Below are 41984 nucleotides of genomic sequence, written 5' to 3'. Positions count from 1 at the left end.
GAGCGTCAGCGCTTCAGCTGCGCCAGGATCTCGCGGGTCATCGGATCTGCTTGCCCAGTTCAACACCGAACCCGGCCGGTGACGGGTAGTGCCGGCCGCTGGCCGGCAATCCCATCAACGGCGGCATGATCTCCTGGATGCCGGCCAGCGGCAGGCACTACCAGAGTGTCAGCGCTTCAGCTGCGCCAGGATCTCGCGGGTCATCGGATCGGCGATCGCCACATCCTCACCCTGCAGCGCCGGCAGCAGGCCGCTGGCCAGCTGCTTGCCCAGTTCAACACCGAACTGGTCAAAGGCGTTGATGTTCCAGATCACCGACTGCACGTACACGGCGTGCTCGTACATGGCGATCAGTGCACCCAGCGCCTGCGGGGTCAGTGCATCAAGCAGGATCAGCGTGCTGGGGCGGCCGCCCGGATAATCCCGGTGCGGATCGTCGCTGCTCTGGCCATTGGCCAGCGCCTCGGTCTGCGCCAGCAGGTTGGCCAGCAGCGCCTGATGGTTGATGGTGTAGGGATCATCGTTGTGCACGCAGCCGATGAAATCGGCCGGCACGATGCTGGTGCCCTGGTGCAGCGCCTGGAAGAAGCTGTGCTGCACATCGGTGCCCGCCCCGCCCCACCACACCGGCACGGTGTCGGTGGTGACCGGCTGGCCATCGCGCTGCACGCGCTTGCCCAGGCTCTCCATCACCAGCTGCTGCAGGTAGGCCGGCAGCAGCGCCAAGCGCTGGTCGTAGGTCATCACCGCATGCGTGGCAAAGCCCAGCAGGTTGCGGTTCCAGATATCGGTCAGCGCATGCAGCACCGGCAGGTTGCGCTCCAGCGGCGCATCCAGCGCATGCGCATCCATCTGCGCGGCGCCGTCCAGCAGCTGTTCAAAGTGCTCGAAGCCGATCGCCAGTGCAATCGGGAAACCAACTGCCGACCACAGCGAATAGCGGCCGCCGACCCAGTCCCACATCGGCAGCACGCGTTCGGCGGCAATCGCGAAGGCCTTGGCGGCGCGCTCCGGATTGGCGCTGACCGCGTACAGGCGCTCGCTGCCGCCCAGCCAGTCGTGCAGGATCTGTCCGTTGAGCAGGGTTTCCTGCGTGCCGAACGTCTTGGAGATCAGGATGCCGGCGGTCTTGGCCGGATCCAGCGTGGCCAGCGTGCGCTGCATCGCGGCGCCGTCCACGTTCGACACGAAATGCACGCGCAGGCGCGCTCCGGTGACAGGGCGCAGCGCATCGGCGACCAGGCGCGGGCCAAGATCGGAACCACCGATGCCGACGCTGACCACGTCGGTCACGCCGCTGTCTTCCAGCGCACGCACCAGCACACCCATGCGCTGGCGGATTTCGCGCGCGGTGGCATAGGCCTCGGCCGCCACCGGTGCATCGACCACGTCGCCACGCAGTGCGGTATGCAGCGCAGCGCGGCCTTCGGTCAGGTTGACCTGCTCGCCACGGAACAGGCGGTTGATGGCGCCGCCGACATCATGGTCGGCCGCCAGCGCCAGCAACGCCTGCAGCGCCGCGGCATCGTATTTCTGCCGCGCGAAGTTGACGTACAACGGACCGACCCGCAGTGCCAGGTCCTGGACGCGACCGGGTTCGGCGGCGAGCAGGCTGGGAATGCTTGCGCCCTTCAGGCGCTGGGCGTGGGAATGCAGCGAGTCGAATCCGTTGTTCGTTGTCATGCGGCCTGTGTCGGGATCGTGTCGTTGGTGTGGGTGATCTGGTTGCTGCCATCAACGTACACCAGCTTCGGCTTGAAGCTGTCGGCTTCCTGCTCGGTCATGCTGGCGAACGCGGCGATGATGATGATGTCACCGACCTGCACGTGGCGCGCGGCGCCGCCGTTGAGCGAAACCACACCGCTGCCCGCTTCGGCGCGGATGGCATAGGTCGAGAAGCGCGCACCGTTGGTCACGTCCCAGATGTGCACCTGCTCGAACTCGCGGATGCCGGTGGCAGCCAGCAGATTGTCATCGATGGCGATCGAGCCTTCGTAGTTCAGCTCGGAATGGGTGACGGTGGCGCGGTGGATCTTGGTCTTGAGCAGGGACAGGTGCATGGGGGCGCTGCAACGGCAGAGGAAAGAGCGGATTCTAGCACCCGTCCGGTCGTCGGCATCACGGCCGGCAACCTGTTCAGGTAACGGGCCGGAAGGGAGAGCTGGGGTCAGATCCCTTCTCCGCAGGAAAAGGGATCTGCCCCCACCCGGACATCAGAATTCCAGGTTGTCGATCAGACGGGTCGTGCCCAGCCGTGCAGCAACCAGGGCCACGCGGCCACCGCCGTCGAAGGTCGGCTCGGCCAGCTCCGGCGTGCGCAGCACCGCGTAGTCCACCTGGAAACCGGCGGCCTGCAGTGCGGCCGTCGCGTCGGCCTCGATGCGCTCGCGCGGCTGGCCGGCCACATAGCCTTCGCGCATGCCCAGCAGGGTGCGGTGAAGGGTGGTCGCATGCGGGCGCTGCTCGGCGCTCAGGTACTGGTTGCGCGAGCTCTTGGCCAGGCCATCCTCGTCGCGCACGATCTCTGCACCGACGATCTGGATCGGGAACGACAGCTCGGCCACCATCTGCTTGATGACGGCCAGCTGCTGGTAGTCCTTGCGGCCGAACACCGCCACATCCGGCTGCACCTGCAGGAACAGGCGTGCCACCACCGTGCACACACCATCGAAGTGGCCCGGGCGGCTGGCACCCTCCAGCACTTCGCTCACGCCCGGGGCGTGCATCTGCGTGGTCTTGTCCACGCCCAACGGGTACATCGCCTCGACGCTGGGCAGCCACACGGCATCGCAGCCGACCTGCTCCAGCCCGGCCACATCGGCCTCGGGCGTGCGCGGGTAGCGACTGAAGTCTTCATTGGGCCCGAACTGGGTCGGGTTGACGAAGATGCTCGCCACCACCTTGTCGGCGTACTGGCGCGCCAGGGTCACCAGCGAATGATGGCCGCCATGCAGGTTGCCCATGGTCGGCACCAGTGCCACGCGCAGGCCTTCGCGCTTCCACTGGGCGATCTGCGCGCGCAGCGCGCCGAGCTCGTTGAAGGTCTGGATCATTGTGCGTACGCGTGCTGTTCGTCAGGGAAGCTGCCGTCGCGCACGGCGTCGGCATAGGCGCGGGTGGCACCGGCCACCGAACCGCCTTCGGCAAGGAAATCCTTGACGAACTTCGGGCGGCGATGACCGCTGTCCAGGCCGAGGAAATCATGCAGCACCAGCACCTGGCCATCGCACTGCGGGCCCGCACCGATGCCGATGGTCGGCACGTCCACCGCCGCCGTGACCTCGGCAGCGACCGGCGTCGGCACGCACTCGAGCACCATGATGCTGGCACCCGCGGCGGCCACGGTCTTGGCGTCTTCCACCAACTGGCGTGCGGCATCGCCACGGCCCTGGATCTTGAAGCCGCCCAGGCGCAGCACCGACTGCGGGGTCAGGCCCAGATGCGCGCAGACCGGGATTTCGCGTTCGACCAGGTAGCGGATGATGTCGACCTTGAAGCCGGCACCTTCGATCTTGACCATCTCGGCACCGGCCTGCAGCAGCTGCAGCGAGGCATCCAGCGCGCGTTCCGGGGTGGCATCGGCGCCAAACGGCAGATCGGCCACCAGCAGCGCACGCTGCAGCACGCGGGCCACGGCGCGGGTGTGGTAGACCATGTCGGCCACGGTCACCGGCAGGGTCGAATCATGGCCCTGCACGACCATGCCCAGCGAGTCGCCAATCAGGATCAGGTCAACGCCGTTTGCGTCGAAAGTGCGGGCAAAGCCGGCGTCGTAGGCGGTCAACATGACCAGCTTCTGGCCATTGCGCTTGGCTTCGGCCAGGGCGGGAACGGTCCAGGGCTTGCTGTCTGCGTGGGTGCTCATGTGCTGATAACCGGGGGAGATAACCCGGGCATTATCACTCTATCGGCGCGATCCCGCAGGCATCCACCCGCATCACTGCATCCCGCACGCGTCCATGGCCGGGAATGGCCAGATCCGGTGCGATTTCGGCCAGTGGCACCAACACGAAGGCGCGCTCATGCAGGTACGGGTGTGGCACCTGCAGCCCGGGCTGGTCGAGTTCCTGCGTGCCGTACAGCAGCAGGTCCAGGTCCAGCGCGCGCGGGCCCCAGTGCACCGCCGGGTCGCGCACGCGGCCGAAGCGCTGCTCCAGTGCCAGCATCGCCTGCAACAGTTCGCCAGCCGGCAGCACGGTATCGACCGCCGCCACCGCGTTGACGAACGGCGGCTGGTCTTCATTGCCCCAGGCGGGCGTGGCGTACAGGCGCGAAGCCTGCCGCAGGCGGGTCCCGGGCAGCCCGTCCAGCGCGGCAATCGCCGCGCCGACGGTCCCAGCCGCGTCGCCGAGGTTGGCGCCGAGGCCGATCCAGGCAAGGGTCATCGCTTACTCGCCCGCCGCACCGGCCGGGGCGCCAGGACGACGACGACGACGGCGACGCTTGCGCGGTGCTCCTCTTTCGTCATCCCCCTCGTCGCTGTGCATCGCATCCAACGACGATTCCAGTTCGCGGCCGGACTGCGCCTGCGCCTCGCGCCAGAACTCGACATCGGCGGCGTGCTCGGCAGAAGCCACCTGGCGCAGGCTGAGGAAGTCGAACGCAGCACGGAAACGCGGATGGGTCAGGGTGCGGAACACGCGCTTGCGCTGGCGCGAGCCGAAACGCGACTGCAGCAGCCAGATCTCCTGCATCGGCAGCGAGAAGCGGCGCGGCAGCGCGATCGTGCTCAGCTGCTGCACGGTGACGCGGTCCGCAGCCCGGCGCTGCGCCTCTTCCGGTGCCACGCCCTGCTTGAGCAGGGTCGCCTGCGCACGGCAGAACGCCGGCCACAGCAGCAGCGCGAACAGGAATGCCGGCGAGACCGGCTCGTCGTTGGCCACGCGCGCATCGGTGTTGGCCAGGCCCTCGACCAGCATGCGGCGCAGCGCGCCGGTGCGGTTGGACTTGAGCGCCTTGGCGCTTTCCGGGAACAACACATCCAGCAGGCCGTAGCGCTCCAGGCCTTCGAAGCTGGCCACGCCATGCCCGGACAGGAACAGCTTGAGCACTTCCTCGAACAGGCGCGCCGGAGCCGCTTCGTTGAGCAGGCCGGCCAGCTGCGGGATCGGAGCGGCGGTGCCCTCTTCGATCTGGAAGCCGAGCTTGGCGGCCAGGCGCACGGCGCGCAGCATGCGCACCGGGTCCTCCTGGTAACGCTGCACCGGGTCGCCGATGAGCTTCATCAGGCGCGCCTGCACGTCTTCAAAGCCGCCGGTGTAGTCACGCACCGAGAAGTCCTCGATGGCGTAGTACAGGGCGTTGCAGGTGAAGTCGCGGCGGACGGCATCGTCTTCGATGGAGCCGTACACGTTGTCGCGCACGAGCATGCCGTTTTCCATCTCGCGGTCGCCGCTGCCGTCATCGCTGTTGGCACGGAAGGTGGCGACTTCGATGATCTCGCGGCCGAACACAACGTGGGCCAGGCGGAAGCGGCGGCCGATCAGGCGGCAGTTGCGGAACAGCTGCTTGACCTGTTCGGGCGTGGCATCGGTGGCCACGTCGAAATCCTTGGGTTGGCCATTGACCAGCAGGTCGCGCACCGCGCCGCCGACAAGGTAGGCGCCGAAGCCGGCATCGCGCAGGCGATAAAGCACGCGCAGGGCGTTCGGGCTGATGTCCTTGCGGGAGATCGTGTGCTGGTCGCGCGGGATGACGCGCAGGCTGAACGGTGATGTAGCAGAGGAAATGATGTTGGCGCTTCCGGTTGAAGTTTCGGGATTGCCCAATGGCATCGAGGTGCATATACTAGCGCTCCTGCCTCGGCAGCGACACAGTTACGCTCCCTTCGTCTAGTGGTTAGGACGTGGCCCTCTCAAGGCTAAAACAGGGGTTCGAGTCCCCTAGGGAGCGCCAGTCGCCGCAGCAGGAACCGAAAAAGCCCGCCTCGTGCGGGCTTTTCTGTTTTCCGGGGCCTGCAATGGCATCGATCAGCTGGGTCGCAGTAGCGCCTCCCTGTCCCTGCGCGGGAGGGGGCGGGTCACCCTTGCCTGGACACGCAAAACCCCCTCCATGGTGCTCGATGGCGCCATGGAAGGGTTTACGGCGTGTCCTGGATCGGCTGGCCTGCAGCCTCCCCACGGAGAAAGGAGGCGCTGAAACACAGGCCGGCCGTCAGCCTTCCATCTGCTCCAGCTCCTTGCCCTTGGTCTCGCGCACGTAGCGGACGACGAAGACGATCGAGAGGATCGCTGCGACCGTATAGATGCCGTAGGCCCCGGCCAGGCCGATGCCCGCCAGCAGCATCGGGAAGGTCACGGTGATCGCGAAGTTCGAGGTCCACTGCGCCGCGCCAGCCACCGCCAGCGCCGGGCCGCGGATCTGGTTGGGGAACATCTCACCCAGCATCACCCACATCACCGGGCCCCAGGACATGTTGAAGAACACCACGTAGACGTTGGCCGCCACCAGCGCCAAGCGGCCCATGCCGTCGGACAACTGCAGGCGGCCCTCGGCCAGGCTGCCGCTGGCGAACGCCACCACCATCAGCGCCAGCGCCACCGACATGCCGACCGAACCGACCCACAGCAGCGGCTTGCGACCGATGCGGTCGATCAGCAGCACGGTCAGCAGGCAGGCCCCGATGCTCAGTGCACCTGACAACACATTGATCAGCAGTGCATCGCTTTCGGAGAAGCCGACCGCCTGCCACAGCACGGCCCCGTAGTAGAACACCACGTTGATGCCGACCAGCTGCTGGAACATGGCCAGACCGATGCCGACCCAGAGGATCGGGCGCAACCGGCCAGTGGCCTTGTCGAGCAGATCACTGAAACGCGGCTTGTGCTGATCCTGCGCCAGGCTGGCTTCGATCTCGGCCTGCTTGGCCGCCGCTGCGCCGTCGCCGTACAGCCGCGACAACACCGCCCTCGCCTGCGCCTGGCGACCCTTCAGCACCAGGAAGCGCGGGCTTTCCGGAATCACCAGCAACAGCAGCAGGAACAGCGCCGATGGCAAGGCCTGCATCCAGAACATCCAGCGCCAGGCTTCATGGCCCAGCCACAGCGGCTCGGTCGAGGCACCCGCGGCACGGGCCAGCAGGTAGTTGCTGAGGAAGGCGGCGAACAGGCCACAGATGATCGCCATCTGCTGCACCGTGGCCAGGCGGCCGCGATAGCGCGCCGAGGCGACTTCGGCGATGTAGGCCGGCGACATCACGCTGGCCGCGCCCACCGCGAAGCCGCCCAGCACGCGCGCGGCGACGAACAGCCAGGACGCATGGGCCGCGCCGGCGCCCAGTGCCGAGACCAGGAACATCAGCGCGGACGCGATCAGCACACCGCGACGGCCGAGCCGGTCACCCAGCCATCCCGCCAGGAACGCACCAATCGCACAGCCGAGCAGCATCGAGGCCACTTCGAAACCGAGCGCCGCTTCGCTGGAGTTGAAGGCCTGGCGCAGGCCGTCGACCGTGCCATTGATGACACCACTGTCGAAACCGAACAGGAATCCACCGAGGGTGGCCACGCAGCTGATCAGGACGATGAACGCGGTGTTCTCACCGCCATGGGAGGCGGCGCCGGGCTGGGCTTGGGACATGGACGATCCTGCTGGGAAGGGACAAGGGCCACCCACGGCGGCCGACGGTCCCGCAGCGTCGCACAGGCCCCACCCTGCCGCCAACGGGGGCGCAGCCGAGCCTGCCAGACGCCCGTTTTCCGTTGCGCGCCGACACCGGGGGCCAACCTGTTCTAGAATTGTCGGGTTCAGGAATCGATCCACCCCCAGCCCATGCCCTTTGTCGTCACCGAAAACTGCATCAAGTGCAAACACACCGATTGCGTGGAAGTGTGCCCCGTGGATTGCTTCCACGAAGGCCCGAACTTCCTGGTGATCGACCCGGATGAGTGCATCGACTGCACCCTCTGCGAGCCGGAGTGCCCGGTCAACGCGATCTTCCCGGAGGACGATGTCCCCGCCGGCCAGGAAGGCTTTGTCGCCCTCAACGCCGAACTTGCGAAGGAATGGCCGGTACTGACCGTGCGCAAGGATCCGCCTGCCGATGCCGGCGAATGGGACGGCAAGCCGGACAAACTGAAGCTGCTGGAGCGCTGAGAAGCGCTCGCTGCGGCAACGGAAAAGGGCGCCATAGGCGCCCTTTTTTTGTTGCTCGGCAGATGCCAACCGCAAGACGCGGTAGGTGCCAACCTTGGTTGGCACAGAAGCGCCGACCAAGGTCGGCCCCTACCAGGGCGACCCTTACTGGGCCAGCTTCGCCTTCAGCGCGGCAATCAGCTTGACCGGCGCTTCGGCAGTGGCCGGCAGGCCACGCGGATCAACCGCGGAGATGTACGCGCCAGCTTCGACGGCAACCACGCGGACCAGGAAGTTGCTGCCTTCGTAGGCCACGTCGTACGAGCCCAGCAGCTGCGCGCGGCTGGCGATGGTCACGCCTTCCACGCCTTCCAGCGCGGTGCCGACCTTGGCGAAGGCTTCATCCTTGCCACCGGCAATGGTGAAACCGGTGTTGCCCGCGGCCGGAGCCGCAGCGGCCGGTGCTGCCGGCTTGGTCGCCGAAGCCAGGCTCGGCACCTTGGTGTCACCGGTGGTGGCCGGCAGGTTCAGGTCCGGCGGCACTTCCAGCGGGCGCATTTCCGGGGCCAGGGCGTAATCGCCCTTGACGCCACGCTTGAAGCAACCGGTGGTGCCGGCGGCGACGGCCACCGCAAGCAGGGCGTAGGACAGTACGCGGACAGTGGAAACGGATTGACGCATGTGAATCTCCTGGGTCAGACCAAGACGAAAGGTCAGTGGCTGGAAAGGGCTTCGAGGGCGGCGATATCGCCGGCAAGATGGTCGGCGGCAGCATGATGCGACGCCGAGAGCGGCAGCAGCGGCAGGCGCAGATCATGACCAATACCGATGCGGCGCAGCAGCGCCTTGACCGGAATCGGGTTGGGTTCGACACCGCAGAAGTCGTGGAACGGCTGCAGGCGCGCATCCCACGACTCGGTGGCCTCGTGATCGTGCGCGGCAGCCAGTTCGCACATCCGGCGGTAAGCACCGGGCAGCACGTTGGAACCGACCGAGACGAGGCCATCGATGCCGGCCCGGATCGAACGCGCGGCCGTACCATCATCGCCGCTGAGCACGGCGAAGGCCGGACTGCGCAACGCCAGCAGCGCCTGCACCCGGCCGGTGTCGCCCACCGCCTCCTTGATGCCGACGATGTTGGGATGGCTGGCCAGTTCGGCCACGGTCTCCGGCTGCATGTCGCAACCGGTACGGCCGGGCACGTTGTACAGCACCACTGGCAGCCCGCCCTGGTCGGCGATGGCGCGGTAATGCGCGATCAGCCCGGCCTGGGTCGGCCGCACGTAAGGCGGGGTAACCACCAGCGCATGGCTGGCACCCAGCGCGGCGGCACGGCGGGTCTGTTCAATGGTTTTGGCGGTCCCGGACAGGCCGGTGCCGGCCATGACCGGAATGCGGCCGCCGATGCGCTCGACCGCGCTGGCCAGCAGCTGGTCGTACTCCGCATCGGTCAGGGTGGCCGCTTCGCCGGTCGAGCCGGCGACGACAACGCCATGGACGCCACCTTCCAGTTGCAGGTGCAGCAGGCGCTGCCAACCGTCGGGGTCGAGGGCACCGTCGGCCCGGAACGGGGTCGCCAGCGCGGTGATGAGGCCGGAAAGGGACAAGGACGTGCTGCTCTTGGCTGGAAAGGGAAAACGCCCGCCACGAAAGGCCGGGGGCGACCTGAATGTTACTTGCGGCGCGAAAGCACGGGCAAGTATGCTGGACACCGGTGGATCCCCGCCTCTGGCGGGCATTCAGACTAACGCATGCATTACCCGGAATCGCCTTGACCGACACCACCCCGCGCCCCGCGCCGAGCGAAAACCACCTCCTGATCAACGCCTATACGACGCATCCGGAGTCCCCCCTGCTGTCCGTCACCCGCCGCATCGCCGACAGTGGCTGCAATCTGGTGGACGCACGCCTGGCCACGGTCGGCCGCGATGTCTCGGTCACTGCCCTGGCCACCGGCTCGTGGGACTCGGTGGCCAAGCTGGAAGCGATGCTGACCCGGCTGGAGCGCGAGGAAGGCCTGAAGCTGGTCTGGTACCGCACTGCCGCCAAGCAGGCGCAGTCCAACCTGCTGCCGTACATCGTCGAAGTGATCGCCGCCGACAAGCCGGGCATCCTGTTCCAGCTGGCCGATTTCTTCGACCGCCAGGGCATCACCATCGAGACCCTGCAGAGCACGCGCTACCGCGCGATGCAGACCGGCGCGGAGATGTTCAGCGCGCAGGTCACCATCGGCGTGCCGGCCAACATGCACATTGCCGCGCTGCGCGACGATTTCCTTGAATTCTGCGACCACCTGAACCTGGACGCGATCATGGACCCGATGAAGTTCTGAATGAATTCCTGATTTTTCGCGCGTCCCTCACGGGCGCGTGGCGTTTCATGCAATTGTCGTAGAAAGAACCCAGGCTCGACAGAAGGACCTCATGAACAACGGCGACACCCTGGACAGCACCATCCTCTCCCTGCCGCTGGCCCTGTCCGGTGGCGACCAGGCCAGCCTCGGCGATTACGCCGGCCAGTGGCTGGTGCTGTACTTCTACCCCAAGGACAGCACCCCCGGCTGCACCACCGAGGGCATCGACTTCAACGCCCTGCTGCCGGAGTTCAAGAAGGCCGGCGCGATCGTGCTCGGTGTCTCCCGCGATTCGGTGAAGTCGCACGACAACTTCTGCGCCAAGCAGGGCTTCAACTTCCCGCTGGTCAGTGATGGCGACGAAGCGCTGTGCAGCGCCTTCGACGTGATCAAGATGAAGAACATGTACGGCAAGCAGGTACGTGGCATCGAGCGCAGCACCTTCCTGATTTCCCCCGACAGCCGCATCGTGCAGTCCTGGCGCAAGGTCAAGGTTGCCGGCCATGCCGATGCCGTTCTCGCCGAACTGAAGGCCTCCCAGTCCAAGTGAGTCCCACTGCCTACTGTGTCTGCCATCACCCTGCCCTGCCGCAGGCGGTGATGGTTTTTCCCTGTCCGTAACCAGGAATCGACGATGACCCGAGGCAAGCGCATCTACGTGCTGGATACCAACGTGCTGATGCACGATCCCACCGCGCTGTTCAAATTCGAGGAGCACGACGTTTACCTGCCCATGCAGGTGATCGAGGAGCTGGACAACGGCAAGAAGGGCACCTCCGAAGCGAGCCGCAACGCCCGCCAGGTGAGCCGCTTCCTCAACGAGCTGGTGCAGGCTTCCGGCCTGGACAACCTGGCCGACGGCATTCCGCTGCAGCGCCCCAACGGGCTGCAGCTGCGCGGCAAGCAGAGCGCCGGCAAGCTGCGCTTCCAGACCAGCCATTTCGACGCGGGCAAGAGCTTCGGCAAGGTGATCCCGGACAACGCCATCCTCGGCGCGATCCTGGCCCTGAAGGAAGAGACCCCCGACCTGCCGGTGGTGTTCGTTTCCAAGGACATCAACCTGCGGATCAAGGCGGCGATCGCCGGCATCGTGTCCGAGGACTACGAGAACGATCGCGCGCTGGACGATTTCAGCCTGCTCTACACCGGCGCCACCGAACTGCCGGAAGATTTCTGGAAGCGCCACGGCGAAGACCTGCGCAGCTGGAGCGACAAGGGCCGTACCCATTACGAAATCCAGGCCCAGGACGACGAGGAGTGGTATCCGAACCAGTACGTCTACCTGCCCGGCGAAGATGAGGTCGAGCTGCGCGTCAGCCGCGTGGTCGGCGACGGCAAGGTGGTGCTGTCGCTGGTCGACGATTTCCGCCACGGCAGCCATGCCGTGTGGGGCATCAGCGCACGCAACCGCGAGCAGAACTTCGCCCTCAACGCGCTGATGGACCCGGAGATCGACTTCGTCACCCTGCTCGGCACCGCCGGCACCGGCAAGACCCTGCTGGCACTGGCCGCCGGCCTGGCGCAGACCATGGACCAGCAACGCTACCGCGAGATCATCATGACCCGCGCCACGGTCAGCGTCGGCGAGGACATCGGCTTCCTGCCCGGCACCGAGGAAGAGAAGATGACGCCGTGGATGGGCGCGCTGACCGACAACCTGGAAGTGCTGACGCACAACCAGGAAGGCGGCACCTGGGGCCGCCAGGCCACCAACGACCTGCTCGCCAGCCGCATCAAGATCCGCTCGATGAACTTCATGCGCGGCCGCACCTTCCTGTCGCGCTACCTGATCCTGGACGAGGCGCAGAACCTCACCCCGAAGCAGATGAAGACGCTGATCACCCGTGCCGGCCCCGGCACCAAGATCGTCTGCCTGGGCAACGTCGAGCAGATCGATACCCCGTACCTGACCGAGACCACCTCGGGCCTGACCTACGCGGTGGACCGCTTCAAGAACTGGCCGCATAGTGCGCATATCACCCTGCGCCGTGGCGAGCGTTCGCGCCTGGCCGATTACGCTTCGGAGGTGTTGTGAGCCGCTGCACCCGCCTGCTGCTGCCCACGGCTGCGATCGCCCTCGCAGCCGCGCTGGGTGCCTGCACCACCACGCGCGGCCCGGCCAGCGTGCCGACCACCGAGCGTACCGGACAGTCCTGGGTGGTCACCCGCCCGATCATCGCTGCGCAGGTGCTCGACACCTGCTCCCGACCCAGCCCCGGCCGCGAGGCCGGGCGGGTCAGCGGCTACTGGGCGCCCAGCCGGCAGCAGGTCGACCAGCTGGAAGCGAAGCTGTCCTCGCTGGAGGCGCAGGTGCCGAAGGTGCTGGACTTCGATCGCCAGTATGTCGGCATCGAAAGTGCCGGCAAGCGGCTGATCTACATCAACGCCTTCCACCTGCCGGATGACAGCGGCATCAACCCGGCCCGCGAAGCGATCCGCGTCTGCGACGGCGGCGCGCAGTTCTGGGGTGCGGTGTTCGATCCGTCCAGCAATACCTTCAGCGAGCTGCAGTTCAACGGCGGCCTCGGCGGGCCCTGAGCGGCACCGCCGATGGGAATACGCCTGCCCACCTGGGTCTGGATCGGTGCGGTCGCGCTCTCGTGCGTGGCCGGCATGGTCAACGTGGTCGGCTTCCTGGGGTTCGAACACCAGGCGGTCAGCCACATGACCGGCAGCACCAGCCAGCTGGGCATGGCACTGGCGCAGGGTGACTGGCGTGCGGTCGGGCACCTGTGGGGGCTGCTGATCGCCTTCTCGCTGGGCGCGATGCTCAGCGGCCTGCTGATCCAGGACAGCGCCCTGCAGCTGGGGCGCCGTTACGGCGTTGCACTGGCGCTGGAATCGGCGCTGTTGCTGGTGGCCATTCCGCTGTTTGAACAGCACCAGATCTGGGGCGCACTGGCCGCCGCCATGGCCTGCGGCCTGCAGAATGCGATGGCCACCACCTTCAGCGGCGCGGTGGTGCGCACCACCCACCTCAGCGGCATGTTCACCGACCTCGGCATCGGCCTGGGCCACCTGCTGCGTGGGCTGCCGCTACAGGTGCGGCGCCTGACCCTCAGCGGGCTGATCATCAGCGGCTTCCTCGCTGGCGGCGTCATCGGCGCGTGGCTGTTCGTGCGCTGGCAGTACGACGCCCTGCTCGCCCCCGCCCTGCTGACCGGCCTGACCGGGCTGGGTTATGTGCTGTACCAGCAGTGGGCGCGGTGGCGGCGTTGAGTCAAGGACATCCACGCATGGCGTGGATCTACCTTCCCCAGCGGGACCACGGCACAATCGCTGGATGAGCCCGACCACTCCCGTATCCGCCCTCACCATCGCCGGCTCCGACTCCGGCGGTGGCGCCGGTATCCAGGCCGACCTGAAAGCCTTCGCTGCACATCGCGTGCATGGCCTCTCAGCGATCGCCGCGCTGACCGCACAGAACACCCGCGGCGTGACCGCCGTGCACGTGCCGCCGATCGACTTCCTGCGTGCGCAGCTGGAGGCCTGCTTCGACGACTTCGATATCCACGCGGTGAAGCTCGGCATGCTGGCCAACGCGGAGGTGATCAACGTCGTTGCCGACGCACTGCAGCGCCATCGCCCGCCGCATGTGGTGCTGGACCCGGTGATGGTCGCCACCAGCGGCGCACGCCTGCTGGAAGACAGCGCTCTACAGGCCATGCGCGAGCGCCTGATCCCGCTGGCCACGCTGATCACCCCGAACACACCAGAGGCGGAACTGCTGGTGGGGCGGAAGATCCGCAACGGCGATGACGCCGAACTGGCCGCCAGCGCCCTGCTCGACCTCGGCGCCGGCGCCGTGCTGCTGAAGGGCGGACATCTGCTTGAAGGCACTCGCGTGATCGACCGCTACTTCGATGGTGTCAGCAGCGAAGAATTCATCCACGCCCGCCTGCCGCTGGATGCGCACGGCACCGGCTGCACGCTGGCCTCGGCCATTGCCGCGCAGCTATGCAACGGCCTGAGCCTGGCCAACGCCTGCGAAGCCGGCATCGACTACGTTGCACGCGGGCTGCAGCAAGGCTATGCGCCTGGCCGCAGCGAGGTGCTGGTGCTCGACCATTTCGGCGCGGCGCCGCACGCATGACGCTGACACCAGGCACCGTTGCCGTGCAGTGCGACGATGGCCACCGCTATGAAGTGATCGCCTGCGTGCCCGCACAGCCGATCGCACGCCTCCTGTGGCTGCCGGCCCTGGGCGTGGCCGCGCGCCATTACCTGCCGTTGGCACAGGCGCTGGCCGCGAAAGGCGTGGCGGTGTACCTGCATGAGTGGCGCGGCAACGGCAGCAGTTCACTGCGCCCGTCCAGCACGCAGGATTGGGGCTATCGCGAAATACTGGAACAGGATCTGCCGGGCAGCCAGGCCGTATTGGCTACAGCGGATGACGAAGCTGGCCCCCTGCCGTGGATCATCGGTGGCCACAGCCTCGGCGGGCAGCTGGCCTGCGTGCATGCCGGCCGCAACCCGCAGCATTTCAACCGGCTATGGCTGGCGGCCAGCGGTTCACCGTTCTGGCGCGGCTTTCCGCCGCCACGTGGCTGGCTGCTGCCGCTGGTGTACCGCTTCCTGCCGTGGATCGCGCAACGCCAGGGCGTGTTGCATGGCCGACGCCTCGGCTTTGGTGGCACCGAAGCACGTGGACTGATCGCCGATTGGGCGCGTGTCGGCCTGAACAACCACTATGCCGCTGCCGGCATGGATGAAGACCTGGATGCGCAGATGGCGCGCGTGCACGGCAGCGCACAGGCGGTGGTGATGGAACACGACTGGCTGGCTCCGACCGGCTCGATGCAGACGCTGCTGGCGAAGCTGCCGAACGTGGACGCGCAGCTAGCCGTGCTTTCTGCGCAGCAGCTGGGCACGCGCGCCGACCATTTCGCATGGCTGAAGGCGCCGGAGGCGGTAGCGGAGCGGTTTTTCATTCAGTTCGATGAAAATTTTCACAAAACTGTTGACGGTGCGCGCCGACTTCCGCATAATTCCGCTCCTGTCGCAGGGCGCCCGTAGCTCAGTTGGATAGAGTACCTGGCTACGAACCAGGCGGTCGGGAGTTCGAATCTCTCCGGGCGCACCACTCGACAGGTTTTCAGCATCCGCCGCTGGAAATGCTTTAAAATTTGATTGTGTACCGCGCGCCCGTAGCTCAGTTGGATAGAGTACCTGGCTACGAACCAGGCGGTCGGGAGTTCGAATCTCTCCGGGCGCACCATACACAGTCAGCACAACAAGTTTATGTAATTGGCGCCCGTAGCTCAGTTGGATAGAGTACCTGGCTACGAACCAGGCGGTCGGGAGTTCGAATCTCTCCGGGCGCACCATTACACCGAAACAGCAGGCCTCGGCCTGCTGTTTTTTTATGCGTGTTTTTCGGCACCGCGATCGGGTAGATCCACGCCATGCGTGGATGCTCTTCAATCAATTTTTGAAATATTCGATTCCGGTGGGGATTCATCCACGCATGGCGTGGATCTACCGTGTCGACCAGGGCCGACACCTACCCCCTGGCCATGGCCTGCCACCACTGCGACAGCAGCTCCGGCCTGCGCAGGCGCTCTCGCCACCAGCGCAGTGCCGCACCATCCTCACCCGTGCGCCAGGCCAGCCAGAAGGTTTCTTCCGGCTTGTGCTCCTCCACCTCGCGGATCACCAGTTGGCCGCGTGCCACCGCCGCGCGCGCGCACGGCTCGGGCAGAAAACCGAAGCCGACACCCTCGCACTGCAGCTTCAGCTTGCTGGCCATGTCCGGCACCGTCAGCATCTCCTGCCCCATCAACAGGCCGACCGTACGCGGTAGCAGCCGCCGCGCCGAATCAGAAACGGCGATCGCGCAATGCTCGACCAGCTGCTCGCGCCCGAGCACGCCCGGTACTGCAGCCAAGGGATGATTGGGTGCGACCGCGAATACGAACTCCACCGTGCCCAGCGGCTCGACCACGTAGCCGCCACCACTGGGCCCCTCGCCCGGTGCACCCACCAGCAGGTCGGCACGCCTGTCGAGCAGCGCCTCCCAGGTGCCGGAAAGTGCCTCGCCGATCAGCCGCAGCCGGGTCGGCGCTTCGGCCTCACGGAATGCAGCGATGTCAGGGCCCAGCAGCCAGGTCGGGAACACCGAATCCACCGCCAGGGTCAGCTCGGTCTCCCAGCCCGATGCCACCCGGCGCACCCGCAGCTCCAGTTCGCGGGCCGCGCGCAGCAGGTGCCGGCCCTCGTCCAGCAGGGCGCGGCCGGCCTCGGTCGGCTCGGCGCGCGGCCCGACCCGGTCGAACAGCTGCACACCCAGGTCCTCTTCCAGCTTGGCCACGGTGTAGGAAATGGTCGAGGGCACCTTGTGCAGGGCCTTGCCGGCACCGGCAAACGAGCCGCGGCGGTCGATGGCATCCAGGATCTGCAGGGCATCGAGGCTGAGCTTGAGCATTCGAATTTTTCGATGATGGCTGTCAAAACTATCCGTTTTTCAAACCCATGGTGCAAGCGGATACTTCTCTCCAACGGGGAAATACGGCGGCTACCGCCCCACCCCGCCCCATCGAAACCATCGAACAAGGAGATTCCATCATGCTGCAGATCCGCAAGAGCGCTACCCGTGGCCTGGCCGAGCATGGCTGGCTGTCCTCGCGCCATACCTTCTCCTTCGCCAACTACTACGACCCCCGCTACGTCAGCTTCGGCCCGCTGCGGGTGATCAACGAAGACAAGGTGATCGGCGGCCAGGGCTTCGGCACCCACAGCCACAGCAACATGGAGATCATCTCCTACGTGCTGGGCGGCGCGCTGGAGCACAAGGACTCGATGGGCACCGGCTCGGTGCTGCGCTACGGCGACGTGCAGCGCATGAGCGCCGGCAGTGGTGTCAGCCACAGCGAGTTCAACCACTCGGCCGACGAAACCGTACATTTCCTGCAGATCTGGATCTTCCCGGATGCGGAGAACATCACCCCGTCCTACGAGGAGACCCATTTCACGCCGGACAGCAAGCGCGGCCAGCTGCGCCTGATCGCTTCGCCGGACGGTGCCGACGGTTCGCTGCGCATCCACCAGGATGCCCGCATCTTCGCCACCCTCCTTGATGGTGGCCAGAAGCTGCACCATGCGCTCGGCAACGGTCGTGGCGCTTATGTGCAGGTGGCCCGTGGCCAGTTGCAGGTGAACGGCATCACCCTTGAAGCCGGTGATGCGCTGCAGGTCAGCGACGAAGCGCAGCTGACGTTGGAGAACGGCAACGATGCCGAAGTGCTGGTGTTCGACCTGCCGCTGTAACCGCAATGCCCGCGATGCCATGACGCATCGCGGGCGTTTTCGTGTAGCGCCCGGCTGTCAGAACCTGTAGTTCAAGGTGAGCCGCACATTGCGCGGCTCACCCCAGGTGTAGGTGCTGTACCAGCTGAAGATGGTGTAGTAGCGCTTGTCGAGCAGGTTGTTGACGTTGAGCGTGGCCGACAGGCGATCATTGAATTCATAACGCGCCATCGCATCGAGCAACCAGTACGGTTGGGTGCGATGCACCACCTGCGCACCGGTCGCCGGATTGCTGATCTCGCCGAACGTGGAATCCTGCCAGCGCGCGCCACCGCCCAGCGTCAGCCCCTTCCAGTCGCCGCGCAGGCGGTAGCTGGTGTGCAGGCTGAACTGGTTTTCCGGTTCCAGCGTGGTCACCTTGGCACCGGCCTGGCGTGCGATCTTGTGAGAGAACCCACCCTGCACCTGCCAGCCTTCCGCCAGCTGGCCCGACATCTCAAGCTCGTAGCCCTTGGTCCGCACGCCCATCAAGGCGCGATAGGCATCCTGCCCATCCGGTGTCTTGCCGCCGGTGGGCTGGGCGAAGTTGTCCTGATCGAGCTGGAACAGCGCCGCACTGGCGTTGAAGCGGCCGTCGAGGAACTCGGCCTTCAGGCCCATCTCGTAGCTGCGGCCTTCCAGCGGATCCAGCGCCTTGCCCTGCTCGTCGCGTTCGCTGTGCGGCTTGAAGATGGTGCTGTAGCTGGCGTACACCGAATAGTGCTCGCCGAGGTCGTAGACCACGCCGGCATACGGCACGAACACGCCGGTCTCGCGGGTCTGTGGCGAGCGGTAGCTGGCCAGGCGGCTGCCGACGATCAGCTTCAGCGGATCGGCCACATCGAAACGGCCGACCACGTACAGGCCGTTTTCGCGGGTCACTTCATTGTTGTCGTAGCTGCGCTGCCATTCCGGCTCGGCGATGTCGCCCTGCCATGCGCGGTAGTCCGGCACCTCGGTCGGGTAGCCGGGCTGCGGCGAGTAACCGGTATTGGTCCAGCGCTTGCGTGAGGCACTGCCGCCCACCACCAGTTCGTGATCGCGGCCGAACAGGCCGAAATGACCACTCAGGTAGAAGTCGGCGGCATTGCTGACCGTCCTGCCAATGTACTTGCCCAGCCACAACGACACGCCTTCGCCGGTGACCGGATCGGGATTGCCGCCCGCGGCACCGGCCAGAGCAGCGTCATAACCGTTGACCTGGTGGTTGAGCTGCAGCTTGGCCACCCAGTCGTTGGCGAAGCTGTGCTCCAGCGTGGCAAACCCGGTGCGCACATACTGGCGCCAGCCACTCCAGCGGGTGCCGTTGTTGAACGAGCGCGGCATGTCATTGAAGTTGCCGGCACTGTCCAGCAGCGGAATACCGCCCCAGGTCGAACCCTTCGGATCGCTGTCCATCGCATCGCCGCCGACGGTCAGCAGCGTGCGCTCGCCCAGATCGGCTTCCAGCACTGCGTAGCCGACCTTGCTGGTGCGCTGGTAATGGTCGAGGTTGGAATGCTTGTCCTGCCACGCACCGACCGCGCGGCCGCGCACACGCCCATCGGCGCTCAATGGGCCACCCACATCGAGCTCGGCACGGTAGTCGTCCCAGCGGCCGACACCCAGCGAGGCGTTGCCAGCGAACTCCCTGCCCGGCTTCTTGCGCACCAGGTTGATGGTCGCGCCGGGATCGCCCATGCCGGTCAACAGCCCCGTAGCGCCCTTGAGCACTTCGATGCGGTCGTAGATGGCGGTGTCGCTGAGCGTGTTGCCGGCGGAGTAGGCCGAATCGCGCGACATCGGAATACCGTCGTACTGGAAGTTCTGCACGGCAAAGCCGCGCGCGTAGTACTCGGTGCGCTCGCTGTCGTAGGTGACGATGCTGATGCCCGGCGTCACCCGCATCACGTCATCGATGCCGTGCAGGCCAAAGTCATCCATCTCGGCGCGGGTGATCACGCTGATGGTCTGCGGTGTCTGCCGCGGGGTCAGCACCAGGCGGGTGGCGGTGGCGATGGTGCCCGGTGTGTAGGCGCCGCTGCCTTCAGTGATGGTACCCAGCTGGTTGGCGGTGACCTGCACGGTCTGCAGGGTCTGCGAGGCGGGCGACCGCGTGGCCTTGTCGCCGTCATCGGTGGACTGTGCGGCGGCGCTGCCGCTGCCGGCCAGTGCAGCGATCAGCAGGCTCTGTGCGAGCGCCTGCGGCAGCGGGCAGCGGCGCAACAGCGAAGATGGGATACGGGCAACGGGCACGGACAGCACGGCGGGACCTCCACGATCGGGTGGGATCCTCTGGCGACGGCTGGAGGGGATGGGGCTTCGGCCGGATGGCCGCAGGCGCAGGAGTGTACTCCCCCGCGCCCCGGCTGTCGTGCGATGCGCTGTCGTGCGTCGCGATGACCTGGGATCAACCGCCGATGGCGGCGCAGGCCTCCAGGATCAGCGCAGTCACCTCGACGGGTTTCGAGGCCAACGACGCATGGCTGGCATCCAGCTCCAGCAGTCGCTTGGGCTGCATGCGGGTGGCCATGGCTTTCTGGTTCTCCGGCGCGATCATGCGGTCATGGCGGGACAACTGGTACCAGCTGGGCCGGTGCTTCCACGCCGGGTCGCTGACCACATCGCCGAAGGTGCTGGCCAGCGGCGCCTTCTGGGTCACTGCCATCACCCGGCCTTCGTCGGCGCTCAGGTCCTGGCAGAAACTCTCATGGAATTTGTCCGCGCGCAGCCACAGATAGCCATCGCTGTCCGGTGCCAGGTTCGGCGCGGCTTCGGGCAGATGCTGCTGGGTGATGCCACCCGGGCTCTCACCGGCATCGGGGGCAAAGGCCGCGATATAGACCAGCCCCTTTACGTTGGCCTCGTTGCCGGCCTGGCTGATCACTGCGCCGCCGTAGGAATGGCCGACCAGCAGCACCGGCCCGTCGATCTGCCGGATCATCTTCTGGGTGCGTCCTGCATCGTCGGCCAGCGAGGTGAGAGGCAGTTCCACCGCCTGCACGCGGTCATGGCCGTTGCGATGCAGCTCCAGGATCACCTTGGCCCAGTGTGCGGCCCCGCCCCAGAATCCATGGACGAGGAGGATGGTCGGTGTCGTGCTCATGTACGGATCTCCGGCGGCGGCCGGCGGAATGCCGACCGTGCCGCCACTGTCCGTGGGCGGCGTTAACCACGGGTGACGCAATCAGCTCACTGCAATCGTATGCGTCGTCCAATGTCATGCATGGCACTTGCCGACCCCGGCTGCAAACGTTTTCATAAACGCATTCTCTGGAGATCCCGCCCGCGCATGACGCCTTCATCCCCGCTTGCCCAGCAGCACGCTACCCGTGCCGCCTTCTTCATCCCCGGGTTCGCCACCGCCGCGTGGGCGCCGATGGTGCCCTACGCCAAGGCCAAGGCCGGGCTGTCCGACGCCAGCCTTGGCGCGGTGCTGCTGTGCCTCGGCCTCGGCTCGCTGCTGGCGATGCCGCTGGCAGGTGCACTGACCGGGCGACTGGGCTGCCGCCGGGTGATGGTGATCACCTGCGCGATGATGTTGTGCGCGCTGCCCCTGCTGGTACTCGCCTCCTCACCGGTGGCGCTGGGCGCGGCGCTGTTCGTGTTCGGCGCCGGCGTAGGGGCCCTGGACTGTGCGATGAACATGCAGGCGGTGGCGGTCGAGCGCGACGCCGGGCGCGCGATGATGTCCGGCTTCCACGCCTTCTACAGCATCGGCGGCTTCGTCGGTGCCGGCTGCATGACCGGCCTGCTGATCCTGGGCACACCACTGTGGCTGGCGGCGCTGGTTTCGGTTGCCGCACTGCTGCTGGTCGCAGTCCTGTCGGCCCCGCACTGGCGCCCGCAGCGCATCCTGCACGAAGGCCCTCTGCTGGCGCTGCCGCATGGCGTGGTGCTGTTCATCGGCGTACTGGCGTTCGTGGTGTTCCTTGGCGAGGGCTCGATGCTCGACTGGAGCGCGGTGTTCCTGGCCGACGTGCGGCTGGTGCCGCGTGACCAGGCCGGTGCAGGCTTCGCGGTGTTCACGCTGGCGATGACGGCGATGCGGCTGTTCGGTGATGGCATCGTCGAGCGCCTCGGGCGCACCCGCACGATCGTCATCGGTGGCATCACTGCCGCGGCCGGTTTCGGCCTGGCCACGCTGGTACCGTCGTTCCCGGTGGCGCTGGCCGGCTACGTACTGGTCGGGCTGGGCTGCGCCAACATCGTGCCGGCGCTGTTCTCGATGGCCGGCCAGCAACGGGTGATGCCGGAGAGCATCGCCATCACCGCGGTGACCACGCTGGGCTACGCCGGCATCCTGGCCGGGCCGGCCGCGATCGGCGCGCTCGCACATGTCACCAGCCTCGGCTTTGCCTTCCTGTGCGTGGCCGCGTTGCTGCTCGGCGTGGCCGCGTCCGCACGCTCACTGGCACGCCGCCTACCCTGACAGAAAAAGGGGACGGAGGGGTTTAAGTCGTATCTGCCTCGGGTGTGCTGCAAACGACTTAATCCCTTCCGTCCCCTTTTGTTCAACCGCGCGTCGGGGCCTTCACCGGCATATCAGCAGCGTCGTGCACCAGCCACTCGGCCTGCGCCGGCAGCTGCGGGGCCGGGCACGCGCTCTTCGGGTGGTGCTCGTCGCGCGCCATCCAGTCGTCGACCACGCCGGCCAGCAGGTCCAGCCGCAGTGGCAGGGTGATGTGGTCCTCGCCGCGCATCTCGATGTAGTGCGCGCGCGGATTGGCCAGGGCCAGCTCGCGGCCTTGGCTGACCGGAATGTGCTGGTCGCCCTGCCCATGCAGCAGCAGCACGCAGGCGCGGGTATCGGCCAGTGCGCGTGCCACGTCCACGCGGTCCAGATCGACATCGATGCGGCGGCTGGCGGCGGCAATCACCTGGTTGATGTCCTGGCCGCCGTAGCGCCAGCGCGCGTACGACGCCACTGCCTGCGCCTTCAGGCCTTCCGGCTGCAACCCCATCAGGTGCGGGATCATCGTGCGGATCGCCACGCCGGCATTGGCGAACGACTCCATCGCCACCACGCCAGCCACCTGGTCACCCAGCTTGTCGGCGGTAAACACCGCGGTGGCGGCGCCATAGGAGACTCCGAACAGGTACAGCGGGCCGGTCACTTCACCGCGCGCGCGCAGTTCGCTGATCACATCGACGACGTCATCGGATTCATAGGTGCCATAGCCGGACGGGCCGGTGCCGGACTGGCCGTGGTTGCGCAGATCGAGGGTGACCACGCGATAGCCGGATTCGGCCAGCTGCAGCGACCACGGCAGCATCGAATCGCCGTTCATCATCCAGCCGTGCAGCAGCACCACGGTGCCGCGCGGCGCCTGCGCGCGGAACGGCTGCGGCACGGCCAGGCTCAATCCGGTATCCAGCGGCAGGCCGTTTTCGTGGCGCTGCGGCAGGTAGTGGTAGCGCGCGCCATAGTCACCGGCATCGAACACGCGCCAGAAGATCGGCACGCCATCGCGGCCCGGTGCGAAGCCATGGCGGTTGGGCAGTTCGGCGATGGCCGCGGCGATGCGCGGGCGATCAAGCAGGGTCGACACGCCACCTGGCGCAATCAGCCTGTCGGCGAGCGAGGTGGACGCGGCATTCATCGAAGAAGAGCATGCAGCCAGCCACAGGCCGGCGCACGCCAGCAACAGCAGCAGCAGGCGCTTCATATCACGTGATAGGGGCAAATCAGACAGGCTGGGACGTTAACGCCTCAATCGCCCGGGCATCTATCGCGCGCGGATGACGGCTTGATGACAACGCAGGAACGATTCAGCTTGGTGCACAAGCTGTATCCGTTCAGTCATTGATCCGGATCAATGAACGCGCCCGCCGGATTGAACACAGTGCCGCCATGCGCACCTCGCTCAAGCTCGCCATTGCCCTGGCCGCCACAGTGGCCGCCGCCTACGGCATCGCCCGCACCACGCCCTACTGGGCCGCACCGCGACAGACGGCGCAGGTCGACATCCACGATCCAACCCTGATCACGCAGGGGCAATACCTGTCGCGCGCCGCCGACTGCGCGGCCTGCCATACCGCGCCAGGCGGCAAGCCGTTCGCCGGTGGCCTCGGCATGCAGACGCCGATGGGCACGATCTACTCGACCAACATCACGCCCGACCCCGAAACCGGTATCGGCAGCTACGACTACGCCGACTTCGAGCGCGCTGTACGCCGCGGCATCCGCCACGATGGCCAGCCGCTGTATCCGGCGATGCCATATGCCTCCTACGTGATCGCCAGCGACGCCGAGATCAAGGCGCTGTACGCCTACTTCATGGGTTCGGTGCAGCCGGTAAAGCAGGACAACGCCGACAGCACGATTCCATGGCCGGCCAACATGCGCTGGCCGCTGGCGTGGTGGCAGCTGCTGTTCGCACGCCCGCGCAGTTTCAGCCCGGACCCATCGCTGGATGCCGGCCAGCAGCGCGGTGCCGAACTGGTGGAAGGCCTGGCCCACTGCGGCGCCTGTCACACGCCACGCGGCCTCGCGTTCCAGGAAAAGGCGATGGCCGACGATGGCGGCCGCCAGTTCCTGTCCGGCTCGGTGCTGGAAGGCTGGTATGCGAAGAATCTGCGCAACGAGTCGACCGGCCTTGCGAGCTGGAGCGAGGGTGAGATCGTCGACTTCCTGCGCACCGGCCGCACCGATCGCTCGGCGGCCTTCGGCGGCATGGCCGACGTGGTCGAACACAGCACGCAGTACCTGTCCGACGCCGACCTGCTGGCGATGGCGCGCTATCTGAAGCAGCTGCCGGCGCGCGAGGGCCGCAGCGCACAGGGGTCGGCCGGTGCCGACACCACCACCGCAGCGCTGCGCAATGGCGACTACCACGTGGCCGGTTCGCTGGCCTATGCCGAGCACTGCCAGGCCTGCCACCGCGCCGATGGCCGCGGCATGCCGCGCGTGTACCCCGCGCTGGCCGGCAACTCGATCGTGTTCGCCGATGATCCGAGCTCGCTGGTGCAGGTGACCCTGATCGGCGGTCGCACGCCGCACACCCCGCATGACCGCATGGCGTTCACCATGCCGGGCTTCGAGCAGCTGCCGAACGCGCAGCTGGCACAGATTCTGACCTTCATCCGCAGCAGCTGGGGCAACCAGGCCAGCGCGGTACGCGAGGTCGACGTGGCACGCATGCGCCGGGTGGTGCGCGACAAGCAGGTGCACTACGTTCCGCAGGAGCCCGCACGATGAAGCGCTCGCGCAAGCATTCCCGCCTGCTGTTCGGCAGTGCGATCACCGCCCTGGTACTGGCCGGTGCCGGCACCCTCGCCTACCGCCATCTGTACCCGGATCTGGATGCCGCCACGGCCAGAACGTTCGACATGCTCGATGCGCAGGGCAAGGTGGTCGGGCATTACCAGCCGCCCAGCGCCGAAGAGATCGCCGCGCTCGGCAACGCCGAGTCGGTGATGCTCGGCCGCCGCCTTCTCAACGAGACCGCACGGCTGTTGCCGGACAATGTCGGCAACGATCTGAACTGCAACTCGTGCCACATGGCCGAGGGCAAGCGGCCCTTCGGCAACCACTACTTCAATACCGGTGGCGGTGCCTATCCGCGCTACATGCCGCGCCCGGGCAAGGTGATCGGGCTGACCGAGCGCATCAACGGCTGCCTGCAGCGTTCGATGAACGGCAAGCCGCTACCGAAGGACGCGCCGCAGATGCGCGCGATGCTCGACTACATGGCATGGCTGAGCAGTCCGGTGCCCGAGGGCGCCCGCGTGGCTGCGCCCAGTGAAGGGCCGATCGACAGCACGCTGACCCCGGACCCGATCCGCGGCCAGGCGCTGTACGCCGCTCAGTGTGCGGCCTGCCATGGCGACAACGGCGAGGGCCGCCGTGATGCCAGCGGTGACATCGCCTTCCCGCCGCTGTGGGGTGAGCACAGTTTCAACATCGGCGCTGGCATGGCCCGGCTGTACAAGGCCGCCGGCTTCGTCAAGCACAACATGCCACCGGCGGTAACCCGGGAGCCGCCGCTGGGGCAGCAGGTGATGCCCGACCAGGATGCAGTGGACATCGCCAGCTACTTCATCAACCAGCCGCGGCCGGACTTCGCCAACAAGAGCAAGGACTGGCCGCGCGATCCCAAGCCCAAGGACGCGCGGTATTGAGCAGGCTGCCGGTCAGCGTTTGACCAGCTCCACGCGGCGATTGCGTGCCTTGCCTTCCTCGCTGCCGTTGTCGGCCACCGGCTTGTCGGCACCGAAGCCGGCCGCCTGCAGGCGATCGGCGGCGATGCCCTTGGCGGTCAGCGCGGCCACCACCGACCGTGCGCGATCCTCCGACAGGCTGCGGTTATGCGCCACGGCGCCGCTGTTGTCGGTGTGGCCTTCAATCGACAGCTTCAACGCAGGATCACCCTGCAGGAGCTGCAGCACCTGCGCCAGCTGCGGTTCGGAGGCCGGAAGGATCTGCGCTTTGTCGGTGGCAAAGTTGACCTGGATCGCCACCCGACCGTCGCTGTCCAGCTTCTTCTTCAGCGCATCGGCCGGCAGCAGCGCCGCCGTATGGGTGAAGCCCTTGCGCTCGGCCACCACCCAGCCGGCACTGAGGTATTCCAGCCGCGCGTGTACCCACACCTGGCGGCCATCGGCCAGATCGACGCGGTAAACCACGCTGTCGTAGTTGTTCCAGTTGTAGCTGGCGGCTTCGCTGTAGGCCGACTGCACCGACTTCGGAACCCCTTCGGCTGCCTCACGCGGGATGCGCCCCTCGAACACCTGGGTGCCGTTGACCTGGGCCATCATCGCTTCAAGGTTGCGGCGCACTTCCTGCATTGAGTACTCGCGCTCACCCTTGTCGAAATCGACGGCGAAGGTACGACCCTCGACCTGCTCGAAGCGATCGCCGGTCCAGAACGGGAACGCATCGAAATCACGTTGCTTGGCCTTGTTGCGGTCGCCATAACCGGCCGGCAGGGACAGGTGCGGGAAGTTGTCCGACCACTGCGCGGTGGCCTTGAACGGCACTTCATCCACGACCACCAGGCCAGCGCCGTTGCTGTCCACTGCCAGCTGCACCCACACGGTGCGGTTGGCCTGGCGCAGCACGTAGACCGTGGTGGGCGCGTCCTGTTCGCCGTTCACCGCATCGATGAAGCCGCCACCGATCTCGCCTTCCAGCTGCGGGCCATAGTAGATATCGCGCAGCAGTGTGCCTTCAAACACCTTGCGCCCACCGGCGGCCGTGATCACACCGTCGACGTTGCGCTGCACTTCCAGTGCGGAGAACGCCTTGTCGGGTGCCGCTTCACTGTCGGCCACGATGCGTGCCGACCAACTCGGGCCTTCCACCCAATGCACGCCCTCGCCCATGCGGAACGGAAAACGTGCCCACGCGCGCGGGTGCGGCGCGTTCTGCGGCGCATAGCCCTGCGGCAGGCTGAAGAACGGCAGTTCGCCCAGCGCGGCAGTGCTCAGCGGCACGCTGCCGGTGTCGAACGGCACCAGCGGCACCGGCTTGCCATCGCGGTCGCTGAGTGCGGCGCCATCGGCGGCAGTGGAGGACGCCGGCGGCGCTGCCTCGCGTGCGACGTTGTCACCGGCCGCGGGCGGCGGCTGTGCGCCCGCCTGCTCGCCTGAAGGCGCCCGGTTGCACCCTGCCAGCAGCACCAGTGCTGCGCTCCCCAGCCAGATCTTCGACCGCTTCCGCATCGCCAGCACCTCAGCTCCATTGAAGCGGCGAGCATACCCGAAGGCCGTGACCGGCCACACAGTGCCATCGTCGTTGCGCAGCCACGTCATGCCGATGTCATTGGCGCTGCCGACACTCCGGGGCTTCCCCCCCCTTGCAGGTCCGGTTTCGATGCGAACGATTGCACGCTTTCCCCGTATTTCGCTGCTTGCCCTGCTGATCGCCCCCGCACTGGACGCCCTGGCTGAAGCACCGCAGGGCGAGACGGCCGAAGCGCGCAACAGCGACGCCCGTACCCTGGACCAGGTGCAGGTGATCGGCCAGGCCACCAGCTACGCCAAGACCGCGGTACGCGCGGAAACGCTGAACCGGCAGACGGTGATGAGCAGTGTCAACGACGCGCTCAATGAAGTGCCGGGCGTGGTGGTCAGCGAAGCCGACGCCACCGGCTCGTCGGTGTGGGGTACGCAGATCAGCATGCGTGGCTTCGTCACCAACCGTGATACCCAGCAGATCGGCACCACCATCGACGGCCTGCCCAATGGCGGCTCTGGCTACGGCGGCGGTTCGCTGGCCAACCGCTACATCGACACCCTCGACCTGGAAACGGTGGAAGTCAGCCAGGGCACCGCCGACATTTCGTCGCGCTCGAATGAAGCGCTGGGCGGTACGCTGAACTTCCTCACCAGCGACCCGCTGCAGGACAGCCGCCTGCGCTTCGTGATCGGCGCCGGTGACAACGACGCACGCAAGTACTACGTGCGCTATGACACCGGCCTGCTCGGCGGCCATACGCGCGCCTGGGTCAGCGCGTCCTCGTCCAAGGTGCACGATTGGATCGATGGCACCGGCCACGCCAGCAACGACCATATCGCCGGCAAGTTCATCACCGAGCTGGACCGCTGGACGCTGACCGGCTACCTGTCCTACAACGATGCCGACGAACCCGAGTACACCAGTGTCTCGCCCGCCGGCTTCGCCACCAACCCCGACCGTGACAATCTGGTGGGCACGCTCACCGGCATTCCGTACCTGGACCAGAACTACCGTTCCGGCTCGCGTGCGCTGCGCGAAAACACCTTTGGCTACCTGCGCGCCGCCTTCGACGGCGGCAACGGCTTCAAGGCTTCGGTGGCGGCCTACGGGCATCGCATGCAGGGCCGCGGCGACTGGCTGCCGCCGTACCTGGCGCAGGTCAGCGATGACGGCGCCGGTCGCCCGGCGTCGGAGTACATCGGCGGCAAGACGGTCTACGGCGGCAGCAACCGCGGCCAGATCTTCTTCGTCAATCCCGATGGCAGCGCCGCGCAGCGCCTGGCCAGCTGCACCCCGCGGCTGGGCTTCAGCGCCGAGTACGACCCGACCTGCTACGCCGGCAACGTACTGGGCGCGCAGTCCTACCGCCACACCCACTACGACAACGATCGCATGGGCGTGACCGCCGACGTTGAATGGCGGCAGAGCTTCGGCGCGGTCGACAACACGATCCGTGGCGGCCTGTGGGTGGAGAAGCTGGACCGCTCGGCGCGCCGCGACTGGCATCGCCTGCTCAATGTCGGTCAGAGCATCGCCTTCGATCACCAGCCGTACTGGGTGCAGTTCGAGGACAAGTACAAGGTTGACGAGCAGATGTACTACGTCGAGGACGTCGCGCGCTTCGGCCCGTTCAGCGCGCGCCTGGGCGTGAAGCAGTTCTTCGTCGACCAGTCACGCCGCCGGGTGATCGGTGCCAGCGAGCACGTCACCTCCGATTCCAAGTCCGATCCGCTGCTGTCGACCGGCTTTACCTGGGCGCCGGGCGTGGAGGGCATGGAGCTGTTCGCCGGCTTCTCGCAGAACTTCGCCGCGATTCCGTCCGGCGTGCTTGGTGAAACCGACCCGCAGCGCTTCCGCAACGTCGAGCCGGAAACCGCCGACAACATCGAAGTGGGCATGCGCATCAGCCGCTGGCCGCTGACCGCCTCGGTCACCCTGTACAACATCAAGTTCGACAACCGCATCGTCTATCTGCCGGCGGGCTTCGTCAGCGGCATCGATTACCTGGGCGAGACCGACGGCGTCTACGAGAACTTCGGTGGCGTGGAAAGCAACGGCCTGGAAGCCGCCTTCGGCTATGGCTGGGACAACGGCTGGCGGATCAATGCGGCCTACACCTACAACCGCTCCAAGTACCTCGGCAGCGGCAACGCCGCACGCGACACCCAGCTGGGCATCGTCGACGGCGCCAAGGTGATCGGCCAGCCGGAGAACACCTTGGTGCTGTCGGCTGACTGGCAGGGTGCGAACTGGAACTTCGGCCTGTCCGGCCGCTACCTGGGCACCCGCTACCTGGACGCCGCCAACGTCAACAAGCTGCCCTCGGCCACCGTGTTCAATGCCAACATCGGCTTCGACCTGCAGGGCCTGTCCCCGCGCCTGAAGGGCATGGGCGCCAACCTGGTGGTGAGCAATCTGACCGACAAGCGGTATCTTGCGGGGGTGGATGGCCGCGACAACGCCTTCATCGGCGCCCCGCGCACCGTCGGCATCTCCTTCCGTGTGGACCTGTGAGTGAGCCCGTGACCGATATCGGCCGACGCCGGTTGTTGCAGGCCGGCGTTGCCGCCGGCCTTTCCCCGCTGCTGCCCAGCATCGCCCGGGCCGCAGCGATTGCCCCTGCCGCGCAGACGCGCAGCCTCGAAGACCTGCAGCACATCGTGGTGTTGATGCAGGAAAACCGCTCGTTCGACCATTATTTCGGCACCCTGCCGGGCGTGCGTGGCTTCGGCGATCGCTTCGTTGCGCCGGCCGCTGCTCTGGACGTCGGTGGCCGCACCCGCAGCCTGTGGCTGCAACCCGACGCCGGCGGCACGCGCGCGATTGCGCCGTTCCCGCTGGATACCGCCGCGCACTTCGGCTACATGCGCGTGGAAGGCACGCCACACACCTGGCCCGATGCCCAGCGCGCATGGGACCACGGCCGCATGGGGCAATGGCCGAAGGCCAAGCAGAATCATTCGATGGGCTACTTCCAGCGCAGCGACCTGCCGTTCCAGTTCGCGCTGGCCGATGCCTTCACGATCTGCGACGCCTACCACTGCGCGATGCAGGCCGGCACCAACCCGAACCGGGTGTTCCTGTGGACCGGCCACAACGATGCTGCCGCGCGCGCCGGTGGCCCGGTGATCGCCAACTCGCACGACAATTTCCCCGAGTACGGCGGGCACCCGGCGTCGTACCGCTGGACCAGCTATGTCGAACGCCTGCAGCAGGCAGGCGTGTCCTGGCAGATCTACCAGGACATGGCCGACAACTTCACCGACAACCCGCTGGCCGGCTTCGAGGCGTTCCGCCGTGCCTACAGCGCTGCACCCGGGCATGACCCACAGCTGCGCGCGCGCGGCGTAAGCACGCGTGGGCTGGCGCAGCTGCGCCAGGATGTACTGGACGGGCGCTTGCCGCAGGTCAGTTTCATCATCGCCGACGCCGCCGGCAGCGAGCATCCCGGCCCGTCCAGTCCCGCCCAGGGCGCGGCCTATACCGCGCGCGTGCTGGACGCGCTGACTGCCGATCCGGAGGTCTGGAGTCGTACGGCACTGCTGCTGATGTTCGACGAGAACGACGGCTTCTTCGACCACATGCCGCCACCGGCACCGCCTTCGCCCGTGGACGGCGGCTGGGCCGGCGCCTCGTCGGTCAGTACCGACGGCGAGTATCACCGTCATCCGGCACCGGGCGATGAAAAGTACGATGCCGCCGAGCTGCGCGGCCGCCCGTATGGGCTCGGCCCGCGCGTGCCGCTGTACGTGATTTCGCCGTGGAGCCGCGGCGGCTGGGTCGACTCACAGGTGTACGACCACACTTCGGTCATCCGCCTGATCGAGCGCCGCTTCGGCGTGGCCGCGCCGGACATCTCGCCGTGGCGCCGTGCGGTCTGCGGCGACCTGACGGGCGCCTTCGACTTCGCCCAGCGCGATACCCGCCCGTTCGTGCGCGGCCTGCCCGATGTCAGCGCGGTGGCAGCACGCGCGGCGGCGTTGCCAGGACGCACCGTGCCGGCGTTGCCGGAGGGACTGAAGCCGGCGAAACAGGAAAGCGGCGTGCGCCCGGCGCGGGCCCTGCCCTATCGGCCGCAGGCGTCGATCGCCCGCCTGGATGCATCGGGCGTGGATCTGGTGCTGTCCTGCGAAGGTGCGGCGGCGGTACTGCATGTCTACGACCGCCTGCGGCTGGGTGCCATTCCGCGCCGCTACACGCTGGTGCCGGGGCTGCCGCTGCAGGCGCGCTGGCCATTGGATGCCCAGGGGCGCTACGACCTGTGGCTGCTCGGCCCGAATGGTTTCCACCGGCATTTCCAGGGCGCGGCAAAGGCGCCGGCCTTGCAGGCGACGGTCGAGCGCGCGGATGGCCAGCTAAGGTTGCAGCTGCGCAATCTCGGCGATGGCGCGCAGCAGGTTCGGGTGCACGCCGGTGCCTATACCGGGCACATGCCCGAGCAGACGCTGGCGCTGCCGGCGCGTGCGGAAACTTCGCTGGCATGGGACGCGACGCCCACCGCTGGCTGGTATGACCTGCTGGTCAGCGCGGGCGAGAGCAGCCTGCGCCTGGCCGGGCGCGCCGAGGATGGACGCCCCGGCACCAGCGACCCGGCGATGGCCAGCGAACCACTACGCTTCGAACACGATTGAGCAATCACGCCCTTGTAGAGTCGAGCCTTGCTCGACTGCTCTTCGATCATTGGCCGGAACAAGCAGTCGAGCAACGCTCGACTCTACAAAAGCGAGGCAACACTGGATTGGCGCAGTCCCAAGCCGCGCCCATCTACTCGCGATCCAGGCACGCACCTACGCTTGTCTCCTCGGTGGCCAGCCAGGCCACCTCCCGCGTCCCGGCCCCGCCGTGGCAACCCCGCTCCAGTGCTGTGCGTCCTGCCGGTGTTGTCGCCCCGGCAGGCGGCCGGCCGGCGCCCTCTGGAGACCGCCATGAACCAAGCCCTCATCCCCTTCGATACCGACCCGCTGGAAACGCGGGAGTGGCGTGAATCGCTGGAGGCGGTGATGCAGGCCGGTGGCCGGCCACGCGCGCATTACCTGATCGACCAGCTGAGCGAGCTGGACGCCCAGCGCCACGGCGACCTGCACACCCGCGCCTGGACTGCCTACGTCAACACCATTCCACCCGAGCGCGAACCTACCTATCCGGGCGACCTGGCCATCGAGCGCCGCTTGAACGCGATGATCCGCTGGAACGCGATGGTGATGGTGCTGCGTGCTGGCAGGCATTCCAACGTCGGTGGCCACATCGCCACCTACCAGTCGGCCGCCGTGCTGTACGACGTGGGCTTCGATCACTTCTTCCGTGGCCGTACCGACACCTTCGACGGCGACATGATCTACATCCAGGGCCATTCCGCGCCGGGCATCTATGGCCGTGCCTATGTGGAAGGCCGAATCGATCCGCAGCGGATGGACAACTTCCGCCGCGAAGCCGGGCGCGAAGGACTGTCTTCCTACCCGCACCCGCGCCTGATGCCGGAGTTCTGGCAGTTCCCCACCGTGTCGATGGGGCTCGGCCCGCTCACCGCCGCCTACCAAGCGCGCTACATGCGCTACCTCGAGTACCGCGGCCTGAAGGAACACCAGGGTCGCAAGGTGTGGGCCTTCCTCGGTGACGGCGAGATGGACCAGCCCGAATCGCTGGCGGCGATCTCGCTGGCCGGCCGCGAGCGGCTGGACAACCTCGTGTTCGTGGTCAACTGCAACCTGCAGCGCCTGGACGGTCCGGTGCGCGGCAACGCAAAGGTCATCCAGGAACTGGAAGGTACGTTCCGGGCGGCCGGCTGGAACGTGATCAAGCTGATCTGGGGCAGTGGCTGGGACGATCTGCTGGCCCGCGACCACAGCGGCCTGCTGCGCCAGCGCATGATGGAATGCGTGGACGGCGACTACCAGACCTTCAAGTCGCAGAGCGGCGCGTATGTGCGCGAGCACTTCTTCGGCCGCTACCCCGAGCTGCTGGAGCTGGTCTCGCACATGAGCGACGACGACATCTGGGCGCTCGCACGCGGCGGACATGATCCGCAGAAGGTCTTCGCCGCCTACCAGCAGGCGGTGAATACCCATGGCCGGCCGACGGTGATCCTGGCCAAGACGGTCAAGGGCTTCGGCATGGGCGACGCCGGCGAAGGCCAGAACATCAACCACCAGCTGAAGAAGATGAGCGCCGATGCGGTGCGTGCGTTCCGCGACCGCTTCAACCTGACGGTCAGCGACGAACAACTGGAGGAGATGCCCTACCTGCGACCGGAACCGGGCAGCGCCGAAGCGATCTACTTCGCCGAGCGCCGCCGCATCCAGGGCGGGCAGCTGCCGGCGCGCCTGGCCAGGGTCGATCCGCTGCCGCTGCCGCCATTGTCGATATTCAACAGCCAGCTGCAGGGCAGCGGCGATCGTGGCCAGTCCACCACCATGGGCTTCGTGCGCATCCTCACCTGCCTGTTGAAGGACCCGGAACTGGGCAGGCTGGTGATTCCGATCGTGCCCGATGAATCGCGCACCTTCGGCATGGAGGGCCTGTTCCGCCAGATCGGCATCCATTCGTACCTGGGCCAGCTGTATACCCCGCAGGACGCCGGCCAGTTGAGCTACTACAAGGAAGCCAAGGACGGGCAGATCCTGCAGGAAGGCATCAACGAATCCGGTGCAATCTGTTCGTGGATCGCCGCCGGCACCGCCTACAGCAACCACGGGCTGGCCACGATTCCGTTCTATATCTTCTATTCGATGTTCGGCCTGCAGCGCGTCGGCGACCTGGCATGGGCCGCGGCCGATGCGCGCACCCGTGGCTTTCTGCTGGGCGCCACCTCCGGCCGCACCACGCTGATGGGCGAAGGCCTGCAGCACGATGACGGCCACAGCCATGTGTTGTCGTCGGTGATCCCGAGCTGCGTGTCGTACGACCCGACCTTCAACTACGAACTGGCGGTGATCATCCACGACGGCCTGCGCCGCATGTACGTCAACCAGGAAGACATCTACTACTACATCACCGTACTCAACGAGAACTACCCGCAGCCGGCGCTGCCAGAGGGCACCGAGGCCGGCATCCTGAAGGGGCTGTACCTGCTGCACCCCGCGCCCGCCGAAGGACGTACCTCGCAGCCATGCGTGCAGCTGATGGGCAGTGGTTCGATCCTGCGCGAAGTGGAAGCCGCGGCCGAGTTGCTGCAACAGGACTTCGGCATCGCCAGCGACGTCTGGAGCGCGACCAGCCTGACCGAACTGCGCCGCGATGGCCTGGCTGCCGAACGCTGGAACCTGCTGCATCCGGCCGCGGAACCCCGTGTGCCGTACGTGCAGCAGTGCCTGCAAGGCCACGAAGGGCCGCTGGTGGTGGCCACCGACTACATGAAGATCGTCGGCGACCAGATCCGTCCCTTCATCAATGACCGTCGCTTCACCGCGCTGGGCACCGATGGCTTCGGTCGTTCCGATACGCGTGAATCGCTGCGCACCTTCTTCGAAGTGGATCGCTACTTCATCGTGCTGGCAGCCTTGAAGTCACTGGCCGATGAGGGCCGCATCGAGCGCTCACGGGTGCAGGAGGCCATCGACCGATACGGCATCGACACCGGCAAGCCCGATCCGGCTGCGGTGTAAGGCGGCAGGCGCCACGCCAGCGGATCTTCCCCGCGGGCGCGGCGCACGCGGTGCCGCTAGGGCAGCCGCTTGAACAGGTTGGTCTGCAGGATCGGCGTACCGTCATGGCCGTAGAACGCCTTGGTCTCGGTCATCGTCGCGCGGTCATCGGCTACGGTATAGATGCGGGTCGAGGCGGGCGTGCCGTGGTCCACCAGCTGCATCACCAGCGTGTTCGGCGCCGGCAGCTTCAGGTTGGCCTTGTCCGCTCCATAGGTGCCGGACAAGGCACCCGGCGTGCCATCCAGGGCCAGCGTGCCATCGGACTTCATGGTCTTGCCGTCATGCAGGACGATATCCACGTGCGAACTCCAGCGACCGCTGCCGGCGTCCTTGAACTCCAGTACCACCTGCTTCGGGCGCTGCGCTTCGGGCAGCGCCGAGGTCGCGATGTCCAGCGACCAGCGTCCCAGCAGCGGTGACGGTGAGGCCTCCATCGCCAGCGCCGACGCGGCCGGCAGTGACAGCGCGGACAACAACACAGCGGACAACAGCTTCATACGATGCTCCGTTCGAGTGAAGAAGGCTCTGCGTGGGACGTTGTGGGGCGCAGTGCCCCGGATCGTGCCCCTCACCCGTGCCGGGTACAAGCCGAAGCGCTGAACACAAGGCAACGTCGCGCCTTAATAGCCGACCTTCACGGTGAACATCACGTTTCGCGGCGCGCCGTACCAGCCCTGGTTGTAGAAGCCGATCTGCGAATAGTAGTGGCGGTCGAACAGGTTGTTGATGTTGATCGCCGCAGACAGGTTGGAACTGAACTGGTAGCGCGCCATCAGGTTGACCAGCGCATAGCCGGGCTGCTCTACCGGCACCCGGCGGTTTCCGGGTGCCGTGGCGGTCTGGTACATGCGGTTCTGCCAGTCCACGCCACCGCCAAGGGTCAGCCGGTCCCAGGTACCGGGCAGGCGCCAGGTAGTGAACAGCTTGAACAGGCTGCGTGGCTTGGCGGTATTGATGGCCCTGCCCTGTGCGTCCTGCGCGATGAACGTGGTGAAGCTGGTGCCCAGGCTCCAGCCCGGCAATGGCTCACCGGCCAGTTCAAGTTCCAGTCCATCCACCGTTGCCCCCTTCACTGCGCGGTACGCGGCCTGCGTACTGCCCTCGATCAGCCCGCCGGTCGCTTCGGCCAGATTGTCCTGCCGGGTACGGAACAGAGCGGCTGAAGCATTCAAGCGCTCCTGCAGCCAGCTGCCCTTGAGGCCCAGCTCATAGCTGCGGCCGCTGACCGGGTCGAGGATCTGCCCGGATGCATCGCGATTGTTCTGCGGCTTGAAGATGCCGGTGTAGCTGGCGTAGACGCTGCTGTACCCGTTGAGGTCCCAGACCAAGCCGGCATACGGCACGAACTCGTTGCGATAGCGGTACTTGCGCTTGCTGCCGAAGTAGACCTGGTCCGTCTCCCAATTGCTCAGGCGAGCACCGACGATCGCATGCAGCGGGTCGGCCAGCGACAGCCGCGCCACCGCGTAGGCGCCGCTCTGATGGTTGTCCAGATCATCGGCCTGGGTCTTGCTGCTGGCCCACACCGGCTCCGGCGTGCCCGACCCATGCCAATCGAAATAGCCAGCCAACGGCGGCAGCGGCGCCAGTGCGCGGTACTGGCCCAGCACGATCTCGTCGCGCGACCGCGACCAGCCGATCGACGCCGTGTGCTGGCGACCGAACAGCTGGAACGGACCCGACAGGCTGGCACTGAGTGCCTCTCGCCGCACCGGTCCATCGTAGCGGGTGAAGCTGTTGCCATTGGGCATGGCACCGGTGACCGGATCGGGATAGCCGCCGCGATAGAGATGCTTCATCTCCATGTCGGTATGCGAACGGCTGTAGGACACCCGCGCCTGCCACTCGCTACCGAAGCGGTGGTTGAAATCGAAGAAGCCGTTGCGGGTGTCGGTGCTCATCCGTGCCCACGGGGCCGTGGCCGATACCGAGCGATCGAAGGCGGTGCGCGTGCCATCGGCGTTGAACAGCGCGAAGCCACTGCCAAAGCCGCGGTTATCATTGCCCTGGTAGGAGATGCCGGCGATCAGCCCGGTGTCCTCGCCCAGATCCACGCTGACCACGCCGTAAAGTGTCTTTGCGGTGCTGTCCAGGCCGGCGGTGTAGCTGTCGCCCTCTGCTTTCGCCGCCACCAGGCGACCGCGTACGCGTCCTTCCCTGCTCAACGGGCCGGACACATCCGCCCACGCGCGCCGTGCGTTCCAGCGGCCGAGGCTAAGCCCAGCACTGGCGGCGAACTCGCGCAGCGGGCGCTTGCGCACGTAATTCACCGCCGCCGAGGGATTGCCGGCACCGGTCATCAGGCCGTTGGCACCGCGCACGATCTCGATGCGGTCATACACCACCATGTCCAGGTTGTTCTCGCCGAAATTCCACGGCGACAGCACCGGCATCACCACGCCATCGAACTGGTAGTTGTCGATCTCGAAACCCCGCGCCGAGAACGAGTAGCGGTTGGCATCGCTGCGCGTGACCGAGATGCCTGGCGCGGTGGCCAGCGCATCGGCCGTACTCAGCAGCGCGCGGTCCTCGATCTGCTGGTGGGTGACGACGCTGACCGACTGCGGTGTCTGCCGCGAGGTCAGTGACAGACCGGTCGCCGTGCCCATGGAATCGGTGGTGTAGGAGCGCGACGATTCGGTGCTGCCGTCGAGATCGGCGGTGACCTGCACGGTGGGCAGGTGCGAGGCCTTGGCGGCAGGTGCGCGTTCGGCAGCATGGACAGCATTGAACAGCGCCAGGGTGGTGCCGATGGCGGTTGCCAGGGCACACGGGCGGAAACAGGCAGGCATGGAAGGTCCAGCGGGAAGGAAAGGCTGGATGAGAATTATTGTCATTTGAACGTGAGTGCAGGTATGCGCGGACGCAGCAGGTGTTTGCGCGCTGCCGGCAATGATCCGAAGTCAGCGGAACCGGCTCGGTGCGATGCCATAGCGCGCACGGAACGCGGTGGCAAAATTGGTGGCATGCCGGTAGCCGACGAAATGCGCGGCCTGCTGCACGCTGCAGCCCTGCCGGAGCTGCTCGCAGGCCCGCTGCAATCGATGCTCGCGCAGCCAGGCAAACACCGAGCATCGATACACCTGCAGGAACTTCAGGCGCAGGCTGCTGGGGCTCATGCAGGCCACGCGCGCCAGATCGTCCAGGCTGTGATCGGCGGCCGGCGCTGCCTGCAGGCAATCGATCACCCGCTGCAGCATGCGGCGATCGCGCGCCGACACACGCAGCTCCAACACGGCATCGCATGCGGGCGCCCCCAGGGACAGTGCCAGTATCTGCAAGCCGACGCCCTCGCACAGCAGCGCATGCATCGCGCCGTCCCAGACACCCGACAGCAGCTGGTCGGCGGCGTGCCCGAGATGTGCGGGTACCTGCCAGCTATGCAACGGCCGGCCATCGGAGCGGTGCGCGGACAGCAGTTCGTTGATCACCGGGTCATCCAGCGGCGCCGATGCGTCCAGCGAGACATTCAGGCTGCGCATGCGCTGCCCGGCGGGGTGGATCGCGGTCATTGGCGCGGCATCGGCCAGTATCCTAGCCCCCGCGCCCGGGCGCATTCCGATCTGCGCCTGCCCTGACAGGCACGCACCGGCGCAGCCTTCCAGCATCACGATGGCCGAGAACGCGGGGGGCACTTCCGAGATCGCCTCGAAGGTCTGGTGTGCAACCACGTCCGACAGGGCCAGCGTCATGCCCGGGCGCAGGCAGCGCTGCTCCACCCTACCCTCGACCACGCAGGGTTCGCCAGCAACGGCAAGCGGCTCCGGCAGTCGATAGCAGAAGCCGCTGCGGCGGCCGAGATAGTCCAGGTCGGCAAGGGTGAGGGCGTGCATGGCGTCGCCTGCAGGGGAATGCCGGCCATTCTCATATGAGAACCACTCTCATCTCCAGTCCGACTGGCAAGGCCCATTCGTCCCTTGCCGATACAAATAGTTACGTTATAACATTTCACATTATCTTTACGGAACGTGCCATGCGTCGCCATCTGCTTGCTGCCGCCATCCTGTTCGCCGTCCACAATGCCCATGCGGCGGACGAACCCACCCTTCCCACGCTGCAGGTCGAGGCCTCCAAGCCTTCGCGCATCGACAGCCGGGTCACCGTCGACATTCCACGGGCGCAGAACCGTACCCTCGGCAACCTGATTGAGCACGTCTCCGGCGTGCAGAGCAGCGCCTTCGGGCCGAATGCGGGCGCTCCGGTCATCCGCAGCCTCAGCGGCAACCGGGTGCAGATCCTGCAGGATGGGCAGTCCATCCTCGGCATGAACGCGATCAGCGGCGACATCAGCATTCCGTTCGATCCGCTGTTCGTGCGCAGCGTTACCGTCAACAAGTCCTCCGACACCGTGCGCTACGGCGGCAACGCGATCGGCGGCAGCGTGGAGATCGATTCGGGCCTGATCTCGCGCACGATGGAAGACAAGGACCAGTCGATGGAACTGGTCCTGCGCAAGGGCTTCAATGCCGCCGACGCGCAGGGCTTCCGCATGAACTTCAACAACCAGCGCAACATTTCCACCAACCTGCAGGTCTCGCGCCAGCGCATCTCCCACTACGACATCCCCGGCAACAGCAAGGCCAGCGTCTGCAACACCGCACTATTCCCCGCCACCGGCGGCGTCAACTCGGCGCTGGCCGACAGCTGCCAGAAGGAGGCGCGCGTCCAGCAGATCTACAACAAGGCCTCGCAGCCCTATATCGACCAGTTCATGACCGAGAACCCGGACTGGGCTGACGGTGATTTCTCCTTCTTCACCAACAACCCGACTTCGGTCTGGCAGCGCCGCACCTACATCAATCCGGTCAACCCGGCCTATGTCCCCGGCACCCCGTCGTACGTGCAGAAGCAGATCAACAACGATGTGACCCCCGACTATCACCACCGGCTGGGCAACAGCTACTCGCGCAATTCGCAGGTGGCGGCCGGCTCGACCCTGTTCTTCGACCGCGGCTACGTCGGTGTCAGCATCGACGCCAAGGACAGCGAATACGGCGTGCCCGGCTTCTCGATGCAGAACCTGTCATTCGGTTCGAACTACGCCGATGGCCTGCCGGTGGGCGTGGTGATCAAACAGCAGCGCTATGCGCTGGAAGCGCTGCTGCGCGATCCGCTGCCCTACCTTGAGCGTGCCGAACTGCGTGTCTCCAAACTGGACAACACCTCGGGCGAACGACTCGGCGCGTCCAAGGCCAACGACTACGACTTCGAAAGCACCCAGGCCGAGCTGCTGCTCAGCCACCAGCGCGTCGGACCGCTCAGCGGCATGCTCGGCTTCAGCCGCCAGTCGCGTGATGTCACCGGCAGCGGCTCGCTGCGCTACCTGCCTGATGTCGATACCCGCAGCAATGCGGTGTTCCTGAAAGAGACGCTGGACTTCGGCTGGGCCACCTTCGACGCCGGCGTCCGCCATGAGCGTGTCGAGCACACGCTGCAGCCCAGCCGCTTCAAGACCGCGCGCAACGCTGCCAACACGAAACTGCAGGACCGCGACTACCGGCTCAACAGCTACAGCCTCGGCTCGTATGTGGAGCTGGGCCCCTTGTTTGCCGCCAAGGCGCGCTACTCGTCCTCGCAGCGCGCACCGGAGATCAACGAGCTGTATGCCAGCAACGCGCACTATTCGGTGATGACCCAGGAAGAAGGCAACCAGAACCTGGCGCCGGAGCGTGCAAAGAACCTGGAGCTGACTGGCCTGTTCCACCTCGGCGGTTTCGAGCTGTCGGCCACCGCGTACCGGATGAAGTACGAGAACTACCTCTACCTTGGCTACTCCGGCCTGCAGACCGCCAATCGCCTGCCGCTGAAATACTGGAAGCAGACCGACACCACAGTGAAGGGCTTCGAGATCGACGCCTCACAGGCACTGGATCTCGGCCGCTATGGCACGTTGAATGTCTCGGCCTTCGCCGACCTGGTCAAGAACAAGGCCGACCACCCGGACGCGCTGCGCGCCCACAATGATGGCGAGTACCTGCCGAACATGCCGACCAACCGCTATGGCGCCAACCTGCAGTGGCAGCGCCAGGGCTGGAAGGCACAGCTGTCGAGTACCTACTACGGCACGCAGAAGTACCTCGGCCGCAACGTCAGCGAGGAAATCCCGCTGGACGCCTTCACTCTGGTCGACCTGCAGGTCAGCCGCGAACTGCCGGTGCGCAACAGTTACATCGCCGGCATGGAAGTGTTCGTCAACGGCAGCAACCTGCTCAACGAAGAAGCGCGCCCGCACAACTCGCCGTTGAAGTACATCGCCCCGCTGCCCGGGCGTGGCTTCCAGGTGGGCGTGACGGTCAGGCTCTGAGCCTGGCCGTGCAACACAGCGCCTGCGGCCACGGAGCCGCAGGCGCCTGCCCTCTTAGTAGCTGCCGCGCAGGGTCAGCATCCAGTTGCGCGGTTCGCCGTAGTAGTTGCCCAGGGTGGATGAGCCCACCGTGCGGTAGTACGTTCTGTCGAACAGGTTGTTGGCATTGAGCGCAACCTGCCAATGCGGAGTCATCCGGTACTCCACCATCGCATTCCATACCGCATAACCGGCCTGAGTGTAGGCGAATGCCGTGCTGGGGCCTGTCCAGTTGCGAGCGCTCTCGCTCCAGGTCGCAGCCGTGCCCTTGACGTACTGGTTGCTGCTGATGGTCGCCCCTCCGCCGATCTTCCACGCCGACGCCACGCCAGGCAGCTGCCAGGTGCCGAAGAACTTCAGCGAGTGCTTGGGCGTGATCGTGCTGAACACCGCGCTGTCGGTCTTGTTGCGGTTGCTGTTGAAGGTGTAGCCGGCATACAGGTTCACCCCGCGCGCGATCTCACCGTTTACTTCCGCATCCACGCCCTGGCTGACCACCCTGCCCGCGTTGACGTAACAGCAGGTGCCGGCGAACAGCGTTTCCGTGATCGGGTAGCGGGCATCCTGGATCGCACGGTCCTTTTGGATCACCCGGTACAGCGCAAAGGACGTGTTGAGGCGACCGTC

General features: G+C 66.5%; 34 protein-coding genes and 4 tRNA genes (1 of these 38 only partly in view). 20 read left to right on the top strand and 18 right to left on the bottom strand.

The window, feature by feature from the left end; genetic code table 11:
- Positions 1–168 precede the first annotated feature (168 nt).
- From pgi to pcnB, 6 genes are all read right to left on the bottom strand, one after another.
- Complete coding sequence (gene pgi / locus ACMZPQ_RS06900; RefSeq protein WP_197580242.1) at positions 169–1683, bottom strand: glucose-6-phosphate isomerase; 1515 nt, start codon at positions 1681–1683, stop codon at positions 169–171.
- A complete protein-coding gene (panD, locus tag ACMZPQ_RS06895) occupies positions 1680–2060 on the bottom strand; it encodes an aspartate 1-decarboxylase (protein ID WP_008268179.1) in 381 nt (126 codons plus the stop codon). Before panD ends, pgi begins: the two co-directional genes overlap by 4 nt.
- Positions 2061–2213: 153 nt before the next feature.
- Entirely contained in the window at positions 2214–3053 is an 840-nt protein-coding gene (gene panC, locus ACMZPQ_RS06890) for a pantoate--beta-alanine ligase (RefSeq protein ID WP_197580243.1), read from the bottom strand.
- Entirely contained in the window at positions 3050–3865 is an 816-nt protein-coding gene (gene panB / locus ACMZPQ_RS06885) for a 3-methyl-2-oxobutanoate hydroxymethyltransferase (protein WP_197580244.1), read from the bottom strand. The genes panC and panB overlap by 4 nt, the downstream gene beginning before the upstream one ends.
- Before the next feature lie 34 nt (positions 3866–3899).
- Positions 3900–4385 (bottom strand): 2-amino-4-hydroxy-6-hydroxymethyldihydropteridine diphosphokinase, encoded by a 486-nt coding sequence (folK, locus tag ACMZPQ_RS06880; protein WP_197580245.1) that lies wholly within the window; start codon positions 4383–4385, stop codon positions 3900–3902.
- 3 nt (positions 4386–4388) lie between these two features.
- On the bottom strand, positions 4389–5768 hold the full coding sequence (pcnB, locus tag ACMZPQ_RS06875) for a polynucleotide adenylyltransferase PcnB (RefSeq protein ID WP_197580246.1): 1380 nt from the start codon (positions 5766–5768) through the stop codon (positions 4389–4391).
- Positions 5769–5820: 52 nt separating this feature from the next.
- On the opposite strand from pcnB, the gene ACMZPQ_RS06870 reads away from it, so the two are divergent.
- Positions 5821–5895, top strand: a tRNA-Glu gene (locus tag ACMZPQ_RS06870).
- Between the two features lie 258 nt (positions 5896–6153).
- Here ACMZPQ_RS06870 and ACMZPQ_RS06865 read toward each other — a convergent pair.
- On the bottom strand, positions 6154–7578 hold the full coding sequence (locus tag ACMZPQ_RS06865; RefSeq protein ID WP_197580247.1) for a sugar porter family MFS transporter: 1425 nt from the start codon (positions 7576–7578) through the stop codon (positions 6154–6156).
- 192 nt (positions 7579–7770) lie between these two features.
- Between ACMZPQ_RS06865 and fdxA the strand changes: the two genes are divergently transcribed.
- The gene (gene fdxA, locus ACMZPQ_RS06860) at positions 7771–8094 is read left to right on the top strand and encodes a ferredoxin FdxA (protein WP_005409054.1); all 324 of its coding nucleotides are present in this window, start codon (positions 7771–7773) and stop codon (positions 8092–8094) included.
- Between the two features lie 144 nt (positions 8095–8238).
- Here the strand turns inward: fdxA and ACMZPQ_RS06855 are convergent, their stop codons facing one another.
- Together ACMZPQ_RS06855 and dapA are read right to left on the bottom strand one after the other, a co-directional pair.
- Entirely contained in the window at positions 8239–8754 is a 516-nt protein-coding gene (locus ACMZPQ_RS06855; RefSeq protein WP_197580248.1) for a hypothetical protein, read from the bottom strand.
- Positions 8755–8786: 32 nt separating this feature from the next.
- The gene (gene dapA / locus ACMZPQ_RS06850) at positions 8787–9680 is read right to left on the bottom strand and encodes a 4-hydroxy-tetrahydrodipicolinate synthase (RefSeq protein ID WP_197580249.1); all 894 of its coding nucleotides are present in this window, start codon (positions 9678–9680) and stop codon (positions 8787–8789) included.
- Between the two features lie 164 nt (positions 9681–9844).
- Here dapA and ACMZPQ_RS06845 point away from each other — a divergent pair, with 164 nt between their 5' ends.
- The 10 genes from ACMZPQ_RS06845 to ACMZPQ_RS06800 all read left to right on the top strand — a co-directional run bounded on the left by ACMZPQ_RS06845 (position 9845) and on the right by ACMZPQ_RS06800 (position 15753).
- The gene (locus tag ACMZPQ_RS06845; RefSeq protein WP_197580250.1) at positions 9845–10405 is read left to right on the top strand and encodes a glycine cleavage system transcriptional repressor; all 561 of its coding nucleotides are present in this window, start codon (positions 9845–9847) and stop codon (positions 10403–10405) included.
- A 91-nt stretch (positions 10406–10496) separates the two neighbouring features.
- Positions 10497–10976 (top strand): redoxin domain-containing protein, encoded by a 480-nt coding sequence (locus ACMZPQ_RS06840; RefSeq protein WP_197580251.1) that lies wholly within the window; start codon positions 10497–10499, stop codon positions 10974–10976.
- A gap of 84 nt (positions 10977–11060) precedes the next feature.
- The gene (locus tag ACMZPQ_RS06835) at positions 11061–12461 is read left to right on the top strand and encodes a PhoH family protein (protein WP_197580252.1); all 1401 of its coding nucleotides are present in this window, start codon (positions 11061–11063) and stop codon (positions 12459–12461) included.
- Positions 12458–12964, top strand: coding sequence for a hypothetical protein (locus tag ACMZPQ_RS06830; RefSeq protein WP_197580253.1), 507 nt, complete (start codon positions 12458–12460; stop codon positions 12962–12964). Before ACMZPQ_RS06835 ends, ACMZPQ_RS06830 begins: the two co-directional genes overlap by 4 nt.
- 12 nt (positions 12965–12976) lie before the next feature.
- A complete protein-coding gene (locus ACMZPQ_RS06825) occupies positions 12977–13645 on the top strand; it encodes a YoaK family protein (protein ID WP_197580254.1) in 669 nt (222 codons plus the stop codon).
- Positions 13646–13709: 64 nt separating this feature from the next.
- Complete coding sequence (thiD, locus tag ACMZPQ_RS06820; RefSeq protein ID WP_197580255.1) at positions 13710–14519, top strand: bifunctional hydroxymethylpyrimidine kinase/phosphomethylpyrimidine kinase; 810 nt, start codon at positions 13710–13712, stop codon at positions 14517–14519.
- On the top strand, positions 14516–15442 hold the full coding sequence (locus ACMZPQ_RS06815) for an alpha/beta hydrolase family protein (RefSeq protein ID WP_197580256.1): 927 nt from the start codon (positions 14516–14518) through the stop codon (positions 15440–15442). The genes thiD and ACMZPQ_RS06815 overlap by 4 nt, the downstream gene beginning before the upstream one ends.
- Positions 15433–15509 (top strand) — tRNA-Arg (locus ACMZPQ_RS06810). The genes ACMZPQ_RS06815 and ACMZPQ_RS06810 overlap by 10 nt, the downstream gene beginning before the upstream one ends.
- A 58-nt stretch (positions 15510–15567) precedes the next feature.
- A tRNA-Arg gene (locus ACMZPQ_RS06805) sits at positions 15568–15644 on the top strand.
- 32 nt (positions 15645–15676) lie between these two features.
- A tRNA-Arg gene (locus tag ACMZPQ_RS06800) sits at positions 15677–15753 on the top strand.
- A 176-nt stretch (positions 15754–15929) separates the two neighbouring features.
- Here the strand turns inward: ACMZPQ_RS06800 and ACMZPQ_RS06795 are convergent.
- The gene (locus tag ACMZPQ_RS06795) at positions 15930–16850 is read right to left on the bottom strand and encodes a LysR substrate-binding domain-containing protein (protein ID WP_197580257.1); all 921 of its coding nucleotides are present in this window, start codon (positions 16848–16850) and stop codon (positions 15930–15932) included.
- Positions 16851–16990: 140 nt separating this feature from the next.
- Here ACMZPQ_RS06795 and ACMZPQ_RS06790 point away from each other — a divergent pair, with 140 nt between their 5' ends.
- Positions 16991–17692, top strand: coding sequence for a pirin family protein (locus tag ACMZPQ_RS06790; RefSeq protein WP_197580258.1), 702 nt, complete (start codon positions 16991–16993; stop codon positions 17690–17692).
- A 57-nt stretch (positions 17693–17749) separates the two neighbouring features.
- On the opposite strand, the gene ACMZPQ_RS06785 is transcribed toward ACMZPQ_RS06790, so the two are convergent.
- Both ACMZPQ_RS06785 and ACMZPQ_RS06780 read right to left on the bottom strand, forming a co-directional pair.
- The gene (locus ACMZPQ_RS06785) at positions 17750–19954 is read right to left on the bottom strand and encodes a TonB-dependent siderophore receptor (RefSeq protein WP_197580259.1); all 2205 of its coding nucleotides are present in this window, start codon (positions 19952–19954) and stop codon (positions 17750–17752) included.
- A gap of 145 nt (positions 19955–20099) precedes the next feature.
- Positions 20100–20795 (bottom strand): alpha/beta hydrolase, encoded by a 696-nt coding sequence (locus ACMZPQ_RS06780; RefSeq protein ID WP_197580260.1) that lies wholly within the window; start codon positions 20793–20795, stop codon positions 20100–20102.
- A gap of 186 nt (positions 20796–20981) precedes the next feature.
- Here ACMZPQ_RS06780 and ACMZPQ_RS06775 point away from each other — a divergent pair, with 186 nt between their 5' ends.
- Entirely contained in the window at positions 20982–22121 is a 1140-nt protein-coding gene (locus ACMZPQ_RS06775; protein WP_197580261.1) for an MFS transporter, read from the top strand.
- A gap of 82 nt (positions 22122–22203) precedes the next feature.
- On the opposite strand, the gene ACMZPQ_RS06770 is transcribed toward ACMZPQ_RS06775, so the two are convergent.
- Entirely contained in the window at positions 22204–23358 is a 1155-nt protein-coding gene (locus ACMZPQ_RS06770; RefSeq protein WP_197580262.1) for an alpha/beta hydrolase, read from the bottom strand.
- Between the two features lie 185 nt (positions 23359–23543).
- On the opposite strand from ACMZPQ_RS06770, the gene ACMZPQ_RS06765 reads away from it, so the two are divergent.
- Together ACMZPQ_RS06765 and ACMZPQ_RS06760 are read left to right on the top strand one after the other, a co-directional pair.
- On the top strand, positions 23544–24890 hold the full coding sequence (locus tag ACMZPQ_RS06765) for a c-type cytochrome (RefSeq protein ID WP_197580263.1): 1347 nt from the start codon (positions 23544–23546) through the stop codon (positions 24888–24890).
- Entirely contained in the window at positions 24887–25813 is a 927-nt protein-coding gene (locus tag ACMZPQ_RS06760; protein ID WP_197580264.1) for a c-type cytochrome, read from the top strand. The genes ACMZPQ_RS06765 and ACMZPQ_RS06760 overlap by 4 nt, the downstream gene beginning before the upstream one ends.
- 12 nt (positions 25814–25825) lie before the next feature.
- Here the strand turns inward: ACMZPQ_RS06760 and ACMZPQ_RS06755 are convergent, their stop codons facing one another.
- Complete coding sequence (locus ACMZPQ_RS06755; RefSeq protein ID WP_414485980.1) at positions 25826–27445, bottom strand: OmpA family protein; 1620 nt, start codon at positions 27443–27445, stop codon at positions 25826–25828.
- Positions 27446–27506: 61 nt separating this feature from the next.
- Between ACMZPQ_RS06755 and ACMZPQ_RS06750 the strand changes: the two genes are divergently transcribed.
- The 3 genes from ACMZPQ_RS06750 to aceE all read left to right on the top strand — a co-directional run bounded on the left by ACMZPQ_RS06750 (position 27507) and on the right by aceE (position 34972).
- Positions 27507–29885 (top strand): TonB-dependent receptor domain-containing protein, encoded by a 2379-nt coding sequence (locus ACMZPQ_RS06750; RefSeq protein ID WP_197580265.1) that lies wholly within the window; start codon positions 27507–27509, stop codon positions 29883–29885.
- Positions 29886–29893: 8 nt separating this feature from the next.
- A complete protein-coding gene (locus ACMZPQ_RS06745) occupies positions 29894–32002 on the top strand; it encodes a phosphocholine-specific phospholipase C (RefSeq protein WP_197580266.1) in 2109 nt (702 codons plus the stop codon).
- 294 nt (positions 32003–32296) lie between these two features.
- On the top strand, positions 32297–34972 hold the full coding sequence (aceE, locus tag ACMZPQ_RS06740) for a pyruvate dehydrogenase (acetyl-transferring), homodimeric type (RefSeq protein ID WP_197580267.1): 2676 nt from the start codon (positions 32297–32299) through the stop codon (positions 34970–34972).
- A gap of 56 nt (positions 34973–35028) precedes the next feature.
- Here the strand turns inward: aceE and ACMZPQ_RS06735 are convergent, their stop codons facing one another.
- The 3 genes from ACMZPQ_RS06735 to ACMZPQ_RS06725 all read right to left on the bottom strand — a co-directional run bounded on the left by ACMZPQ_RS06735 (position 35029) and on the right by ACMZPQ_RS06725 (position 38847).
- The gene (locus tag ACMZPQ_RS06735; protein WP_008267606.1) at positions 35029–35511 is read right to left on the bottom strand and encodes a hypothetical protein; all 483 of its coding nucleotides are present in this window, start codon (positions 35509–35511) and stop codon (positions 35029–35031) included.
- 123 nt (positions 35512–35634) lie between these two features.
- Complete coding sequence (gene fauA / locus ACMZPQ_RS06730; protein ID WP_197580268.1) at positions 35635–37806, bottom strand: TonB-dependent alcaligin siderophore receptor FauA; 2172 nt, start codon at positions 37804–37806, stop codon at positions 35635–35637.
- 111 nt (positions 37807–37917) lie between these two features.
- Positions 37918–38847: a helix-turn-helix transcriptional regulator gene (locus ACMZPQ_RS06725; RefSeq protein ID WP_197580269.1), complete on the bottom strand. Its 930-nt coding sequence runs from the start codon at positions 38845–38847 to the stop codon at positions 37918–37920.
- A 140-nt stretch (positions 38848–38987) separates the two neighbouring features.
- Between ACMZPQ_RS06725 and ACMZPQ_RS06720 the strand changes: the two genes are divergently transcribed.
- Positions 38988–41318: a TonB-dependent receptor domain-containing protein gene (locus ACMZPQ_RS06720; RefSeq protein WP_197580270.1), complete on the top strand. Its 2331-nt coding sequence runs from the start codon at positions 38988–38990 to the stop codon at positions 41316–41318.
- Positions 41319–41372: 54 nt separating this feature from the next.
- Here ACMZPQ_RS06720 and ACMZPQ_RS06715 read toward each other — a convergent pair whose 3' ends face one another.
- A protein-coding gene (locus tag ACMZPQ_RS06715) for a TonB-dependent siderophore receptor (RefSeq protein WP_197580271.1) crosses the window boundary here: on the bottom strand, positions 41373–41984 show its final stretch. 1920 nt of this gene lie beyond the right edge of the window; only the last 612 of its 2532 coding nucleotides appear in the window; the start codon falls outside the window, past its right edge — the gene reads right to left on this strand; the stop codon is at positions 41373–41375.

This window comes from Stenotrophomonas maltophilia, from assembly GCF_047497515.2.
GTDB lineage: Bacteria > Pseudomonadota > Gammaproteobacteria > Xanthomonadales > Xanthomonadaceae > Stenotrophomonas.
This window is presented reverse-complemented; position numbering and strand designations above follow the sequence as displayed.

Excerpts from the sequence above, each read along its gene's own strand:
- pgi (WP_197580242.1), bottom strand. The coding sequence starts at position 1,683 with ATGACAACGAACAACGGATTCGACTCGCTGCATTCCCACGCCCAGCGC.
- panD (WP_008268179.1), bottom strand. The coding sequence starts at position 2,060 with ATGCACCTGTCCCTGCTCAAGACCAAGATCCACCGCGCCACCGTCACC.
- panC (WP_197580243.1), bottom strand. The coding sequence starts at position 3,053 with ATGATCCAGACCTTCAACGAGCTCGGCGCGCTGCGCGCGCAGATCGCC.
- panB (WP_197580244.1), bottom strand. The coding sequence starts at position 3,865 with ATGAGCACCCACGCAGACAGCAAGCCCTGGACCGTTCCCGCCCTGGCC.
- folK (WP_197580245.1), bottom strand. The coding sequence starts at position 4,385 with ATGACCCTTGCCTGGATCGGCCTCGGCGCCAACCTCGGCGACGCGGCT.
- ACMZPQ_RS06865 (WP_197580247.1), bottom strand. The coding sequence starts at position 7,578 with ATGTCCCAAGCCCAGCCCGGCGCCGCCTCCCATGGCGGTGAGAACACC.
- fdxA (WP_005409054.1), top strand. The coding sequence starts at position 7,771 with ATGCCCTTTGTCGTCACCGAAAACTGCATCAAGTGCAAACACACCGAT.
- ACMZPQ_RS06855 (WP_197580248.1), bottom strand. The coding sequence starts at position 8,754 with ATGCGTCAATCCGTTTCCACTGTCCGCGTACTGTCCTACGCCCTGCTT.
- ACMZPQ_RS06840 (WP_197580251.1), top strand. The coding sequence starts at position 10,497 with ATGAACAACGGCGACACCCTGGACAGCACCATCCTCTCCCTGCCGCTG.
- ACMZPQ_RS06835 (WP_197580252.1), top strand. The coding sequence starts at position 11,061 with ATGACCCGAGGCAAGCGCATCTACGTGCTGGATACCAACGTGCTGATG.
- ACMZPQ_RS06825 (WP_197580254.1), top strand. The coding sequence starts at position 12,977 with ATGGGAATACGCCTGCCCACCTGGGTCTGGATCGGTGCGGTCGCGCTC.
- thiD (WP_197580255.1), top strand. The coding sequence starts at position 13,710 with ATGAGCCCGACCACTCCCGTATCCGCCCTCACCATCGCCGGCTCCGAC.
- ACMZPQ_RS06815 (WP_197580256.1), top strand. The coding sequence starts at position 14,516 with ATGACGCTGACACCAGGCACCGTTGCCGTGCAGTGCGACGATGGCCAC.
- ACMZPQ_RS06795 (WP_197580257.1), bottom strand. The coding sequence starts at position 16,850 with ATGCTCAAGCTCAGCCTCGATGCCCTGCAGATCCTGGATGCCATCGAC.
- ACMZPQ_RS06790 (WP_197580258.1), top strand. The coding sequence starts at position 16,991 with ATGCTGCAGATCCGCAAGAGCGCTACCCGTGGCCTGGCCGAGCATGGC.
- ACMZPQ_RS06780 (WP_197580260.1), bottom strand. The coding sequence starts at position 20,795 with ATGAGCACGACACCGACCATCCTCCTCGTCCATGGATTCTGGGGCGGG.
- ACMZPQ_RS06775 (WP_197580261.1), top strand. The coding sequence starts at position 20,982 with ATGACGCCTTCATCCCCGCTTGCCCAGCAGCACGCTACCCGTGCCGCC.
- ACMZPQ_RS06770 (WP_197580262.1), bottom strand. The coding sequence starts at position 23,358 with ATGAAGCGCCTGCTGCTGCTGTTGCTGGCGTGCGCCGGCCTGTGGCTG.
- ACMZPQ_RS06765 (WP_197580263.1), top strand. The coding sequence starts at position 23,544 with ATGCGCACCTCGCTCAAGCTCGCCATTGCCCTGGCCGCCACAGTGGCC.
- ACMZPQ_RS06760 (WP_197580264.1), top strand. The coding sequence starts at position 24,887 with ATGAAGCGCTCGCGCAAGCATTCCCGCCTGCTGTTCGGCAGTGCGATC.
- ACMZPQ_RS06755 (WP_414485980.1), bottom strand. The coding sequence starts at position 27,445 with ATGACGTGGCTGCGCAACGACGATGGCACTGTGTGGCCGGTCACGGCC.
- ACMZPQ_RS06750 (WP_197580265.1), top strand. The coding sequence starts at position 27,507 with ATGCGAACGATTGCACGCTTTCCCCGTATTTCGCTGCTTGCCCTGCTG.
- aceE (WP_197580267.1), top strand. The coding sequence starts at position 32,297 with ATGAACCAAGCCCTCATCCCCTTCGATACCGACCCGCTGGAAACGCGG.
- ACMZPQ_RS06735 (WP_008267606.1), bottom strand. The coding sequence starts at position 35,511 with ATGAAGCTGTTGTCCGCTGTGTTGTTGTCCGCGCTGTCACTGCCGGCC.
- fauA (WP_197580268.1), bottom strand. The coding sequence starts at position 37,806 with ATGCCTGCCTGTTTCCGCCCGTGTGCCCTGGCAACCGCCATCGGCACC.
- ACMZPQ_RS06725 (WP_197580269.1), bottom strand. The coding sequence starts at position 38,847 with ATGCACGCCCTCACCCTTGCCGACCTGGACTATCTCGGCCGCCGCAGC.
- ACMZPQ_RS06720 (WP_197580270.1), top strand. The coding sequence starts at position 38,988 with ATGCGTCGCCATCTGCTTGCTGCCGCCATCCTGTTCGCCGTCCACAAT.